General features: G+C 43.8%; 54 protein-coding genes and 2 riboswitches (2 of these 56 only partly in view). Of the genes, 29 read left to right on the forward strand and 25 right to left on the reverse strand.

From position 1 onward, the window contains the following. Window positions 1–136: the start of an ABC transporter ATP-binding protein gene (locus OCU56_RS05755; RefSeq protein WP_261874569.1), read on the reverse strand. Its footprint begins 752 nt before the window's first position; the window shows 136 of its 888 coding nt (coding positions 1–136); the start codon lies at window positions 134–136; its stop codon lies beyond the left edge, outside the window. 46 nt (window positions 137–182) lie between these two features. After that, window positions 183–1,208 carry a sirohydrochlorin cobaltochelatase gene (locus OCU56_RS05760; RefSeq protein ID WP_261874570.1) on the reverse strand — a complete coding sequence of 342 codons (1,026 nt, stop codon included), beginning with the start codon at window positions 1,206–1,208 and terminating at the stop codon, window positions 183–185. A gap of 178 nt (window positions 1,209–1,386) precedes the next feature. Further along, window positions 1,387–1,577, reverse strand: a riboswitch (cobalamin riboswitch). 212 nt (window positions 1,578–1,789) lie between these two features. Beyond that, window positions 1,790–1,923, forward strand: a riboswitch (cobalamin riboswitch). Window positions 1,924–2,013: 90 nt separating this feature from the next. Between OCU56_RS05760 and OCU56_RS05765 the strand changes: the two genes are divergently transcribed. The 13 genes from OCU56_RS05765 to OCU56_RS05825 all read left to right on the forward strand — a co-directional run bounded on the left by OCU56_RS05765 (window position 2,014) and on the right by OCU56_RS05825 (window position 16,211). Then, window positions 2,014–3,231, forward strand: coding sequence for a cobalt-precorrin-5B (C(1))-methyltransferase (locus OCU56_RS05765; RefSeq protein WP_261874571.1), 1,218 nt, complete (start codon window positions 2,014–2,016; stop codon window positions 3,229–3,231). Beyond that, the gene (locus tag OCU56_RS05770; protein WP_261874572.1) at window positions 3,219–3,872 is read left to right on the forward strand and encodes a precorrin-8X methylmutase; all 654 of its coding nucleotides are present in this window, start codon (window positions 3,219–3,221) and stop codon (window positions 3,870–3,872) included. The genes OCU56_RS05765 and OCU56_RS05770 overlap by 13 nt, the downstream gene beginning before the upstream one ends. A 4-nt stretch (window positions 3,873–3,876) precedes the next feature. After that, entirely contained in the window at window positions 3,877–5,130 is a 1,254-nt protein-coding gene (cbiE, locus tag OCU56_RS05775) for a precorrin-6y C5,15-methyltransferase (decarboxylating) subunit CbiE (protein WP_261874573.1), read from the forward strand. Further along, window positions 5,123–5,923, forward strand: a complete 801-nt coding sequence (gene cobI, locus OCU56_RS05780) for a precorrin-2 C(20)-methyltransferase (protein WP_261874574.1) — start codon at window positions 5,123–5,125, stop codon at window positions 5,921–5,923. Before cbiE ends, cobI begins: the two co-directional genes overlap by 8 nt. After that, window positions 5,923–7,590 carry a cobalamin biosynthesis protein gene (locus tag OCU56_RS05785; protein WP_261874575.1) on the forward strand — a complete coding sequence of 556 codons (1,668 nt, stop codon included), beginning with the start codon at window positions 5,923–5,925 and terminating at the stop codon, window positions 7,588–7,590. Before cobI ends, OCU56_RS05785 begins: the two co-directional genes overlap by 1 nt. 30 nt (window positions 7,591–7,620) lie before the next feature. Further along, window positions 7,621–8,469 carry a precorrin-3B C(17)-methyltransferase gene (cobJ, locus tag OCU56_RS05790; RefSeq protein ID WP_261874576.1) on the forward strand — a complete coding sequence of 283 codons (849 nt, stop codon included), beginning with the start codon at window positions 7,621–7,623 and terminating at the stop codon, window positions 8,467–8,469. Then, complete coding sequence (cobM, locus tag OCU56_RS05795) at window positions 8,466–9,284, forward strand: precorrin-4 C(11)-methyltransferase (protein ID WP_261874577.1); 819 nt, start codon at window positions 8,466–8,468, stop codon at window positions 9,282–9,284. Before cobJ ends, cobM begins: the two co-directional genes overlap by 4 nt. Then, on the forward strand, window positions 9,277–10,650 hold the full coding sequence (gene cobA / locus OCU56_RS05800) for a uroporphyrinogen-III C-methyltransferase (protein WP_261874578.1): 1,374 nt from the start codon (window positions 9,277–9,279) through the stop codon (window positions 10,648–10,650). The genes cobM and cobA overlap by 8 nt, the downstream gene beginning before the upstream one ends. Beyond that, window positions 10,640–11,623 carry an adenosylcobinamide-phosphate synthase CbiB gene (gene cbiB / locus OCU56_RS05805; protein WP_261874579.1) on the forward strand — a complete coding sequence of 328 codons (984 nt, stop codon included), beginning with the start codon at window positions 10,640–10,642 and terminating at the stop codon, window positions 11,621–11,623. The genes cobA and cbiB overlap by 11 nt, the downstream gene beginning before the upstream one ends. A 2-nt stretch (window positions 11,624–11,625) precedes the next feature. Next, on the forward strand, window positions 11,626–12,696 hold the full coding sequence (locus OCU56_RS05810; protein ID WP_261874580.1) for a threonine-phosphate decarboxylase: 1,071 nt from the start codon (window positions 11,626–11,628) through the stop codon (window positions 12,694–12,696). Window positions 12,697–12,764: 68 nt separating this feature from the next. Continuing rightward, entirely contained in the window at window positions 12,765–14,231 is a 1,467-nt protein-coding gene (locus tag OCU56_RS05815; RefSeq protein ID WP_261874581.1) for a cobyric acid synthase, read from the forward strand. Window positions 14,232–14,244: 13 nt separating this feature from the next. Beyond that, entirely contained in the window at window positions 14,245–15,603 is a 1,359-nt protein-coding gene (locus OCU56_RS05820) for a cobyrinate a,c-diamide synthase (protein ID WP_261874582.1), read from the forward strand. Further along, complete coding sequence (locus OCU56_RS05825) at window positions 15,600–16,211, forward strand: histidine phosphatase family protein (protein ID WP_261874583.1); 612 nt, start codon at window positions 15,600–15,602, stop codon at window positions 16,209–16,211. Before OCU56_RS05820 ends, OCU56_RS05825 begins: the two co-directional genes overlap by 4 nt. Window position 16,212: 1 nt before the next feature. On the opposite strand, the gene OCU56_RS05830 is transcribed toward OCU56_RS05825, so the two are convergent. Together OCU56_RS05830 and OCU56_RS05835 are read right to left on the reverse strand one after the other, a co-directional pair. Beyond that, complete coding sequence (locus tag OCU56_RS05830) at window positions 16,213–16,944, reverse strand: RluA family pseudouridine synthase (RefSeq protein ID WP_261874584.1); 732 nt, start codon at window positions 16,942–16,944, stop codon at window positions 16,213–16,215. Between the two features lie 168 nt (window positions 16,945–17,112). Next, complete coding sequence (locus OCU56_RS05835; RefSeq protein WP_261874585.1) at window positions 17,113–17,628, reverse strand: glycine cleavage system protein R; 516 nt, start codon at window positions 17,626–17,628, stop codon at window positions 17,113–17,115. 270 nt (window positions 17,629–17,898) lie between these two features. Here OCU56_RS05835 and fabV point away from each other — a divergent pair, with 270 nt between their 5' ends. Then, on the forward strand, window positions 17,899–19,101 hold the full coding sequence (gene fabV / locus OCU56_RS05840; protein WP_261874586.1) for an enoyl-ACP reductase FabV: 1,203 nt from the start codon (window positions 17,899–17,901) through the stop codon (window positions 19,099–19,101). A 344-nt stretch (window positions 19,102–19,445) separates the two neighbouring features. On the opposite strand, the gene OCU56_RS05845 is transcribed toward fabV, so the two are convergent. Next, window positions 19,446–19,709 (reverse strand): GrxA family glutaredoxin, encoded by a 264-nt coding sequence (locus OCU56_RS05845; RefSeq protein WP_261874587.1) that lies wholly within the window; start codon window positions 19,707–19,709, stop codon window positions 19,446–19,448. A gap of 256 nt (window positions 19,710–19,965) precedes the next feature. Here OCU56_RS05845 and OCU56_RS05850 point away from each other — a divergent pair, with 256 nt between their 5' ends. After that, window positions 19,966–21,159 carry an iron-containing alcohol dehydrogenase gene (locus tag OCU56_RS05850; protein ID WP_261874588.1) on the forward strand — a complete coding sequence of 398 codons (1,194 nt, stop codon included), beginning with the start codon at window positions 19,966–19,968 and terminating at the stop codon, window positions 21,157–21,159. A gap of 61 nt (window positions 21,160–21,220) precedes the next feature. Here the strand turns inward: OCU56_RS05850 and OCU56_RS05855 are convergent, their stop codons facing one another. The 4 genes from OCU56_RS05855 to OCU56_RS05870 all read right to left on the reverse strand — a co-directional run bounded on the left by OCU56_RS05855 (window position 21,221) and on the right by OCU56_RS05870 (window position 25,592). Then, a complete protein-coding gene (locus OCU56_RS05855; protein WP_261874589.1) occupies window positions 21,221–22,072 on the reverse strand; it encodes a MurR/RpiR family transcriptional regulator in 852 nt (283 codons plus the stop codon). 232 nt (window positions 22,073–22,304) lie between these two features. Then, on the reverse strand, window positions 22,305–23,954 hold the full coding sequence (gene panP, locus OCU56_RS05860) for a pyridoxal-dependent aspartate 1-decarboxylase PanP (protein ID WP_261874590.1): 1,650 nt from the start codon (window positions 23,952–23,954) through the stop codon (window positions 22,305–22,307). Window positions 23,955–24,061: 107 nt separating this feature from the next. Then, window positions 24,062–24,574, reverse strand: coding sequence for a hypothetical protein (locus OCU56_RS05865; protein WP_261874591.1), 513 nt, complete (start codon window positions 24,572–24,574; stop codon window positions 24,062–24,064). A gap of 112 nt (window positions 24,575–24,686) precedes the next feature. After that, complete coding sequence (locus tag OCU56_RS05870) at window positions 24,687–25,592, reverse strand: lysine exporter LysO family protein (protein ID WP_261874592.1); 906 nt, start codon at window positions 25,590–25,592, stop codon at window positions 24,687–24,689. Window positions 25,593–25,929: 337 nt separating this feature from the next. Here OCU56_RS05870 and OCU56_RS05875 point away from each other — a divergent pair, with 337 nt between their 5' ends. Further along, window positions 25,930–26,547 (forward strand): TfoX/Sxy family DNA transformation protein, encoded by a 618-nt coding sequence (locus OCU56_RS05875; RefSeq protein ID WP_261874593.1) that lies wholly within the window; start codon window positions 25,930–25,932, stop codon window positions 26,545–26,547. 270 nt (window positions 26,548–26,817) lie between these two features. Here the strand turns inward: OCU56_RS05875 and OCU56_RS05880 are convergent, their stop codons facing one another. The 4 genes from OCU56_RS05880 to OCU56_RS05895 form a co-directional block, all read right to left on the reverse strand. Then, window positions 26,818–27,921, reverse strand: a complete 1,104-nt coding sequence (locus OCU56_RS05880) for a phosphoribosylaminoimidazolesuccinocarboxamide synthase (RefSeq protein WP_261874594.1) — start codon at window positions 27,919–27,921, stop codon at window positions 26,818–26,820. A 140-nt stretch (window positions 27,922–28,061) separates the two neighbouring features. Then, on the reverse strand, window positions 28,062–28,427 hold the full coding sequence (locus OCU56_RS05885) for a hypothetical protein (protein WP_261874595.1): 366 nt from the start codon (window positions 28,425–28,427) through the stop codon (window positions 28,062–28,064). Window positions 28,428–28,561: 134 nt separating this feature from the next. Beyond that, on the reverse strand, window positions 28,562–28,747 hold the full coding sequence (locus tag OCU56_RS05890; protein WP_261874596.1) for a hypothetical protein: 186 nt from the start codon (window positions 28,745–28,747) through the stop codon (window positions 28,562–28,564). Between the two features lie 229 nt (window positions 28,748–28,976). Next, a complete protein-coding gene (locus tag OCU56_RS05895; RefSeq protein ID WP_261874597.1) occupies window positions 28,977–29,660 on the reverse strand; it encodes a DUF2786 domain-containing protein in 684 nt (227 codons plus the stop codon). Window positions 29,661–29,849: 189 nt separating this feature from the next. On the opposite strand from OCU56_RS05895, the gene ydiJ reads away from it, so the two are divergent. Then, window positions 29,850–32,879, forward strand: a complete 3,030-nt coding sequence (gene ydiJ / locus OCU56_RS05900) for a D-2-hydroxyglutarate dehydrogenase YdiJ (RefSeq protein WP_261874779.1) — start codon at window positions 29,850–29,852, stop codon at window positions 32,877–32,879. A 108-nt stretch (window positions 32,880–32,987) separates the two neighbouring features. On the opposite strand, the gene OCU56_RS05905 is transcribed toward ydiJ, so the two are convergent. Next, on the reverse strand, window positions 32,988–33,695 hold the full coding sequence (locus OCU56_RS05905; protein WP_261874598.1) for a DUF3581 domain-containing protein: 708 nt from the start codon (window positions 33,693–33,695) through the stop codon (window positions 32,988–32,990). Window positions 33,696–34,048: 353 nt separating this feature from the next. On the opposite strand from OCU56_RS05905, the gene thrS reads away from it, so the two are divergent. The 4 genes from thrS (at window position 34,049) to rplT (ending at window position 37,229) form a co-directional block, all read left to right on the forward strand. After that, a complete protein-coding gene (gene thrS, locus OCU56_RS05910) occupies window positions 34,049–35,977 on the forward strand; it encodes a threonine--tRNA ligase (protein WP_261874599.1) in 1,929 nt (642 codons plus the stop codon). Window positions 35,978–35,980: 3 nt separating this feature from the next. Next, complete coding sequence (infC, locus tag OCU56_RS05915) at window positions 35,981–36,535, forward strand: translation initiation factor IF-3 (RefSeq protein WP_261874780.1); 555 nt, start codon at window positions 35,981–35,983, stop codon at window positions 36,533–36,535. A gap of 103 nt (window positions 36,536–36,638) precedes the next feature. Further along, a complete protein-coding gene (rpmI, locus tag OCU56_RS05920; protein ID WP_068698818.1) occupies window positions 36,639–36,833 on the forward strand; it encodes a 50S ribosomal protein L35 in 195 nt (64 codons plus the stop codon). A 42-nt stretch (window positions 36,834–36,875) separates the two neighbouring features. Next, window positions 36,876–37,229, forward strand: a complete 354-nt coding sequence (rplT, locus tag OCU56_RS05925; RefSeq protein ID WP_068698820.1) for a 50S ribosomal protein L20 — start codon at window positions 36,876–36,878, stop codon at window positions 37,227–37,229. Window positions 37,230–37,306: 77 nt separating this feature from the next. On the opposite strand, the gene OCU56_RS05930 is transcribed toward rplT, so the two are convergent. After that, window positions 37,307–37,789, reverse strand: coding sequence for a GNAT family N-acetyltransferase (locus tag OCU56_RS05930; protein ID WP_261874600.1), 483 nt, complete (start codon window positions 37,787–37,789; stop codon window positions 37,307–37,309). Window positions 37,790–38,388: 599 nt separating this feature from the next. After that, complete coding sequence (locus OCU56_RS05935) at window positions 38,389–39,474, reverse strand: PQQ-dependent sugar dehydrogenase (protein WP_261874601.1); 1,086 nt, start codon at window positions 39,472–39,474, stop codon at window positions 38,389–38,391. Window positions 39,475–39,830: 356 nt separating this feature from the next. Between OCU56_RS05935 and pheS the strand changes: the two genes are divergently transcribed. From pheS to OCU56_RS05955, 4 genes are all read left to right on the forward strand, one after another. Next, window positions 39,831–40,814: a phenylalanine--tRNA ligase subunit alpha gene (gene pheS, locus OCU56_RS05940; RefSeq protein WP_261874602.1), complete on the forward strand. Its 984-nt coding sequence runs from the start codon at window positions 39,831–39,833 to the stop codon at window positions 40,812–40,814. Window positions 40,815–40,831: 17 nt separating this feature from the next. Beyond that, window positions 40,832–43,219, forward strand: coding sequence for a phenylalanine--tRNA ligase subunit beta (gene pheT / locus OCU56_RS05945; RefSeq protein WP_261874603.1), 2,388 nt, complete (start codon window positions 40,832–40,834; stop codon window positions 43,217–43,219). Window positions 43,220–43,346: 127 nt separating this feature from the next. After that, window positions 43,347–44,642, forward strand: coding sequence for a DEAD/DEAH box helicase (locus tag OCU56_RS05950; RefSeq protein WP_261874604.1), 1,296 nt, complete (start codon window positions 43,347–43,349; stop codon window positions 44,640–44,642). An 88-nt stretch (window positions 44,643–44,730) separates the two neighbouring features. Then, a complete protein-coding gene (locus tag OCU56_RS05955; protein WP_021713190.1) occupies window positions 44,731–44,922 on the forward strand; it encodes a YwbE family protein in 192 nt (63 codons plus the stop codon). A 451-nt stretch (window positions 44,923–45,373) separates the two neighbouring features. Here the strand turns inward: OCU56_RS05955 and OCU56_RS05960 are convergent, their stop codons facing one another. Both OCU56_RS05960 and OCU56_RS05965 read right to left on the reverse strand, forming a co-directional pair. Next, a complete protein-coding gene (locus tag OCU56_RS05960; protein ID WP_261874605.1) occupies window positions 45,374–46,348 on the reverse strand; it encodes a transposase in 975 nt (324 codons plus the stop codon). A gap of 173 nt (window positions 46,349–46,521) precedes the next feature. Further along, window positions 46,522–46,935 (reverse strand): hypothetical protein, encoded by a 414-nt coding sequence (locus OCU56_RS05965; RefSeq protein WP_261874606.1) that lies wholly within the window; start codon window positions 46,933–46,935, stop codon window positions 46,522–46,524. A gap of 325 nt (window positions 46,936–47,260) precedes the next feature. On the opposite strand from OCU56_RS05965, the gene OCU56_RS05970 reads away from it, so the two are divergent. Continuing rightward, window positions 47,261–47,638, forward strand: a complete 378-nt coding sequence (locus OCU56_RS05970) for a PH domain-containing protein (RefSeq protein WP_261874607.1) — start codon at window positions 47,261–47,263, stop codon at window positions 47,636–47,638. A 39-nt stretch (window positions 47,639–47,677) separates the two neighbouring features. On the opposite strand, the gene OCU56_RS05975 is transcribed toward OCU56_RS05970, so the two are convergent. After that, a complete protein-coding gene (locus OCU56_RS05975) occupies window positions 47,678–48,079 on the reverse strand; it encodes a YkgJ family cysteine cluster protein (RefSeq protein ID WP_261874608.1) in 402 nt (133 codons plus the stop codon). 247 nt (window positions 48,080–48,326) lie between these two features. Here OCU56_RS05975 and OCU56_RS05980 point away from each other — a divergent pair, with 247 nt between their 5' ends. The 3 genes from OCU56_RS05980 (at window position 48,327) to ihfA (ending at window position 50,382) form a co-directional block, all read left to right on the forward strand. Next, on the forward strand, window positions 48,327–48,848 hold the full coding sequence (locus tag OCU56_RS05980; protein ID WP_261874609.1) for a GNAT family N-acetyltransferase: 522 nt from the start codon (window positions 48,327–48,329) through the stop codon (window positions 48,846–48,848). A gap of 122 nt (window positions 48,849–48,970) precedes the next feature. Continuing rightward, complete coding sequence (locus OCU56_RS05985; RefSeq protein WP_261874610.1) at window positions 48,971–49,570, forward strand: class I SAM-dependent DNA methyltransferase; 600 nt, start codon at window positions 48,971–48,973, stop codon at window positions 49,568–49,570. A gap of 509 nt (window positions 49,571–50,079) precedes the next feature. After that, window positions 50,080–50,382, forward strand: coding sequence for an integration host factor subunit alpha (gene ihfA / locus OCU56_RS05990; protein ID WP_261874781.1), 303 nt, complete (start codon window positions 50,080–50,082; stop codon window positions 50,380–50,382). Window positions 50,383–50,462: 80 nt separating this feature from the next. Here the strand turns inward: ihfA and purT are convergent, their stop codons facing one another. The 6 genes from purT to OCU56_RS06020 form a co-directional block, all read right to left on the reverse strand. After that, window positions 50,463–51,653, reverse strand: a complete 1,191-nt coding sequence (gene purT, locus OCU56_RS05995) for a formate-dependent phosphoribosylglycinamide formyltransferase (protein WP_261874611.1) — start codon at window positions 51,651–51,653, stop codon at window positions 50,463–50,465. A 145-nt stretch (window positions 51,654–51,798) separates the two neighbouring features. Further along, window positions 51,799–52,692 (reverse strand): cytidine deaminase, encoded by an 894-nt coding sequence (cdd, locus tag OCU56_RS06000; RefSeq protein ID WP_261874612.1) that lies wholly within the window; start codon window positions 52,690–52,692, stop codon window positions 51,799–51,801. 177 nt (window positions 52,693–52,869) lie between these two features. Beyond that, a complete protein-coding gene (locus tag OCU56_RS06005) occupies window positions 52,870–53,547 on the reverse strand; it encodes an LrgB family protein (RefSeq protein WP_261874613.1) in 678 nt (225 codons plus the stop codon). 1 nt (window position 53,548) lies between these two features. Further along, on the reverse strand, window positions 53,549–53,911 hold the full coding sequence (locus OCU56_RS06010; protein WP_261874614.1) for a CidA/LrgA family protein: 363 nt from the start codon (window positions 53,909–53,911) through the stop codon (window positions 53,549–53,551). A gap of 4 nt (window positions 53,912–53,915) precedes the next feature. After that, window positions 53,916–55,331 carry an exodeoxyribonuclease I gene (gene sbcB / locus OCU56_RS06015; protein ID WP_261874615.1) on the reverse strand — a complete coding sequence of 472 codons (1,416 nt, stop codon included), beginning with the start codon at window positions 55,329–55,331 and terminating at the stop codon, window positions 53,916–53,918. A 405-nt stretch (window positions 55,332–55,736) separates the two neighbouring features. Then, on the reverse strand, window positions 55,737–57,671 hold the end of the coding sequence (locus OCU56_RS06020; protein WP_261874616.1) for an SslE/AcfD family lipoprotein zinc metalloprotease. 2,448 nt of this gene lie beyond the right edge of the window; 1,935 of the gene's 4,383 nt are visible here — the last part of the coding sequence; its start codon lies off the right edge, out of view; the stop codon is at window positions 55,737–55,739.

Below are 57,671 nucleotides of genomic sequence, written 5' to 3' on the forward strand. Positions count from 1 at the left end.
GGCCAAGAAAGGCACACACTTCGCCGCGTTGAATGGAAAAACTCATCTCATCAACGGCTTTGCGCTTAGCAAAATGTCGGGTCAATGACCGCACTTCGATAACGGGTTTCGTCGAGTGATGCTGTTGTAAAATCATGCTGTTCTGCTCTATTTACTTTGATTAAGTGATTAGCGAAAAATGCCTATTTCAGCACGATACCCGCTTCTTTAGCCGCATCATTAAGGTGCTGCAGGTAAATGTGTTGTATCGAATCATTACGTCCTAAGCCTTTTAGCACAGGGATGACCTTGATATTTTGTTTGGTCAGCATCATTTTCCATGAGTCATCCTCATCACCGGCCATATCGTTATTGGCATGATCCCCGGCAACCACCATCAGCGGTTTAACCATAACGCTTTTGATGGAGTCGTGTTTTAAACGCGCCATAAGGCTATCGAAGTTAGGATAGCCTTCCACTAAGCCAATATAGATTTTTACGTCTGGATAACGTTGATTTAAGATTTCTTGAAGCTCGTAATACAGGCCGGTAGAAAGATGATGGTTGCCGTGGCCCATATACACTAAAGCGGTATTGTTTTTCTTGGCAAGCGCCACATCGCTGGCTAATGCATCCGCTAAAGTATGCAGATCTTTACGGTATGGGTGTTGCGCACCCCAAGTGCCCATTAATGGGCGGCCAAGAGCCACATTATGAAAAGGTTTCCATTTTGCTTTTACCGTTTGAATAGACGCTAGGGCGTTTACCGTTCCTTTAAGGTCGATATACTCTTCACCATGTGACAGTAAGGTGGTTTGCACAACGATGTTTTTATAACCTGCGCTTTGCAAATCGTTCATTGTCCCCATGACATTTTGTACCTGATAAAAATTTTTAGGGACTTCAGGGTGTTGTTGTTGATATTGCTTATCCGTTGCACGCTTATGCCAAATTTTACGAATAATATTTGAGGTAAACGCAAAGCGTACAGGGGTGTTCGGGTAGGCTTTTTGCACTTGTTGTTGAATGCCAATCAGTGAGCCAATAGCGGTGTTGTAAGTGGTACCAAAGGCGGCGAGGACGATAGCGGATTTTTCGGGTTTCGCCGTTTTGCTAGAAGAATGCGCTGTTGCCGTTAGAGGTAGGCTGGCCAACAGTCCGAGAAAAAGGATCTTGCGTGGCACTTTAGTCAGCGTGAGGCTATTTTTCAATAATGTTGAAATTAACATAATAGGTATCCGTAAGTTCCGATACAACGTGCTAGGTTGCATCAAATCATCACTCAGATCATAAAGAGAGAGCGAAGGCATAATGGTGGCTTACGGGAGTAAATAACAAAGGTTTCGTCATCAATAGAGTCATTAACCACGAGTAACCCGCTCGCCTTTGGTGAACTGGATATTCCCAGTTCATTGAACCATTCAGGCAGGTATCCTGGCTTTTGGGTCAACATATGCAGAACGCCTTCCCAGATAATCTCCAGTGGACTCATGTCTGCTAACTCGCCAAATACAGTTGCGGGTACAGCTCAAGCTTTTAACTTGATTCCCTTTTAAGTGCAATTCAATGAATGTGACACCTGAATGGTAAGCATATTGCCTTAAAAAATCTTATGAATAGTGATAAAAATCAATAAAGAGAGATTTTTGTTTCATTAAACAAGGTGTGGCTAGAAATTAATATGCAATGAATTTCTATTCAATTCCGCTATTGGTGACTTTTAAGGGGAGAGTGTGTTTAAATCGAGCTATCGCAAAGCTGGCGCGCAGTTATCTTGATAATTATCAATCATACCTGTCGCTCTCTATGAGAGACTTCATGAATATTTAGTGTATTAAGTGAATCAGGTGTCATTCCTGAACTGTCCCCGCAACTGTGAGCGAACATGCAGTATACCTGTATAAATATTCGTAAGTCAGATCCTGCTAAATATCCAACAATCAAACAGCCTGAGCGGGATCACTCAGTGTCATTGTCTTTCAATTTCAGCCGATCTGACTGTTTGATGTTTTTATTAATTGTGCTGGAGTTTCAGTGGGTAAATTAAAACGTTCGAAACACAATAAAGAGTTGCGCTGGGGTTACACAACCGGTGCCTGTGCGGCAGCGGCGGCCAGCGCCGCTGTGCGAATGCTTATTTCCGATAGCCCTTTCTCTAAGATTGAAATTAGTCTGCCTAATAAAGAGCTCGTGACATTTCCATTGGCACGACTAGAAAAACACCTAGATAACCATGCGGTTTCAATACTTGCCGGTGTGGTTAAAGACGGCGGCGATGATCCCGATTGTACCCACGGCTTAGAAATTCAGTGCAGGGCAAAATGGAGCACTACCGCGGGGATCCACCTTACAGGCGGGCAAGGAATTGCAACGGTGACACTGCCAGGTTTAGAACTCCCTGTTGGTGAGCCTGCCATCAACCCCGTACCGAGAGCCAATATTATACAGATGGTGCAACGAGAGTTGGATTTATCGACACCGTCATGGTCAACGGGTGCGTCGATAGAAGTGCGAGGTGTTGAGTTAACTATCTTAGCCCCCGGAGGGGAAGTGGCCGCCAAGGAGACCATTAGTGAGCGGCTCGGGCTTATAGGCGGTATTTCAATTTTAGGGACTCGCGGTACCGTGAAGCCTTTTTCTACTTCCGCTTATGCCGCCTCCGTTAGGCAATCCATTCAAGTGGCAAAAACTAACGGTTTACAGCATGTGGTATTAACGACAGGCAGTCGCTCAGAAAAATCCGCTATAGAGCAGTGGCCTGCACTGAGCCGGTTGGCGTTTGTGCAAGCGGGAGACTTTATGGGGGTGGGGTTGCGCGCGGCAAAACGATACCAAATACAGCGTGTTTCGCTGGTGGTAATGATAGGTAAATTAGGCAAATTGATCTCTGGGCGCATGATGACTCATGTATCAGGGCATGCCATCGATTTTGCACAGTTGAGTCACTTAGCCCAGCAATCCAACATGCCCGCCCCTTTATGCCAAGACATAGCCAAAGCCAATACCGGACGGCACGTCTTAGATTTAGTGAGAGATCATCAACCCGAGTGCTTTTTGCAGCGTTTGTGCCAAGAGGCGCAACATCATGCACACCGTTATGTGGCGAATGAGTTGGATATTGAAGTGGTGCTTATCGATTTTGATGGCAAGCCATTAGCTGTGAGTTGTGGTGCCGGCGTGATAGGGCACTCAAGAGATCATACTCAGCAATCCACTGACCCAATGTTAGGTAAAAAAATATGGATACAATGAAACAAATGACCCAGCAAGGGCAGGTTATTGAGAACGATTCTTTCTCGATTATTGATCAGGAAATTCAGCAATTTCACGGAGGTCACAATTTAGATGATGCACAGTGGCCAGTGGTACGCCGTGCGATTCATACCACAGGTGACTTTGAATTTGCCAAGCTGTTTCGATTTAGTGAAGGTGCTGTTGCGGCTGGAATAGAAGCGTTAAAAAGCGGCTGCAACATTATTAGTGACGTCACTATGATCACCAGTGGTCTGAGTGCACAAAGGTTGTCGGTGTATAATAACCAAGCGCAATGCTTTATTAGTGATAAAGCGGTGATCGCAATCGCTAAGCAGAAAGGGGAAACACGAGCCATTTGGTCTATGCGCAGCGCTCGAGATCTTGGTTTATTAGATGGGGCGATTATCGGTATCGGTAATGCGCCAACGGCGTTGTTTGAAGTATTGAGAATGGTCGAAGCGCAGGAAATTAAGCCCGCTCTTATTGTGGGTATTCCTGTGGGGTTTGTAAAAGCAGAAGAATCTAAACGCGCCCTTATTGAGCAGAGCAATGTCCCCTATATTGCCAGTATTGGCCGCAAGGGGGGAAGCCCAATCGTGGTCTCTACCATCCACGCGCTTCTCTATCAGACGGTATAAGCCCATGGCCAATATTACCGTAGTCGGTGTTAGCGAAGATGGCTGCATGAGTTTAAGCAGTCGAGCGGTTAATGCTGTGTCTAAGGCTCGAGTGGTGGCAGGACATTCACGCCATATGGCGTGGTTTCCCCAATTTTCCGGTAATTTTCTTGATATGAGCCAAGGGTTTAGTGCTTGGCTTAATGAGGTGATTGATCAAGCAGAGGAAGGGGATGTCGTGATCCTCGCCTCTGGAGACCCTTTATTTTTTGGCATTGGAGCCACTTTACTAAAAAGATACCCCTTAGATGAGGTGCTTTTTATTCCAAGTCAAAGCTCAGCGCAACTGGCGTTTGCTCGCTTAGGGCTCAGTTGGTCAGGGGCGCAATTTTTATCCTGTCATGGACGGCAACGAGCAGGAATGGTGGCGCAGATGCAATCAGGTGATCTGTTTGCGATTCTCACTGACTCGACAAATACGCCACAAAACGTGGCTAAGCACATGCAAGAGTTTAATGAAACGGGCTGGAAGCTGACGGTTTGTGAACAGCTTGGGGCAGTGTCTGAAAATATCACCTCGTTTACAGTGCAAGCATTGGTCAATTGCGATACCCCTTTTGACACGCTCAACATTATTATCGCCCAAAGACAAGCTCCCGCATTGTGGGGTGGGCATGGGCAATTTGCATGTGACGATAGCTTTGTTATGCGCATGCCTCAAAAGGGCCTCATTACCAAGCAAGCGGTGCGCCACTTAGCATTAACCCATTTGCGTATTCAATCCCATGACATTGTGTGGGACATAGGGGCAGGCTCCGGCTCTATTTCTATTGAGTCGGGCAAATTTGCCACCCAAGGCAAAGTGTACGCTGTGGAATGTAACCCTAGTTGCTTTGAACATATCAATGCCAACATGCGCAGTCATGGGACTGATAATGTACAACTTATTGCTAAATCTGCCCCCGATGCCCTTGTGGATTTGCCCTCTCCAGACGCCGTGTTTATTGGCGGTAGTCGCGGGGCGATGCACGATATCCTCACTTTGGTATGGGATCGCCTAAACCTCGGTGGTCGCCTAGTGGTCGCGGCGGTCACTATGGATACCGTGGTGGATATCTATCAGTGGGCAAAGAGTAAAAACCTTAATTTTGATGCGCAATTGGTGAATATTTCGCATACCCAACCATTGGCGCAATATCTTCGCTATCAAGCGCAGAATCCCATCCATCTTTTTTCAATTGTTAAATCTACAGACCCTTCGGGAGAGAATAATGAGTAACGGTAAATTCGGTCAGCTGTACGCTGTTGGTGTCGGTACAGGTGATAGTGAATTATTAACCCTGAAAGCGGTGCGACTCATTTTGCAGGCTGACGTGGTGGCCATTCCGGAGAAAACGAAGGGAAAAGCCGATTCGTTTGCTTGGCAAATAGTGACAGGCGCAGTGGCTGAAAATGAGATTGCAGCAGAGCAATGCTTTTTGCATTTCCCTATGACCCGAGATGCAAGTATTAATATTCCTGCGTGGCGCGCGGCAGCATTGACGATTTTACAGCGCCTTGAGCAAGACAAATCTGTGGTATTTGTTACCGAAGGAGACCCTTCGGTATTTAGTACATGGGCGTATATCCAAGAAGAGTTGCATGAAATTGCGCCACAAATAGAACCTATTATCGTTCCTGGCGTGACCTCTATTACCGCTGTACCGGCAGCCACTAAAATTCCGTTAGCCGATGGCATGGAGCGCTTTTGTGTGGTGCCAGCAACGTATGGTATTGACAGTTTGGATAGCTTGGTAAAAGAGTTTGATACGATAATGCTGATCAAAGCAGGACGTATGATCCCACAATTATCGGCAAAATTGAAACAGCTAGGCCTCAGCAATAGTGCCACATACGTTTCCTATGCCAGTACCGAGCAACAACAAATTTTTCATGATCTTGACCAAGTACCAGAAGAGCATCGCTACTTCTCTATGGTGCAATTGTCTATTCGTGGTCGCCGAGGGGTATTGCGCGGCGCGCAGTTAAGCTCTCCACAACTAAGCTCTCCACAGCATGGAGAGGTGCAGTAATGAAACTCGCAATATATGTGATTACGGTGGCGGGGGAAAAGCAAGCGGCCAAGCTGAAACAAGCCATGCCCTTTGCCCATGTATTTGGTACCGCAAACGCCATCCAAGCATCACCTAATGCCCGCTTATTAACCTTGCCATTATCCAACTTTGTAGCGGATAGATTTAATGACTATGACGCACATGTTTTTATCTGTGCCAGTGGCATTGTCAGTCGCATTATCGGCCCTTTACTGAAAGATAAAACCTGTGATCCAGCGGTAGTGTGTATGGATGAGCAGGGCAAATTTGCCATATCTATGCTTTCCGGTCACCGAGGGGGCGCGAATCAATTAACCCAAAGAGTGGCGCATATCGTTAAAGGGACACCGGTCATTACCACAGCATCCGATGTGTCGGAAACCGTCTCTGCGGATATGCTGGGCGCGCCATTTGGTTGGGTATTAGATCCTATTTCTGAGCCCTCCATTACCAAAGTATCCGCGGCTATCGTAAATGAGGCTCCGGTGATTATTGTGCAACAGGCAGGTGATAAAAATTGGTGGAAATACGACAAACGTATGCCAGCGAGTATTATCAGCCACACCAGTTTACAGGGTATAGAGAGCGAACATTATCAAGGTGCCATTTTGGTGACGGATGAGCTGAACTGCGATCTCACCGATTGGCAAAATAAAGTGGTGCTTTGGCGTCCTAAATCCCTTGTGTTAGGGATAGGGTGTGACAGAAATACCCCCCTTTGTGTACTTAAATCGGGGCTGCAAGCTTTTAGTCAACAATTTAACCTGAGCTTAGATTCTGTTGACGCTTTTGCCAGTATTGACCTAAAGGCTGATGAAATAGGGTTACAGCAATTATCGCAAGAAAAACAGTGGCCATTCATCACCTATGCGCCAGAGCAATTGGACGCAGTGGAGGGGATTGAACACCCATCGGAGTATGTAAAAAAGGTCACAGGCAGTAATTCTGTGGCAGAAGCGGCCGCATTAACATTGAGCCGTATCCATACCTTACTGGTGCCTAAGTGGGTATTTAAGCAAGACGGTTACAACATGACCATAGCCTGCTGTCGTAAGTCATTTACTGAGCCACTTATAAGACATAAACGCAAAAACTGGTTTGGTGAAAAAAAACACGGCAGTGATTCATGTCACGGTGTTTACGATGTACAACCTCAAACAAGGGACGTGCAGACAGAGGTAACCGCTCAACAAATCAAAGTGAACGCTTATGGCAATGAAGTGGTTGCGGGCTATCAGTGTAAGCCTAAGCACGTAGATTTAGACCGGCCGATGCTGTTTTACAAACATCACATATTGATTTGTGAGGGGAAACGTTGCGTCAAACAGGGCAGTAAAAATTTAGCCCATGATCTACGCGCTATGTTGAAACAACAAGGGCTAGCCAGTGGTCCTAAGCGCATTAAAATTAGTCGCACTATGTGCGTGGGGGCGTGTCGAAATCGCTCAACACTGGTGATCTATGAAAAAAATGCTCACGCTGAGCGCTCTGTCAATAACGCCATATGGTTACGCGGTGTTGAAGCGTTTTCCGAGCAGCAGTGGCAGGCGTTGTTTCATGCCTTAGCCAATAATCAACCGGTTATAGATGTGGTAGACAGCCAATATCTCGCGCCCATACACGACATGGATGGTGGCCTTTTATGATGTTCAAAATCACTTTCTTTATGGAGGCAAATGGTGGCTAAATTATCTTTGGTGGGATTAGGTCCGGGAAGTGTTGATCTCATGTCGATTCGCGCCCAACAAACCATACAAAACGCGGATGTGATAGTGGGGTATGCTCTGTACGTAAAACTTATTGCGTCACTGATTAATGAGCAGACCTTAGTGAGAACCGGAATGACCAAAGAGTGGCAACGAGCTGATGCCGCTATTCAGTTGGTTGAACAAGGGAAAAACGTGGCCTTAGTGTGCTCTGGCGATGCAGGAATGTATGCCATGGCCCCTTTAGTGTTTGAAATGTTATCTTCTAAACAGATTAACATTGAGATAGAAACCATTCCCGGCATTACCGCCGCTAATGCGTGCGCCTCTTTAGTGGGCGCTCCATTAGGTCACGACAGTTGTACGATTTCGTTATCCGATTTATTAACCCCTTGGGAAGTGATCGTGCGCCGTATTGAGGCGGCGGCGATGGCCGATTTTGCCATCACATTTTACAATCCAAGATCAAGAAAACGTCAGCAACATATTGTTACCGCGCAACAAATTATATTGAAATACCGCTCAGCCAATACCCCTGTGGCCGTTGTCAATGCAGCTTATAGAGAAGAGCAAAGTGTACAAATATCCACCCTTGAACACTTTACTGAGCTGGAGTTTGGAATGAATGCTGCGGTCATTGTGGGTAATGAAAGTAGCTACCGATTTGATGACTGGATAGTGACCCCGCGAGGCTATAAAAACAAATACATTCTCGAAGATGGAGAAACGCGTGCAGGGCAAACCCCAGGACGCGCATTGGAATCCTCTGCCATTGACGCAGAAGTCGAGCAGGAAACAACGAATAAGGAAGTATTATGACGGTTTATTTTATTGGTGCAGGACCCGGCGACCCAGATCTCATTACGGTAAAAGGGGCCAAATTGGTTGAGCGTTGTCCTGTTATTCTTTATGCGGGCAGTTTAGTGCCAAAAGCGGTTATTGAGCGCGCCCAGCCTCAGGCTAAAGTGTATGACTCAGCGAGCATGGATTTGGATGAAATAACCCAAGTGTATACCGATGCGCATGCTCAAGGGCAAGATGTAGCTCGGGTGCAGACGGGGGATTTATCTATTTACTCGTCTCTTGCCGAGCAGACGCGTCGCCTCAATGCATTAGGCATTGATTGGCAAGTGGTTCCGGGGGTCTCTTCGTTTCAAGCATCAGCGGCGGCGTTAGGTCAAGAACTGACACTCCCTGAGCAGTGTCAGACCATTATATTGTCCCGCGCTTCTGGGCGTACTCCGGTGCCAGATAAAGAGAATCTAAAATCACTGGCTCAGCATGAAGCCACACTATGTCTATTTCTTAGCGCCACTTTGATAAGAAAAGTGGTGCGTGAGCTGAGTGATGTTTATGCGCAAAATTGGCCTGTGTGTGTGGTAGAAAAAGCCTCACACCCTGAGCAACGTATTATTCGTGGTACTTTAGCGGATATCGCTGATAAGATGCACGCCGCAAATATTCGTTCAACGGCCATGATCATTGTCAGTAAGGTCTTTGCTATAGACGATTTTGTGGACTCAAAACTGTATGATCCAAGCTTTACACATGCCTGTCGTAAAGGGAAAGTGTTGGATGCGGCCATGGACTCTGTAAAAGTAGCAACTGTTGTAGAGGCGTCGTCCCATGAGTAACGGTAAAGTGTATTTAATTGGAGCGGGACCGGGAGATCCGGGACTACTTACTTGTCGAGCCAAAGAGCTGTTAAGCAGCTGTGATGTGGTGTGCTATGACAAGTTGGTCAGTGCGGCTATTTTGTCCATTGTGCCTGATCACGTGCAGTTGCATCAAGTGGGTTACCGTGGTTACCAAGGGGTTCATATTGAATACGGTATGCACCCAGATGTCACCGAATTTGCCTTGGCGGGCAAACGAGTGGCGCGATTGAAAGCCGGTGATCCGTGCATTTTTGGCCGCACTACCGAAGAGTGCCGTGATCTGCAACAACATCAAATCCCTTATGAAATCGTCCCCGGTATTACCGCTGCATTAGGGGCCGCCTCTTATTCAGGTTTTCCGTTAACCAGTGGCGGCATTGCTTCTAGTGTCACTTTTGTCAGCGGACATAAAAACACGCAGGCACTGGCATCATGGAGTCGTCTTGGTCAGGCGGGGGGCACATTAGTGCTGTATATGGGCGCAAAAAAATTAGCCCAGCATACACAAACCTTAATTGAACATGGTCGCAGTGCGCACACCCCCATCGCCTTAATTAGCTCAGCAACCAGCGCAGATCATCAGTGTATTACAGGGACACTGGCTTCTATTGCTGAAAAAGTCGCGCAGCAGCAATTTATTGGGCCGGCGCTCGTTATTGTGGGTGAGGTGGTCTCTCAAGGAAAAGAGTTAGATTGGCGACACCGCTTGCCATTGACGGGCGCGAGAATATTACTGTGTGGCCACAGTGCAGAGGTGACAGGGTGGCGAAACAGCGGTGCGGAGGTTATCTGCATCGAAAATAATAAGACACACTCATTGCTTGATGAGGAAGATTTAGAGTATTTGACTGCAGTTCCCGAGCTTGCCTTTAGCGATATGCCATCATTTAACTTGTGGTGGCGCGCCGTGCAACATTATCAATGGGATATTAGAAAATTTGCCATGCCCATGGGCAGTGACAACCCCTTGGTGTGCTCGGCATTAAGAGACATAGGTATTCAAGCTATGCCCCTTTCAGCAAATGCTTTAACCTTAACCCTTAATGAACAACAAGCGTTTGGTGAGAATAACCAATATTATCTTGTTGGCCACGTAGACAGTCAGCCTTTAGGCTATTCGATACCCGTGGTGGATTGGTTATTAGTCGAGGATATTTCTATTTTACACACCATTATCACGCATCACCCTGAAGCCATTGCCAGGGCGCAACTGGTGCCCCTTAATGACACAGTACGTCAATGGGCAATACAAAACGGCTACCTTCAACAGAACAGCACTTTTCCTGATTTTATGCACGGTTCAACGATAAAGCACTGTCGAGACGGTATTGATGTTAGCTAGCTTGCCGTTATCTTGCGCCGAATTAACGTTGGGACAGCAGACTTTAATCAGTGCCTTTATCGTCGTTGCTGCCTTGTGGCTAGATAGATGGTTAGGTGAGCCGAATCGATACCATCCTTTAGTGGGCTTTGGCCGTTTAGCGAGTCGCATTGAAGCGCTGTGTCGATGCTGCCCTCGTTTGAGCGCAAAACAGCAGGGGGCGGTTGCTTGGTTCATTATGGTGATGCCGTTCACCTTGTTAACGTATCTGTTATTAGCCTGGGTGTCTCAGTTATCTCTTTATTTATGGCTAGTACTGAACGCGGTGATTTTGTATCTAACCATTGGCGGAAAAAGCCTTATCCAACACGCACATAACATCTATCGTCCACTTAAAGCGGGCAATATTGTGCAAGCGCGTTATCATGTGTCGATGATTGTCAGTCGAAATACCGACAAAATGGGCGAACAAGAAATTACTTCATCAACCATAGAATCCGTTTTGGAAAATGGTAATGATGCGGTATTTGCCCCCATGTTTTGGTTTTTAATTCTTGGCGCACCGGGAGCGGTATTATTTCGCTTAGCCAATACCTTAGATGCCATGTGGGGTTATAAGAACCAAAAGTATCTTCATTTTGGTTGCTTTAGCGCCAAAACAGATGATGCTCTTGGCTGGTTTCCTGCACGAATTACCGCGCTGACCTATGCCTTGCAAGGGGACTTTTACAGCGCCATGCAATGCTGGCGGGAGCAGGCTAAGAAGTGCAGTAGCCCCAATGGCGGGGTAGTGATGACCAGCGGAGCGGGGGCGTTACGCATTAAGATTGGTGGCCCCACCTATTACGATAATGTGTTGCATGATAAAGAGCCTATGGGCATAGGAGAGCCGGCTCAATGGCCTGCTATTGCCGCTGCCAATCAATTGGTCTCTCGCGGAAGTTTTATGCTCAGTTATTTGTGGTTAATGTGTGTCATCGTAGGAGTGAGTTGACAGTGATAAAACATGGAGGCGGTCTGATTAAGATCGCAAAGGAGTATGCAACGCACCCATCACAGTGGATGGATTTATCCACAGGGGTGAGTCCATTTACTTACCCTCTACAGGAAGTCCCTGTTTGTGCTTGGAACCAACTGCCACAAACCGATGATGGTTTAGAAGAGGCCGCCAAGCACTATTATCAAGGAAAGAATGAGCCTATTGCCGTTGCTGGATCTCAAGGGGCTATTATGTCTTTGCCGGCTACGCTGAGCAAAAAGATGGGACGATGCGGTACCATCTCTTTACCTAGGGTCGGTTATAAAGAGCATCAACATGCGTGGTCTCAATTTAGTCAAGGGTCGCTCACTAAAGATGCAGACAATGCAACAAGGTGTGACACAGAAACCCGCCATTGGGAGTTGCTTTATTATTATGACTTTCCGTCAGCTCAACAAATAGAAAGCAGCGATGTTGTGCTGATCATCAACCCTAATAATCCTACAGCGAAAAGCGTAAACAAACAACGCCTCAGCGCCGTTTGCACAGCCATGAGTGACAAAGGCGGTTATCTCATTGTGGATGAAGCGTTTGCCGATTGTACCCCCGAAACCTCACTGTTAAATCCCCATGAACATCCACACAGTTTGATCGTACTCAGATCGGTAGGTAAATTTTTTGGTCTGGCAGGGGCTAGAGTAGGATTTGTGTTTGCCTCAGCGGAAATTAAGGGGCGACTTGAAGAGCAATTGGGACCTTGGACAGTATCGGGTCCTGCTCGCTGGGTGGTGAAAAAAGCCTTGTTAGATACCCATTGGCACGCACAAGCTTTGGCGCTTATTCAGTCGTCGTCAGCAAGGTTGAACCGTTTGTTACAGCAACACTTTTCCTGCCCGATAGCATTCACCCATCTATTTTGCACGGTTTATCTGCATGATGCTGTAACTGTGCATGAGCAGTTATGTCACCAGCACGTGTTGACGCGTCTTTGTGACGAAAAAAATGCCCTTCGCTTCGGTTTACCGGCGAGCGAATGTCAATGGCGCAAGCTTGAGTCTGCGCTATGTGCTATCAGCCATTCTCGTTAGGCTAACTAATGCCGGTGTAAACCCAATATATCTAAGTCATCATAATTCGGATTCTAAGGGATAGTAAAATGCAGTCCAGTAGCAAAGCATTAATGGTACAAGGGACGACCTCAGACGCAGGAAAAAGCGTTTTGGTAGCAGGTCTTTGTCGCGTGCTAGCCAATAAAGGGATAAAAGTGGCCCCTTTTAAATCACAAAATATGGCACTTAACAGTGCCGTGACTATCGACGGGGGGGAAATTGGTCGTGCCCAAGCGGCGCAAGCTTATGCGTGTGGCATAGAAGCCACCACCGATATGAACCCGGTACTCCTTAAGCCTAATTCTGATACCGGTGCGCAGGTTATTGTGCAAGGTAAAGTGCTCACCGATATGGACGCTAAGGGCTACCATAGTTATAAACCGACCGTAATGCCTTATGTCATGGAGTCCTTTTCTCGACTGCAAAGTCACTATCAATCCATTATGGTTGAAGGGGCCGGTAGTCCTGCGGAAATCAACCTACGTGAGCACGATATTGCCAATATGGGCTTTGCCGAAAAGGCGGATATTCCTGTCATTATTGTGGCGGATATCGACCGTGGTGGCGTTTTTGCACACTTGTATGGCACTTTGGCATTACTCTCTCAATCTGAGCAGGATCGCGTCGTCGGTTTTGTGATTAATCGCTTTAGAGGGGATATTGCACTTCTTGAAAGTGGTTTGGATTGGCTAGAAGAAAAAACAGGCAAGCCAGTGATTGGCGTATTGCCTTATTTACATGGGCTGATGTTAGAAGCGGAAGACGCTATTGATGTGAGTCAGTTAAACAGTGATGAAGTGCAACTTAAAGTGGTTGTCCCCGTATTACGACGCATCAGTAACCATACTGACTTTGATCCGCTGCGAATGCACCCTAATGTGGATCTGGTGTTTGTAGGTAAGAATCAACCGTTACCTGCCGCCGATCTTATTATTATTCCAGGATCTAAAAGTGTTCGTAGCGATCTCGCCTACTTAAGAGAGCAGGGTTGGGATAAACAGATTGAACGCCACCTCAGATTTGGCGGCAAAGTGATGGGGATTTGTGGCGGTTACCAAATGTTAGGTGAAGGCATTGCCGATCCGCTTGGCATTGAAGGTGAGGCAGGGCAGAGCAAGGGATTAGGCTTGTTACCTTTGCATACTGAGATCAAAGACGTCAAACAGCTTAAACAGGCTAAAGGCACATTAACGCTTCCTGGACAACACGGCGTTGAGGTATTTGGCTATGAAATTCACGCGGGAGAAACCACCGGTGTCAGTCAAGATGCGCCACTGACCTTAAATGGGTTAAAAGACGGTGCCATTGGATGTGATGACCAAGTATTTGGTACCTATCTGCATGGTATCTTTGAAGCACCGCAAGCTTGCGCGGCGATACTGAGTTGGGCGGGATTACAACAGGCCAAAGGTTATGACTTTGCTCAGATGAGAGAAGAGAGCATCAGTAGGGTGGCCGATGCCATTGAACAACATTTGGATTTAAAAACATTGTGGCCAGATCTGGATATTTAGGGAGCACAAGTAAGTGAATATCATAAAAGAGTCGTGTCCAGCGTTAGTGGTTGCCGCTCCTAGTTCGGGCAGTGGCAAAACGACGGTAGTGGCAGCTATTGCTCGTCATTTTACGAATCAAGGAAAAAAGGTACGGGTGTTTAAAACTGGCCCTGACTTTATCGATCCTAACTTTCTTGCCTTTGCCTCAAAGCAGCCTGTGTATCAGTTGGATTTTTGGATGTGTGGTGAAGCGCACTGCAAACAATTAGTGGCCGAGGCGGCCAAAGAGGCCGATTTAATTTTAATTGAAGGGGTTATGGGGATGTTTGATGGGAAGTGCTCCAGTGCGGATATTGCCGCGACATTGGGCATTCCTGTTATGGCTGTCATTGATGCCGGTGCAATGGCGCAAACCTTTGGCGCTATCGCTCATGGCTTGGCCTATTTTCGTGATGATATTGACATGTTTGGTGTGTTTGCCAATCGGGTTGGCTCACCGGGGCATGGGCAGATGTTGCAAGAGTCGTTAGGCAAACCGCTACAATTTTGTGGTTATCTTGCAAAAAATAGTGGGTTAACTTTGCCGGAAAGGCACTTAGGTTTAGTTCAGGCGCAGGAGTTAGACGATCTTGATAAAAGGTTGGATCTTGCAGCGGAACTCATTGCCAGTACAGCCCAGATCCCATTGCCCCCTGCGGTAGAGTTTACCGCGACGGTGAATCCCCCCCTTAAACAGGCGCTGCTCCATACCACCATTGCCATTGCTCGAGATACGGCGTTCAGCTTTATTTATCAGGCTAACCTTGATTGTTTGCATGAATTAGGGGCCCGCTTGCGGTTCTTTTCTCCCTTAAAGGGCGAGCCTGTTCCACTTTGCGATGCCTTGTATCTTCCGGGAGGGTATCCGGAGTTATATTTAGATAACCTATCCGCTAATCACAGCTTAAAAGTGCAGATTAAAGCGCATATTGATGCCGATAAACCGGTAGTGGCCGAGTGCGGTGGCATGCTCTACCTAAATCACACACTCACGGATTTACAGGGAAAGTCTGCCACCATGTGCGGTGTGCTTGATGCTCACTCACAGATGCAACCGTCATTGGCGGCATTGGGCTTAGTGGAAGGAGAATTGGCTCACGGCAGTAAGTTACGCGGTCACACATTCCATTACTCTAAAACAGAATCGCAACAGCCAACGTTATGTACACCCGTATCACAGTACGGTCGAGAGAGTGATCCTGTGTGGCTGCATAATAAAGTGGTTGCCTCTTATATCCACTGGTATTTCCCATATAACCCAGCGCTGGTGGCGCAGATGTTTAAAGGGGAACTAGAAGCGCACTCTTTGGCAAATCAGCGTCAATATAACAGGGCAGGAGAGGAGATGTGAGGTTAATACTGCTCCGTCACGGACAAACGCAGTGGAACCGAGAAAATAGAATACATGGCTGGGGAAACAGTGATTTAACTCCTAGCGCCATCCGCCAACTCAAGCAATGGATCCCCCCCACACTGCGTAATCCTATCGTGTATGCTAGTGACTTAGGGCGAGCTAAGCAGACAGCGTCGATCATTGCCGAGAAAATAGGCACTGAGTTCACTTTAGATGCGCGATTACGGGAGCGTCAGTTTGGTGTTCTGCAAGGGCGGGTGATTGACCAAGACCGCCCTTTAGCAAAGGCGTGGCATCTTTATCATCATCGCTATTTGAGCAAAACAGGCCAACAATTTGGCTTTGAATGTGAATGGGATTTTGAACGGCGTATTGGCGATTTTTTCTCGGATTTAAATAAAAGTTTTGCTCACTTAAATGACAACACCGCACGTGCTGATATTGTTATTATTTCTCATGGAGAGTGGATAAGGGCGGCGATCAATCTGTTGCAGGGAAGGCCTTCATGGCATGAAGGGCAAGGTATCACTAGCAATAAACGTGTTAATTGGCTGTCAGTCAATTATGATGTGAGTCACTCACTTCACAGCAATAGCCGCTGCTAAATCAAAACGGGCTTGGGCTATGTCCATGTACGGGCTCACCTGTGGTTGGGTGGGTAAAGTAAATATCGCTGGCATGCAGCATAAGACGTGGCGAGAGATCTTGCCACTGTGGCGTGTTATACAGATCACAGCCTAAAATAGGGTGGCCAAACTCAAGGCTATGAATGCGCAATTGATGGGTACGCCCGGTCACAGGGGTGAATTGCACTAAGGTTCTCGGAGGATTAGACAATCGCTCTATCACCCGATACTCACTAAGGGCGTTTTTGCCTGTGCGGTGACAAATTTTTACTCGTGGAAATAACGCCTTATCTTTAGCTATCGGCGCTGAGAAGTGTCCACTGTCTGCTGCCACCCAACCCCCTAACATCGCTAAGTAACGTTTTTGTACTGCTCGTGTTTGAAACTGCTGATTAAGGTTTTTACAGGCAGCGCTATTGAGCCCCACCACCATAATCCCTGAAGTGCCTAAATCCAGTCGATGGGGTAATTTCGCATCCGCAAAAATCCCGGTGCCGTTATGGCTTTGATTCGCCTCTTGCCCATGAAGTAAGCGGTAGTGGACGGAATCCCAGTTGAGTGGGTTTTTACCCGATAGAGTGAATAACCCACTGGGTTTATTAATTAATAAAATAGCATCGTCTTGGTAGAGGATATCGACGCTTTCATGGCATACAGGGGCGACAAAATGGTCAATGATGTCACTGGTGGAAGGTGGGGCAGGTTGAGACATTATTGACCTTGATAGTGAGTAGGTAGCGCGGATTTTAATGGCAATAATAGGGGGGACGTTGCCAATAAACAATACGTATTGTTTATTGAGATAAAAAAAGCTCACCGAGAGGTGAGCTTACTAAATAGAATGAGAGTTGGGTTAATTCACCTCAACTAACGTTGCCTTTCAAGCTTCGACAACAACTTTAGTATCTGAGCTGAGTAGCTCAAGTTCATGAGTCACGTCTTCAATATTTAAGCCCGCTGGAAGTTTTAATGCCATCTCTGCGGTAAATAGGCTTGAGCTTACGCCGTTACCACCACCGGCGATGAATACGCGATGACAATCCATATCCAAAATGTTGACGCCTTGAGTATCTAGGATTTGTGTGATTTCGTTAACGATACCCGCTCTGTCATTTGAATTAACGCGAACGCTGACAATGGCCCCTTTGTCATGTAAAGAAGCATCAGTACTAGTGAATTGGCAAACAAGATTTTCAGTTTTTAAAAATTCATTTTTTACGGAATCTTCACTATTTGCTGGTACGTCAATTTTGATTACGCCAGCCACTTGTTGGTCGATAAAGTTCACTTTACTGCTTAACCACTTACCGCCATTTTCATGGGTCATTGCAGAAAGGCGTTTAATCGTCGATGGTGACGCTGTGCCAATAAAGTTTACGATAAATGTTGTATGCATAGTGTCTCACTCCGTAGTTTTGATAAGTGTATGAATATCAGAACTAATTAATTATTACATCTAGTTTAGAAAACAAACATTATACTTGCATGATATTGGTCAAGAATTTGAGATATCCGATGGTTTCTGTATGAGAACTTAGATCTATATTTTAATAAAATCGCTCATAAGTGCTCCAACCACTGGTTAATATGTGAGGATCTTCTATAAATAGGATGAGATTTTTCAAAGAACCTTTTATGCTACGGGGGTTTATTTAAGGAAGTGAATATGATCATAAAACCTCGAATTCGTGGATTTATCTGTACCACAACACACCCAGTGGGCTGTGAAGCTAATGTAAAACAACAAATCGCTTACACTAAAGCACAAGGACCGATTGCCAATGCACCGAAACGTGTATTAGTGGTGGGCTCTTCAAGTGGCTATGGCTTATCTTCTCGTATTGCCGCAGCCTTTGGTGGCGGTGCGTCGACTATCGGTGTTTTCTTCGAGAAAGCAGGAACGGAAAAGAAACCGGGTACTGCAGGTTTCTATAATGCGGCGGCATTTGACAAGTTAGCACACGAAGAAGGCTTGTACGCTAAGAGCTTAAATGGCGATGCGTTTTCTAATGAAGCAAAACAAAAAGCCATTGACCTTATCAAAGAGGATCTAGGCCAAATTGATATGGTGGTGTACTCACTGGCTTCTCCAGTGCGTAAATTGCCAGAAACTGGCGAGTTGATTCGTTCCGCACTCAAACCTATCGGCAATACTTACACTTCTACTGCGGTTGATACCAATAAAGACCAAATTATCGAAGCCAGCATTGAACCTGCAACGGAGCAAGAAATTGCCGATACAGTGACGGTGATGGGTGGCGAAGATTGGGAACTATGGATCAATGCACTTTCTGAAGCTGGCGTTTTAGCCGATGGCTGCAAGACGGTTGCATACAGCTACATTGGTACTGAGCTGACATGGCCAATCTATTGGGATGGTGCTCTAGGCCGTGCCAAAATGGACTTGGATCGTGCCGCAACGGCATTGAATGAGAAACTGTCTGCAACAGGCGGTAGTGCAAACGTTGCGGTACTTAAATCCGTGGTCACTCAAGCCAGCTCTGCGATCCCTGTGATGCCTCTTTATATCGCGATGGTATTCAAGAAAATGCGTGAAGAAGGTGTACACGAAGGTTGTATGCAGCAAATCTTCCGTATGTTCAGCGAGCGCTTATATAAAGCCGATGGTAGCGCAGCTGAAGTGGATGAGAGCAATCGCCTACGTCTTGATGACTGGGAACTGCGTGAAGACATTCAACAACATTGTCGTGATCTTTGGCCACAAATCACCTCTGAAAACATCAGAGATTTGACCGATTATCAAGAATACAAAGATGAGTTCTTAAGCCTGTTCGGTTTTGGTCTTGAAGGTATTGATTACAGCGCTGATGTTGATACGTTAGTTGACTTTGATGTGATTGATATTTAATCACATCATAGGGTTCGCTGTATTTAATCTACAGCGACATACCATTGTTACATTCAGTGGGATAAAGCCAATAGTTGGGTGACCAACCGTTGGCTTTTTTACATGTGACAAGCACTGTGGAATGTCATAAATAAAAAAGCCCTTATAATACCAACCGTACTAAATAACGGGTCATTCTAGCTTGTTAAAACACTCGATACCTGCGTTAGAATTTTTGAATGTAGAGTATCTACTTATCGAAAAATTCTGCCTTGTTTACGAGCATTTTTCCTGCGCTATTTCTGACCACGATCTTAGTGTGATTGGTTTAAAAAGGGCACAGTAATTCACTGAACGAATACGCCTTATGCGTATAGATCTAGGTTTGCTTTAGCGTATGCTTCAAATTCAGTGCAGCCACCAACGTGTTCTTGGTCAACGAAAATTTGAGGTACTGTCTCAACAGGCTTACCGACTGTTTTTTCTAAATCCGCTTTAGAAATGCCTTCCGCGTGAATATCAACATAACGGTAGTTAAAGTCTTCACGTTTTTCTTTTAGCTCATCAGCAATTTCTTTTGCACGAACACAGTATGGGCAACCAGGGCGACCAAAAATAACAACAAACATAACATTCTCCTTTTTGAGTTCCTAAAACTATGCCTTAACCCTAACCCGAAATAAAGCACAAATTAACTGTTGTTGTGATAGGCGTAGACTATCAATATTATTTGCTGTCCAATTGAGCAAAAACTGCTAGAAAATAGACCGATAGTCGAGAAATAATCTAAACTAAACTGAGTGGCATCGACTGATTGATTTAATAAAATCAACAAATTAGATGAGCACTGGTAGCAAGCCCTTGCAACTAACAAAGGATGTTAATATGTTTCATTTTATGACGACATCAAAGATTGTCTTTGGAGAAGGCGCCCTACAATCATCACTCTCAATTCTGAACCAGTTTGGTTACAGTGTGTTATTGGTGACAGGCAAAGACCGCTCTCGCGCACACACCATCATAGAGTACTTGAAATCTCAATCTATTCGTTATCAACACATTTCGGTTACTTCTGAACCCACCATTGCCATGGTGGAAGAGTCGGCCATTGTCGCGCGCAGGTTTAAGCCTGACGTGGTGGTTGCCATGGGCGGTGGTAGTGTGATTGATATGGGTAAAGCCTTAGCCGCCATGACGACCAATTTTGGCGATCTTTATGATTATGTGGAAGTAGTAGGTAGAAATGTGCCGATCAAATCGCCCCCTTTACCTATGATTGCGATCCCTACCACGGCCAGTACCGGCGCAGAAGCCACGAAAAATGCGGTGATTAAATCGGGGCAGGATAGAGTAAAAGTGAGCTTACGCCACCCGCAAATGTTACCCGATGTGGCTATTGTTGATCCAACCCTGACTTACGGGACTGATGTGCAAACCTCCGGCCGAGGCGCAATGGATGCCTTTACACACCTGATGGAGGCGTATGTGTGTGGTGAACCCAATCCACTGACCGATATGATTTGTGAAGAAGGTTTGCGTCGCATTGCCCGTTCTGTGGTGCCCGCCTGTGTGTATGATAATCCACGTGCCCGCAGTGATCTTTCATTTGCAGCTTTATTAGGTGGCATGGCCATTAGTAATGCCAAACTCGGAGCCGCGCATGGCTTGGCGTCGGCATTAGGGGGCAAAATCCCAGCGCCACACGGGGTAATCACCGCACGGCTTGCCCCATTTGTCATGGCTGCCAATTCTAAGATGGCCCTACATTGTGGACGCACAGATTTATTGACCCGTTATAAAAAGGTCTCAGAACTTATTACCGGAGACCCTAGTGCGCAAATAGAAGAGGGCATAGCATGGGTGTCACATACCATAGAGCAACTGCACATTCCCAGTTTATCGCGCTACGGATTGAGTCACCTCTCTTTTGCCGAAATTGCACAAGATGCATTGCAATCGGTGGCGATGAAAGGAAATTCATTGCCTCTGAGTCAAGACGTACTGATGGAAATTCTTAGCCAAGTTGGCAGTGGTCATCAGCAACAAGAGAAGAGAGATGATCTTTCTGAGATGGTATAGAAGAAGATAAAAATAGGGCTATGGTAATCTAGCCCTATAAATATAATATGAATGTGGTGGTTTAAAACTCGTCTTTGTCGAAGCGAGACTCGCGTAGGGTTTCTTTGACTCGTTTTAGATTGTCACGAAAACCACTGCCACGACGCAACGTAAAGCCTGTCGCTAGTACATCAATAATAGTCATTTGCACAACGCGACTGGCCATTGGCATGTACACATCTGTGTCTTCTGAAATATCGAGGGTAATGGTTAAGGAAACCGCTTTATCTAAGGGAGAGTTCTTAGCGGTGATAGCGATTACCGTTGCGCCATTATCACGAGCTAAATGGGCGATCTCAATGAGGCTTTTAGTACGGCCTGTATGTGAGATTAATACCACCACATCGTTATCTGTACTATTGATACAGCTCATGCGTTGCATCACAGGATCATCGTAACAAGTGATGGGGATGTTAAAGCGAATAAATTTGTTTTGCGCATCTTTAGCAACAGCAGAAGATGCCCCCTGACCAAAGAATGAAATACGTTTTGCTTGAGTCAACAAATCAACCGCTCGGTTCACTTGGTGTGAGTCTAGGCTGCTTTTAGCCACATCCAGACAGGCCATGGTTGATTCAAATATTTTATGAGTATACGCATCCGGTCCGTCATTTTCTTCAACATTGCGGCTAACATAAGGCGTGCCATTGGCTAAGCTTTGCGCTAAATGCAATTTAAAATCGGGAAATCCTTTAGTGTCTAAGCGGCGACAAAAACGATTGACTGTAGGCTCACTCACATCAGCAAGTTTAGCTAATGTGGCGATACTTGAGTGAATTGCCGTTTGTGGATTCGCCATGATCACTTCAGCGACTTTTCTTTCTGACTTGCTGAAGTTGTCTATATTTTTTTGAACTTTTTCTAAAGTATTCATGAAGTTAACTTATTGAATAATTTGAATGCGTGAACTCATAGTGAGGCAGACAAGCATGATAACGAATGTAATCAGTATATACTGTTCCGTAGTACTGGTGTAACAAAACCGAAACTTAATGACAAATAATGCGTTAGAATATGACAAACTTCAAAATTGAAGCAGTAAATAAGTTTCATTATTCCAATATGTCTTTTCAATTTAGTAAAGATTCGTACGATACGAAACAAAATTACATTTTGGATTCAATGGCAGTTACAGTGACATCAATTTGTTTGTTAAGAGAGAGTGCGGCTTTAGCAATTTCTCTTTGTTCAGCTAACACATTGCCAAGGATTGTATCGGTTGTTAACGGGTTAGCTAAGACAACACGGAATACGGTCGTGGTTAGATTGTCCCACTGCTTAGGAGTGAGTGTGGTGCGTGACACAAAAGAAAGGCCACTTTCGCGCTGATGTTTTTGGATGAATTGAGTCAAACCATTTAATAGGTCATTGAGTTTGCGCTTTTGCTTACCTTGAGCTTTTTGCAAAGCCGATTTTACATGCTGAGGAATGTAGCGGTAGGTGAGCAGGCACAGCTCAGGTTCAGTCACTAATTCAAAATCCGCTTGTTGCTTAATTAATTGGGCAAAACTGCGCGCTTTGTCTAAGCCGGCATTAATCAGTAACTCATAGCCTGGTCGACTGATTATATGCATGCTTGAGTAGAGCAACATCGCCATTCCAGAACGAGAACCTTCCAAAGAATGACTGCCTAAATCTTTTGAGCCCTTACGTAAAATATAGGCCGCATGATGTTCCACACTTGCCATGGAGTGGGGATCTTTAAAGAGAACCATACCCGCTCCCATAGGGATATACAGCTGTTTATGAGCGTCAATCGTCACAGAGTCAGCCAGTTCAATGCCCGCTAACAGGTGTCGGTGTTTATTGGACATCAGCGTAGCACCACCCCAGGCGGCATCCACATGGAAATGACAGTGGTGCGTTTTACATAAAGCGGCAATCTCAGTGAGCGGGTCAATATTTCCCGTTTCGGTTGTCCCCGCAATCCCAACAACCGCAATGGTTTTGATGCGATTGGACTCTAATTCAACTAGCTTGGCTTTTAAATCAGAGAGGCAAACTTTATTGTTATCGTCCGTTTTAACTGGGATTAAACTTTCACGACCGATACCTAATACGTCAGCCGCTTTTTTCAAAGAGTAATGGCCGCGTTCCGAAACCACGACGGCCACACCTTCATAGTTATAATGTTTCAGTGCTTTGAAAAGACCTTGCCTTTCAATACCACGAAAATCACCTTGTGCAGGGAAAGCATTATTGCGTGCCACCCATAAGGCGGTGATGTTGGCTATGGTCCCGCCAGAACAAAACGTCCCTAAAGAGTGTTGTGCACTGTGCATCCATTGCGCATAAAAATCATCATTTTGTGTATAGATAAGGTTATGCAACATGCCCAGAACTTGTCGCTCTAATGGCGTAAATGCTTTCGAGGTTTCAATTTTTACGAGGTTTTGATTTAGGGCGATCATAATTTTTGATAGTGGCATCAAAAAATACGGCAAAGCCGACGTCATATGACCAATAAAGCTAGGGGATGAAGTATGCACAGAGTGCGATACTAATGTATCCAATAGATGTTCAGTATGCTCAGAGACAAAGCTTGGCGTTTCAGGCAGCTGTGAATCCTTGAAGTCTTTTTCAATTTCTTGTAACGGTTTCTCTTCAGCAACAATGTGTTCTTTCAGAAACTTATTTAGGTTTAAAGAAAGACTGTTTTCTATTTGAGTTAGTGTTGATTCAGGCCCTTCGGGAACGGTAAAAATTCTGAGTAAGCTTTCGAAATCAACTTTCGCTGTTTTGTCCTGGGAAACCATATTGAATAAGTTTGTATTACTGAAATTGCGAGACAATGTAATAAATATTAGGTACAAAGTCTCGCATTATTTTTCAACTTTTAGTTTTACTTATGCGCAGGTAGGCTCTACGAGCCACACTTCATCTGAGCCACATCTTGAATTGACTGATTGTAGGCATCTAGCGCCGTTTGTATTTTGTGCGGATGGCTGAGTAAATCAGCTAATGCAGAGCGTAATTCATAATTTTGCGGGTGCGGTTTGGCTTGACGATATTCAAAACTCGCTTTTGCCGCTTGACCTAGGGCATCGCTGCGGGAGGATAACACCTTAATGTCCTGTTGTGACAACTGCAACCATGACTCTACATTCAATTCTGTGGAAACTTTGCTTGGTTCAGATTTCAAAAAGGTGTGTACGGCGATACGGTTTAGCTCAAAGTGCTTTTTACGGCCATCTAAGAACCACTGACTCACTTGTTGCAGTTGAGGGGAGTCTTGACTGGTAATAGTTGCAAGATCTTGATACCAGTGAATGGAAGCATCGATGTAGGTATCATATTGTTTGGTTTGGCACTCAATATTTGCTGCAAAGGCAACAGTAGGTAATGCGGATAGTAATAAAATCAACGCTTTGTTCATCTTTGTCTTCCCTAAATGGATCAACCCTACGGCCGTAATGGGGCTAATTTAGCAAACCTTATATCAATACCCCAAACGCAATATGAATCAATGTGAGCAATAACGCCAAATATTACAGCCCAACCCCTGAAAACGTTAAAATCAGAACCGGAACCAGTAAACTGAGAATAAAGCCGCTAACAATGGCCACTGGCACACAACGTATCCCGCCGGTTTGTTGAATGACGGGGAGAGTAAAGTCCATGGCGGTTGCCCCCGCATAGCCAATGGCAGTACAAGGACGGCTTTTAATTAGAAGAGGAATACAAATAAGAGCGGTAAGTTCACGTAACAGTTCAATAATCAGTGAAGCACTGCCATAGAGCGGGCCATAACTGTCGGTGATTAAAATGCCCGTTAAAGAGTACCAGCCAAAACCCGATGCCATGGCTAAGCCTTGACTGAGAGGGATGTCGAGTATCCATGCCGAAATAAGGCCACCTAGCCATGAGGTGAGTACGATAACGGTCGCAATGATGGAACCCTGTTTATTTAGGATGATTTCACGCAGCGTGAGGCCACTATTGCGCAATTGAATGCCAATTAAAAAGAGCAAAACAAATAATGTCCATTCACTGGCCGTATGAACCCATGCCCAATAAGAGGGGGTGACGAGACCAATAACGACCCCGATGGCCACTACCACTATCAATTTTAGTGATTCGGAAGCCATGTCGAGCAAAGGTAATGTATTTTGTTTACTTTCAACCGCTAGAGGAGAGAGTCGGTCAACAAATGGCAGTGCCAGTAGGTTAAATAGGCTGATACTAATAAAAAAGCAGGCAGTGATGAAAAGAATCTGTTGTATGTTGTCACCTAGATTTTCCATACCAGCAATGCTTATTCCCATCAAAAATAAGATAAACAATACCGTATGGGAGCACACTTTATTTATGCTGTTGAGCCGTGACGTGCTTTTTATTGTGATGAAATAACCGACAATTAGCGGAATAAATATGAACAGTAATCCAGAAAACATGATGTAAAAGAGCTCGTAAGTAGGGATGCAAGTGTCGTCCCACTCGCTAATGGGTAGACAGTTAGTTTACACTAATCTGCGGGTTAAAACGACCAAGCCATTCACTGTAGAACATCGATAATTCTTGTCCTATTTGCCGGTTTTTAACTGTGATAACCGCATTAGAACAGTGGCTGGATTGATTGATAAAGAGTGATCTTGCTCTTGTTAATTCATCCTTTTTACTTCTAAATACTACTTTTTGTCATTAAGTGCACGCATATCGTCCTGTAAAAATTTATTAGACCACAGTGCTAGAAATGGTGTTACTAATAATGTTTGAGTGGGGAAATACAATATGGCGAATAATGGAATGATGCCAGTAGTAAAGGATGTGATGCGTTTTGAAGGGATAACAACGCGTTCAATGTTTGGTGGAATAGGTTACTTTCAGCATGATGTGATGTTTCTATTGGTGGATGATCTGCGCGCTTATTTGCGTGGGGGCCCAAAGCTAACCAATGAGTTACAGGACTTTGGCTGTCAACAATACCGATATAAAAAAAGAATTGGCTACGCCAAAATTAATTACTATGACATTACAGATATGCATAGGTTTGATCGAGAACGGGTACGGCTGTTATTTTTTAAATCCATAGCCATTGCCAATCGCGATAAGTTGCAATGTCGAGAGCAAGCACGCCTTCGAGATTTGCCTAATTTGCAATTGAGTATTGAAAGGATGTTAGCAAGAATTGAAGTGTCTGACAGGGAGGCATTAATGGTTATGGGATCAGGTGAAGCCTTTAGACGGTTACAGTCCGTATACGGGAATGATTTAAGCATTACATTGTTGTGGAAACTCGAAGGGGCGATCCAAGGCGTGCATTTTTCTTTATTAACTCACTCAATAAAAAACAAGCTACTGAGTAAAATTTTGCCTAAAACCAATCATAACCTTCCTTACGGGCATTAAAATGAAACAACGCCACTAATTATATTAGTGGCGTTGTTATACCAGTCTTACTAAATAACTGAACATTCTAGCGTGTTAAATCTCTTGATGATGGTGTTGCCATTTTTGATTGTAAAACAACTACTTATCAAAAATAGCGACTTGTTCTCAAGTGTTTTTTCTGCGTTATTTCTGACCACTTAATGACTGTAGTGGTATGAATTTACGCTAATTGATTATGTGCATATATACCTTGAGTCCAAGACAATCCGTCATGAAGAGAGCCTATGCCTAATCAACTAAACCATACTGGCTAGATAAAATAGCCATAATTTCGGCTTTAGGGTTCTCGCTAAGAGTAATCTTGTTGCCTGTGATTTTTTCAGCAATAGAAATGTAAGTTTTAGATAAGTCCATCATGGCTGATAACGGCAGTGCATTGTCTTTGGCCAGAGCATTACGTTCATCCATTCTATCTTTATTGAGTAGGATGTCTGGATCTGGGAAGTGGTTTAGCAGGAATTGGCGGAAACCCTCTTTAGAGTTTTCAACAATTTCACCTTGAGCATAGGCTTGTTTATCCCAGATACGAGAAGAGTCAGGGGTACCCACTTCATCCATGTAGATGAGCTTCTCTATGCCTTTACTGTCGGTCACGTAGCCAAATTCAAATTTTGTATCAACAAAGATTTGGTCAATCTGTTGTAGAGCATTGTCAATAACATTGAATCCTTCTTTTAGTAAAACTTCATAGCGGTCAACATCTTGTTGTGATTGGAAGTTGAAAGCTTGGTAGTTATCTAAAAGATCTTGGCGGGTAATATTGACATCATCCACTTCGGCAACATTAGGAATGCCTTTTAAAATGCCTTTGGTGGATGGGGTAATGAGTAGATCCTCTAATAGCCCATCTTTTTTAAGGTTTTCAGCCAGATTAATACCACAGAAACTGCGTTCGCCTTTTTCATACGCGCGCCACATTGAGCCTGTGATGTATTTACGACAAATGGCTTCAACCATAACCGGCTTGGCTTTTTGCACAATCCATACCAGTGGGTGAGGGATATCAAGGATATGACTGTCTGCTAAATGGTTATCTTTAAATAACTTAAACCAATGGTTAGAAATAGCGTTTAACGCAGCCCCTTTACCAGGGATCCCTTTTAAGTCTTGCTCACCGTGCCAAATGCAATCGAAAGCAGAAATGCGGTCACTAATTACCATGATGGCTAATGGAGCATCAGAAGCAACATCATAGTTTTTCTCTTTAATTAAGCGACGACTGTCTTCTTCAGTTAGCCAATACACAGAACGTACTTTACCGCTGTGAACGGGCTTATCTGTACGAATAGGCAAGTCATCGTTTACGTCTAAAACTTGGTCAGCAAGATTCATAATTTATACCTAATAGGGCAAATACTGATGCGAATAATACACAGATCAAATTCACTATTCCAATATAAAAGCAAACGATTGCGCTAAGACCTTTTTTATGAAGGTTATATCACCTACACATATATTACGATTTTGTTAAATTAATGAAGATACTGAGTGTTTAAGGTTGAAAAAAACACATCGCATCCATGCTCCTTACCCAGTTGTTGCAATTTCTGTTGAGCGAGACGGTCAATACGGTGACTAGCCACAACCGCACTCGCTGTACCTAAAGTAATGGCTTTGATAACTACTTCGATTTCGTTGCTTTTACTCGAAGGCTTTAGATGAATGATTTTTTCGCAATCTACGTGATAGGTTTGCAGGTCGTGCAATTGTGGCAGTGTAGTTTGAGCGGTAAATAAAATCCATTTCTTTACAGAAGACGCTTTTGCTAAGCGCTGCAAGTTACAAGGGTTATATAAGCTAACAACGGCGTCGAGAGAATGTATATTCTGAAACTGCATTACTGTATCCTTATCCATACTGTATGGATAAACAGTAATACTGTTACGGTTAAAAATCAAGCTTCTTTGTAAAATTTAGACATAAAAAAACCCAGCAAAGGCTGAGTCAGTGTGTGTCGGGTTTAGGTTTAACGTTATGGTTGAACTAATGTATCTTTTTGTGGGGTAATACTTTCTTCGTGATTATAGCGTTTGATATCAATTAAAGCGGTTTGCTTGCAGATAGAGCAGCATGAATTAATGTAGCCATCCATGTATTGCAATTTTTCCACATAAGCCAATTTTTTACACCAATCACAGTGAGCAAAAGTTGTTTGCATAGTGCGAGTTACTCCTTAGGTTAGTCTCTTATTTACTTTGCTTTGATACGAATTTACGGGCTATTGAAATCTTGCAAGAGGGTCTCAAGAAAAACCATTCTCAATGACAGCCACGCTTAATTTGAATCATAACAATTTTGAGGTGTGTCATAAGGGTAGACGCTTATTATTACAATGATGTGAAAAAATCACGCGTCAACAAATAGGGCACACCGAGCAAAGAGATAAGTTATTTGAGCAACTTTTTCGCTTGCGCCCCTTCTACTGGGCGGCTGACTGAAAGTGTTCTGCCTTTCTTAAGCCCCACTTCATAATCAGCGGTGAGGTTTTTCATGGCTTCTTGAAGTTGTTTTTTGAATGTCTCTCTATCGATATTTTCAAACTCTTTATCAATATAATTTTTGATTTTTTTATCGGATTCGTCATCTGGAGCGATAATAGGTAATTTTTCTAAAGCGCCTTCAATCCAGCCAGACAAGAAGGAGTTGACCCGCTTGGTGACTTCAGAGGTGGGTGTGCCAGAACCGGCAAAGCTATTGCGAAACTTACCGGTGTGTTCGTTCATCTCTCTATAGACAACATCGAAAGCAAAGGCTGCAAAAATTGCGCGATCCGCCTCGCCAATGAACTCTGCTCGCTTGAGTCCCTTATGGTTCAGAAGCACCGCTTCCACACCAAATTTGGTGTTGATACCGCGAATGACTCGTAAGATATTGCTTCCCACGTTACTTGGCAGAAGGTGAGAAGATTGAGTTTTCCCCATTTTGATGAACTCAATATCGTCTTTTTCAAGGCCATATTTGAGCATAAGGTTGTGTGCCATCTTGATGGCGTTGGCAGCCTCGTTGACGTTGGCTGAATTACCTAACTCAAGGCATTTTGCTATTTTTTTCAACGCTTTTTGCTTGTTCATACATTCTCTGTGTGACCAAATGGGGGACACATTTTACTCCTTTTTTATGGATACCGAAACCCCAAATCATGACCATTGTTGTTATGGTTTTTATCGTTTGTTAAATCATGTACAGTGTTAGGAAATCGAATGAATTAATTGATCACGCCTAACACAATGGAGTAGTGCGTGATGATTGCAGGAAGCATTATGTTACCAAGACTTAGCCAAACCCCGTCTATGAACCCCACAGTTGCTCGTTATCTAAAACAACTAGCACAGCGCGGTTTTACAGGGGATATAGAAACCCAATATGCCAGTCGTTTAGCGGTTGCTACAGATAACAGTGTTTACCAACAACTGCCTCAAGCAGTAGTGCATCCCAAAACACAGCACGACATAGAGTTGCTGACTACGTTGGGAAATGAGCCGGAATTTCATGCTATCCGTTTTTCTCCGAGAGGTGGCGGTACGGGCACTAACGGACAGTCATTAACGGAACATATCGTGGTGGACCTTTCGCGACATATGAACCAACTGATTGAACTCAATTTAGAGCAAGGTTGGGTGAGGGTCGAAACGGGCATGGTAAAAGATCAGCTAAATGATTTAGTCCGTGAACATGGCTACTTTTTCTCTCCAGAGTTGTCCACCAGTAACCGAGCAACTATTGGTGGCATGATCAATACCGATGCCTCGGGACAGGGATCATTGCGCTACGGTAAAACCTCGGATCATGTATTAGGACTTACAACTGTACTTGCTGATGGTTCAGTACTTGATACTGAACACTGGCAAGCGGTGAAAGGGGACACGTTTGCCGCTCGGGCCGTTCAACAAACCGAGCGTGTATGTCGAGAGTTTCGTCAGGCCATTGAAGAACGTTTTCCACCCTTGAATCGCTTCCTGACTGGCTACGATCTAAAAAATGCATTAACGGACGATGTGTTTTTACCTGAGCGGGTGCTATGTGGCTCTGAAGGTTCCCTAGGTTTTATTACGAAAGCTAAGCTCAATCTCACCAAAATTCCCAAAGCTCGCGTGTTAGTCAATGTAAAGTACGACAGTTTTGATTCGGCTCTTCGCTCGGCCCCTATGATGGTGGAAGCCAATGCAATGTCGGTGGAAACCATTGACTCTATTGTGCTTAATTTAGCCAAGCAAGATATTGTTTGGCATACCGTGAGTGATTTATTGACGGAAGTACCAGGGCAAGAACTGCTGGGAGTAAACCTTGTTGAGTACGCGGGAGATGATAGTGAGGAAATTAATGGTCAAGTTGATGCATTAACACAACGCCTTGAACGTATGATGGCCAATGAGCAAGGTGGCATCATCGGTTATCAAATATGCACAGATTTAGCCAGTATTGGTAAAATTTATGCGATGCGCAAAAAAGCGGTTGGTTTACTGGGGGCAATCAAAGGCGCGGCCAAGCCGATAGCCTTTGCCGAAGATACTTGTGTGCCTCCTGAGAATTTAGCGGATTTTATTGTGGAATTTCGTGCTCTCCTTGATGAGCATCATCTGCGTTATGGCATGTTTGGCCATGTGGATGCGGGAGTCCTTCATGTCAGACCGGCCCTTGATATGTGCGATCCAAAACAAGAAGCATTAATGCACCAAATATCCGATCAAGTTGTGGCTTTAGTGGCAAAATATGGCGGCTTGATGTGGGGAGAGCATGGCAAAGGTTTCCGCTCTGAATATGGACCTGAGTTTTTTGGTGAGCAGTTATTTGAGCAACTTCGGCATGTGAAAGGGGCTTTTGACCCACTCAATAAAATGAACCCAGGCAAAATATGTACGCCAGTGGAGTCCAACGATGAATTGGTGAAAGTCTCCGGCGTTAAGCGGGCACATTTTGACCGTCAAATCCCTGTTACTGTGCGCGATAGCTTTAATGGCGCTATGGAGTGTAATGGTAACGGGTTGTGCTTTAATTACGATGTGTCGTCGCCAATGTGTCCATCCATGAAGATTTTGGCTGATCGTCGCCATTCACCAAAAGGTCGCGCGGGGATTGTTCGAGAATGGTTACGACAACTTTCTGAGCAAGGCGTTGACATACTGGATCTTGAAAGCCAAACCCTAAAGGGTGCTTTGTCCATAAAATCTATGCTCGACAGAGTGACCAACCGCTTTAATAAACGTCATCATTATGATTTTTCTCATGAGGTCTATGAGGCGATGCAGGGCTGTTTAGCGTGTAAAGCGTGTGCCACACAATGCCCTATTAAAGTGGATGTGCCTAATTTTAGAGCCCGTTTTTTAAATTTGTATCACACGCGCTATCAGCGTCCAATGAAAGATTACTTTGTTGCTAACATTGAATCCTTGTTGCCATTAATGGCGTTATCGCCAAAATTAATTAATACCGTACTCGATGCACGTTGGGTGCAATCTGTGTTGGCATCAACCATAGGTTATGTGGATGCTCCTTTGCTGTCTTCACCGACCTTAAAACAGCGTTTAAAAAGTCAGCATATTGATAAATATGACTATCAAAAACTGGCTAAAATGAGCGATGAGCAAAAACAGCGCCACGTGATTATTGTTCAGGATCCGTTTACCAGTTATTACGATGCTAAAGTGGTAGATGACTTTGTTGCGCTACTAATAAAACTGAATTATATTCCCGTTTTACTGCCTTTTAAACCCAATGGTAAAGCGCAGCACATCAAAGGTTTCTTGAAACAATTTATGAGTACGGCGCAAAGTACGTCGCAGTTTTTAGCCCAAGTGGCTAAGTTAAACATACCTATGGTGGGGGTCGATCCTGCATTGGTGTTGTGTTACCGCGATGAATACCGTGAAACGCTGAAAAAAGATTGCCCAGATTTTACGGTGAATACAGTACACGAATGGCTGCTACCTCAGTTAGAACACTTTCCAAGCAAAACGTTAAGTGATGATGAACCTTGGTATTTGCTGGCGCACTGTACTGAGAAAACCATGTTGCCGAATGCAGAAAAAGAGTGGGGGAGTATTTTCAATCACTTTGGCGCATCTCTTACCTGTGTCCCAGTGGGTTGCTGTGGTATGGCTGGAACGTTTGGCCATGAGGCAGATAAACTGCAGTGGTCTAAAGATATTTACGCACTCAGTTGGAAACCGAGCCTTGCGCGTTTACCTAAAGAGCGTTGTATGGTGACGGGTTACTCTTGCCGAAGTCAGGTGAAAAGACTGGAAGGGGTAGTCGCTAAACACCCATTACAAGCTTTGTTGCAGGTGCTATAAAGCAAAAAAAGCGAGGTGATATCACCTCGCTTTTTTATTAATAACGTGTATTAATTCTTTACAGTATGATACTTATTGATTAGTGGCTTTTTAATCAATAACTTACATCTATTTGTTGAAGTTGTTTTTAGCCGCGTTAAATTTATCAACATAAGCCATCATGTCTTCTTCTACCCATGGGATAAGCCCACTGGCAATCATTCTTTTTGTACCGCGACCGATCACTTGACCTTCACCGGTAAACTCAAAGTTGAGTGTAACCACGCCTCGTTTACCCGTTACATCAAATGTGGCACTCGTTAATGCCACTGTCGGCTGCGTAATATCAAACCGTGAAAACTCTAATTTCATGCTTTCATAGATGATAAGAGGACGCTTGGTGTTGAACATCATTTGCTCTTGTTCCATCAAAGGCACCATGATGTGAGGGAAATTCATGCCAGAAAACTTGGCATAGCCACGAATAACATTCTCAATAAGCTCACTATTTTTGCAGTTTTCACCGTTGCGTTGCAGGCTGAGATATTGCTTTTCTTTAGTATCGACTACTGCGCTAGCTTCATCGCTTTCATGGCTAATATTGAGCTTTACGTTGTCTCCGACCATACCAGAGAAACTAAACTCCATGTTGTGGCTAATACCTTCTTTTTGCAGTAAAACCGCGAACAAAAGGTCGCCAGGAACGCAAAAGCGTTTGTGATCTTCATCGTGAATAGGATTAAAGTCACCGGCAATACCTTTAGCAAAATTGCTTGCTTGCTGGCGAGTAAAATAAAACGATAGACCGTCATTTATGAAGTAAGGGGATAAGAACATAATTATGCGTAAAGTCTTTGTTATTACCTGATATTGGTCGAAGTATACCAAAGAGGCAGGATTGAATGGTCTATCCAGTGTGTAACGGACATTTTGACAGTGTAACTAGACGTATCTGTGCGGTGCACAGACGTGCTTTTCCCATGGGGCTGTTTATTATGATTTAGGGGATATTGTTATTTAGAGGATATTGGTTACAATATACGGCTTGCTGTTAAGTAACCTCATTCACATCCAGTACTTGTGTAGGATTTATCAGCATCTCTTCGGCTCTTGTTTTCTTGGCATTGAATACAAGAATTTACTTAAACAAGTGTTGCTTCGTATGTAACACCACTGGAATAGGACTTAAAATGCCTGTAATTACTCTTCCTGACGGCAGTCAGCGTCAATTTGACAACCCTGTATCAACTCTTGATGTCGCCGCTTCTATCGGCCCAGGTCTTGCTAAAGCAACCATAGCTGGACGCGTGAATGGCGAACGTTTTGATGCTTGTGATCTGATTGAACAAGATGCAAGCCTTGAAATAATCACCGCAAAAGATGCCGTCGATGGCTTAGAAATTGTGCGCCACTCATGTGCTCACCTTCTTGGTCATGCAATTAAGCAGCTTTACCCTGAAGCTAAAATGGCGATTGGCCCAACTATCGATAACGGTTTTTACTACGACATCGATATGGAGCACCATCTTACGCAAGAAGATTTAGATAAAATCGAAAAGCGTATGAAAGAGTTGGCTAAAACAAAATATCAAGTTGTTAAAAAGAAAGTCAGCTGGCAGGAAGCTCGTGATGCTTTTGAAGCACGCGGAGAAACCTACAAGATTGAAATCTTGGATGAGAACGTTGCACGAGACGACCGTCCAGGCCTATATCACCATGAAGAATACGTCGACATGTGTCGTGGTCCACACGTACCGCACATGGGCTTTTGTCAGCACTTTACGCTATTGAATGTAGCCGGTGCCTACTGGCGTGGTAATAGTGATAACAAAATGCTGCAACGTATCTACGGCACAGCATTTCACGATAAGAAAGCACTGAAAGCGCATTTAACGCGTCTTGAAGAAGCGGCGAAGCGTGACCACCGTAAAATTGGTAAGCACTTGGACTTGTTCCACATGCAGCAAGAAGCACCGGGTATGGTGTTCTGGCATCACAATGGTTGGTCTATTTTCCGTGATCTAGAGAAATTTGTTCGTGAAAAACTGACCGAATACGATTACCAAGAAGTAAAAGGTCCTCTTATGATGGACCGTGTGCTTTGGGAACGTTCTGGTCACTGGGACAAATACGCAGATGCCATGTTTACCACAAGCTCTGAGAACCGTGAATACGCTATCAAGCCAATGAACTGTCCAGGGCATGTTCAGATCTTTAATCAAGGTTTGAAATCTTACCGTGATTTACCGCTGCGTATGGCAGAGTTCGGTTCATGTCACCGTAACGAACCATCAGGCGCATTACACGGCATTATGCGTGTACGTGGCTTTACTCAAGATGATGCTCATATCTTCTGTATGGAAAGCCAAATTCAAGATGAAGTGATTAGCTGCATCAAGATGGTGTACGATACATACCAAACCTTTGGTTTTGACAACATCGTAGTGAAACTGTCTACTCGCCCTGAAAAGCGTGTTGGTTCTGATGAAATCTGGGATGAATCAGAGAAAGCACTAGAGCAAGCACTTCAATCTATGGACATCGCATACGAGATCCAAGAGGGTGAAGGTGCGTTCTACGGACCGAAAATTGAATTTACTTTGTATGATTGTCTGGATCGTGCGTGGCAATGTGGTACAGTGCAACTCGATTTCAACTTACCGGGTCGTTTAGGCGCAACTTACGTCGGTGAAAACAACGAACGTTCCGTTCCTGTTATGATTCACCGTGCGATTTTGGGTTCATTAGAACGATTCATCGGTATTCTTATTGAAGAATACGCTGGGTTCTTCCCAACGTGGTTGGCACCGGAACAAGCGGTAATTTTGAATATTACGGACAAACAGTCAGAATATGTTCAAGAAATCGCACAAAAAATGCAAAAAAGTGGAATTAGAGCCAAAGCGGACTTGAGAAATGAGAAGATTGGCTTTAAAATCCGCGAACACACTTTAAAACGTGTACCGTACATGTTGGTGGTTGGTGACCAAGAAATGGAAGCTGGCGAAATCGCAGTACGTACTCGAAAGGGCAAGGACCTAGGCAAGTTCAAAGTGGATGATTTTATCTCATACATCCAAGCCGAGGTTTCAAGCCGTAAGCTCAATCTGGAGGAATAAGCTATTAAAGGCGGAAGACGTGGTCAACAACAACCGGCCAAACAAAACCAGCACCGTTTAAACGGTGAAATTCGAAGCGTACGTGAAGTTCGCTTAACAGGCGCTGACGGTGAGCCAGTTGGTATCGTTTCTTATCAAGAAGCGCAAACTGCAGCAGACGAAGCTGGTATGGATCTCGTAGAGATCAGCCCTAACGCCGAGCCACCAGTTTGTCGTGTGATGGACTATGGCAAGTTCCTCTTTGAAAAGAGCAAGGCTCTTAAAGAGCAGAAGAAGAAGCAAAAACAGATTCAGATTAAGGAAATAAAATTCCGACCTGGAACTGATATTGGAGACTATCAGGTAAAACTACGCAACCTGACCGGTTTCCTTGAAGACGGCAACAAAGTGAAGGTAACAATTCGCTTCCGTGGCCGCGAAATGGCTCACCAAAACATCGGTGTTGACGTTCTAAATCGTTTGAAAGCAGATACTGAAGAATTTGCAGTAGTTGAATCTTTCCCATCGAGAATAGAAGGTCGCCAGATGATAATGGTGTTAGCCCCTAAGAAGAAGTAATTAACGGCCTGCAAGTAATTGAACCTTGCTGCTTTAAGTGGCAGGGTTTTATTCGCCCTAATTACTATGTTATTAACAACTCAACAATGCGGAGTTATTCATCATGCCTAAGATGAAAAACAACAAAGGTGCAACTAAGCGTTTTAAGAAAACTGCTGGTGGTATCAAATTTAAGCACGCTGGTAAACGTCACATCTTGACTAAGCGTACTACTAAGAATAAACGTCAACTACGTCCAAACGCAATTCTTCCTAAATGTGAAGTAGCTCGCGTTTTACGTATGATGCCATACGCTTAATTCTTTTTAGTTATTTAATTCGTTTAGTTTAGGAGAGACATAATGCCTCGCGTAAAACGTGGTGTACAAGCTCGTGCACGTCATAAGAAAGTTCTAAAACAAGCTAAAGGTTACTATGGAGCACGTTCACGTGTATTCCGCGTAGCTTTCCAAGCAATTACTAAAGCTGGTCAATACGCATACCGTGACCGTCGCAATAAAAAGCGTCAGTTCCGTCAACTATGGATCGCTCGTATCAATGCTGCATCTCGTCAAAATGGTCTATCTTACAGCCGTTTCATCAATGGCCTTAAGAAAGCATCTATCGAGATTGACCGTAAAATCCTTGCGGATATCGCGGTATTCGACAAAGCTGCATTTGCAGTTCTAGTTGAAAAAGCAAAAGCTGCTCTATAATTTAGAACGTTAAAGCTTATCTTTAAAGGAGACCTTAGGGTCTCCTTTTTTATTGCTCATTATATAATTGTTAGGAGCTAGAGTTTTTTCAGCATCCAAACATCACACCTATTGTGAACAGTATCTTCTAATGGCTCTAGCAAATGCGTAAAACCAAGTTTTTCATACAGTTTTATGGCCGATGTCATATTAGAAAGAGTATCTAGATAGCACTCACTAAAGCCCTGTGTTTTGGCAAAACTGAGGCAATACGTGCTAAGTTTTTCCCCTAAACCCAAGCCTCTTGCCCCTTTGGTTAAGAATAGTTTTTTAAGCTCACAGGTAGTACTGCCTTTAGTAAACGGCGCAACCCCACAACCACCAATGACAACCCCATCTTTAAGCGCAATAAAGTAACAACTTTGATTTTGCTCAGTATAGAAAGCGCTCATATTATTAACCTCAGGGTCGGAGGGGCCATAACCTTCACCCACAGCGCCAAATTCAGCCCCTACAGATTTGATGATATTTCTAATATCAGCATCAAATTGAGGCTGGATAGGCATGATCTCAACTGACATACAAGACTCCGAATAAAAACCAAAACGAAAATTAAAGACAGAATACCACCACCACAAAACCTTACTAGCCAATTTAATTGTGGACACCCATAGTTAATCCCCCTCCATAGAATTTAATATGGACACCCATAGTTAATCGATCAGCGCCTAATTCATCCATGAGGCGATATAAATAGCGATTGAAGTTCAAAAAGTAAATTTAGACACCCAAATTTATCCACAACCAATCAAAGAGGGCATAGGAACAGAGAACAGCAATGACTTTCTAGAAGTATCTGAATTTGAAGGAATTAATTATTGTTACTTTAATTGAAAAATCAAGACACCCATAAATAACTACCATCATCACTAAAGGGTGATATAGAAAAAGTAGACAGAATGAGAACCTGGAAGTGACTGACATTTAAAATGTGTCAATTATGGTTACAGCAAAAATTAATGATGGGTGTCCACTTAAAAAAGGCTTAAAAAGTACTCACATAATTTATGTAGGTAGAAGGGGATTGATGAACAAAACGGGAGAATAGGGGGCTATTAACTACAGCACGAGATCAATCTAACTATGGGTGTCTTGATATTAGCGCGCGAGATAAACGATTTTAAGGTAGAAGGCGCATTACTTTACCACTGTCGGTGGTGATATAAAGGTAATCATCAGGAGAGATCTGGATATCACGAATTCTTTCATTTAGGTCTTCAAACAAGCGTTGCTCTTCGACTAGCTGGCCATTGTTAAAACCCACGACATTAATATGAGTAAGCTTTAATGCCCCAGCAAGTAGTTTCCCATTAAGGGCTGGGTAACGGTTACCTCTATAAAGAATAAGTGAAGATGGGGCGATGGAAGGAGTGTAAACTAACTGTGGCGCAGTGACGCCTTTTTTATATTCTGAGTCACCTACCTTTATTGGACCCCAATATTCCTTACCATGGGAGGTTTCAGCCCAACCATAGTTATGTCCTTTTACTATAAGGTTTATCTCATCACCACCACGTGGGCCGTGTTCAATTGCCCATAATTGTTGGCTATGATGATCAAAGGTAAGCCCTTGCGGGTTGCGGTGCCCATAACTCCAAATTTCTGCTAAGGCATTATTGTTTTTGATAAAAGGGTTATCTGTAGGCGTGGAACCATCTATATTTATTCGTAATATGCTACCAGCATGGGTGGATAAATCTTGACCATTATCACGTATACCTCGATCCCCAATGGAAAAATACAGCATATTGTTATCATCAAAAACAATGCGACTACCAAAATGGCGACTGGTGTCTGAATAGGATGAACTTGTGAATAGGGGACTAAAATTGCTGATTTTTCCTTGTGTATAGGTGGCCTTAGCCAATGTAGTGGTGGCACCTAAATGTGAACGTTGGCTGTAGGTAATAAACAACCGTGACTTATTTTGAGGATGAAAGGCGAGATCAAGCAATCCTCCTTGGCCTTTTGCGTATACGTCTGTGGGTTTAAATAATGGCGTGAATTTACCAGAATGAACATCGAGTTCCACAATCGCGCCATTTCTCTGACTCACTAAAGCGGTATGATTATTAACAAACTCAATAGACCAAGGCACCGATAAACCGGTTGCTACAGATTCTAACTGATAGGCAAAACCTGTCGAGCAAAACCCAAGCAGTGAACTGGCAAGAGTGCAAAGCGTTACCGGTGTTTTAAACGTCATTATCGTGTGCCCTTGGTTCAACCTAAGTAGGGTAGTTATTATATGAAACTTGGTTTTTGAAGTGATAATGGTTATCAATAAGTGTGATGTATCACTGAAGAAGTTTGCAGTGAGTTCACTGTTAGGTATTGAAAGTGACGGGCTAAAGGCGAACATTTACATAGAGATGAAGGGGTTCATTTGCTAAAAAATAACAGGATATGTCCATTGTTGCCTTGTATCTTAGCTTAGAATTAAGAAATCTTGAATTTACCTCTATTTAGGTTTGGCTTTGTGCTTGCCTTTTATTACTATGTGTAACTATTCAAAATACCCTAAATCCCGAAGGATACTGCCACTAGGCAGACGAGGAAATAATGCAACATCTACAAGAGATTATTGCTAACGCGACTGCTGCTATTGAAGAAGCGCAATCGTTAGTCGCACTGGATGAAGTGCGTGTTCAGTTCTTAGGTAAAAAAGGTGAGCTAACGCTTCAACTTCAAAGCCTAGGTAAATTACCACCCGAAGAACGCCGCAGTGCGGGTCAAGAGATCAACAAAGCGAAAGGTGCCGTTCAACAAGCTATTGCAGCCCGTAAAACAGGTCTACAAAAAGCAGAGTTGGAAGCAAAACTTGCTGCTGAAATGATCGATGTGACACTACCTGGCCGACGTATTGAGAACGGTGGTTTACACCCTGTAACTCGTACAATCGAGCGTATGGAACAGTTTTTCGGTGAACTTGGTTTTGCAACAGAATCAGGCCCAGAAATCGAAGATGCATTCCATAACTTCGATGCTTTGAACATTGCAGACGATCACCCAGCTCGTACCGATCACGATACGTTTTTCTTTAACCCTGACTTGATGCTTCGTACTCACACCTCTGGTGTGCAAATACGTAAGATGGAAAACGGAAAACCACCGTTTCGTTTTATCGCACCAGGTCGTGTTTATCGTAACGATTATGACCAAACTCATACTCCAATGTTCCATCAGATCGAAGGTCTGTTGGTTGATGAGAATGTAAACTTTGCGCAGCTGAAAGGCATTATTTCTGATTTCCTAGTTGCCTTCTTTGAAGAAGAAGTGGAAGTGCGTTTCCGTCCTTCTTACTTCCCGTTCACTGAACCGTCAGCGGAAGTCGACGTGAAACGTAAAGATGGTAAATGGTTAGAAGTTCTCGGTTGTGGCATGGTTCACCCGAATGTGCTTCGTTCTGTTGGTATCGATCCTGAACAGTACCAAGGCTTTGCATTTGGTATGGGCGTTGAACGCTTAACCATGCTTCGTTATGGCGTAACGGACTTGCGTGCGTTCTTTGAGAACGATCTTCGTTTCCTTAAACAGTTCAAGTAATCCAGGGACACAAATAGATGAAATTCAGTGAATCATGGCTTCGTCAGTGGGTTAACCCTGCGGTTACTACTGACGAACTAACACACCAAATCACAATGGCAGGTCTAGAGGTAGATGATGTTCTTCCTGTAGCGGGCGAATTTACCGGCGTTAAAGTAGGTAAAGTTGTTGAGTGTGGTCAGCACCCAGATGCTGACAAATTGCGCGTAACTAAAATAGATGTTGGCGCAGAAGAACTTCTTGATATCGTATGTGGCGCGCCTAACTGTCGCGAAGGACTTATTGTTGCCGTGGCAACTGTGGGTGCGGTTTTACCTGGCGATTTTAAAATTAAGAAAGCTAAATTGCGCGGTCAACCATCGCACGGCATGCTGTGTTCATTCACAGAGCTAGGGATTGATGTTGAATCTGACGGCATTATGGAATTACCAGAAACAGCGGTCGTTGGCTCTGATTTCCGTGAATTTTTAGGCCTAAACGATGTTACCGTTGATGTTGACTTAACCGCGAACCGCGCCGATTGCTTTAGCATCCGTGGTTTAGCTCGTGAAGTTGGCGTTCTTAACCGTGAAGCGGTAACAGAGCCTGAGTTTACCGCCGTGGTTGAAAGCATCACAGATACAGTGACGATTGACGTAAAAGCGCCACAAGCTTGTCCTCGTTACCTTGGTCGCGTGGTTAAGAATGTTAACATGAAAGCAAGCACTCCAATTTGGATGCAAGAAAACTTGCGTCGTTGTGGTGTGCGTTCCATCGACCCTGTTGTTGACATCACTAACTACGTGATGCTTGAACAAGGTCAACCAATGCATGCATTTGATCTAAGTAAGATCGAAGGTGGTATCGTTGTTCGTATGGCTGAACAAGATGAGAAACTGACTCTTCTTGATGGTAACGAAGCAAAACTAACACCAGACACATTGGTGATTGCTGATCACAACCAAGCGCTTGCTATTGCGGGTATATTTGGTGGTGAAAGCTCTGGCGTAACCACTGAAACCACTGACGTATTGCTAGAAAGTGCCTTTTTTGCACCTGATGCTATCCGTGGTCGTGCACGCGCTTACGGTCTACACACGGATTCATCAATGCGCTTTGAGCGTGGTGTTGATTTTGAACTGCAACATAAAGCAATGGAGCGTGCAACGCAGCTTGTGATTGAAATTTGTGGCGGTGAAGTGGCACCTATTGCTGGTGTTGAATCTGAGCAAGAGCTACCTAAAGCTAATACAGTGTCTCTACGTCGCTCTAAGCTTGATAGTCTTCTAGGCCATTCTATCTCTGATGCTGATGTTGTTGAGATCTTAGAACGTCTTGGTTGCACCGTTGAAACAACGGACTTAGGTTGGAGCGCGGTTGCGCCAACATGGCGTTTTGATATTGCTATCGAAGAAGACCTAATTGAAGAAGTAGGTCGCATCTTTGGTTACAACAATATTCCAAATCAAGCGCCTTTAGCTGCTTTAACCATGAACGACCACAAAGAGGCGAATCAGCCACTTAAGCGTGTTCGTGATCTGCTGGTTGACCGCGGTTATCACGAAGCGGTCACGTACAGCTTTGTTGAGCCTGAGCAACAAAAATTAATCGAACCAAACATCGAACCATTGGTATTGCCATTCCCAATTTCTGCGGATATGTCAGCAATGCGTTTGCAATTGATTCAAGGTTTGCTAAACACAGTTGTTCACAACCAAAAACGTCAGCAACCTCGCGTTCGTTTATTTGAAACGGGATTACGCTTTATTCCTGATACCAATGCTGAAAATGGTATGCGTCAAGAGCCAATGCTCGCCGGTATCATTGCGGGTACTCGTAGTGAAGATCATTGGGATATTGAAACCAATACAGTTGATTTCTTTGACCTTAAAGGTGACTTAGAGGCGGTTCTTGAGCTTACTTGTAATGACAAAGCTTATAGTTTTGCTGCAACTAAGCACCCAGCGCTTCACCCAGGACAAGCTGCTGCCATTATCTTTGATGGTAAAGAAATTGGTGTCATTGGTACCGTTCACCCAGAGTTAGAGCGCAAGTTTGGTCTTAATGGCCGTACTATTGTTTTTGAACTTGAGTGGGCTGCTATTGCAACTCGCGTTCTTCCTGAAGCGGTAGTAGTATCTAAGTTCCCAGCAAACCGTCGCGATATCGCGCTAGTTGTTGATGAAGCGGTTGCTTCTGGAGACGTAGTAGCTGCATGTCTTGCGAACGGTGGCGAGTTAATGAGAGACGCTAAACTGTTTGATGTTTACCAAGGACAAGGCGTTGAGGAAGGCAAGAAGAGCCTTGCCATCGCACTGACTTTACAATCGGTTGAACGTACGCTTGAAGAAGCGGACATTGCTGGCGCTGTTGAAGCGACAGTCAGTGCAGTTTCAGAGAAGTTTGGCGCAGTATTGCGTGACTAGTTTATCACTAGTCATGAGTGTGCATAACACTAGATGAAATAGGGAGCCTAATGGCTCCCTTTTTTTATCTATCTTCTGCAAAATACGCTAGAATGCACCCATTATTTAAGTCTGAGCCAAATTATCTATGACCAATGCCACAACCCTTAACAGCTTTGCTGATCTTGCGTTAATTAAACCTCTTTTAGCACGCTTAGAAGAGCTGGAGTATCAACAACCTACACCTATTCAAGCGCAAATCATTCCTAGCGTACTTGCGGGTCGTGACGTCATTGCTGGCGCTAATACTGGATCAGGTAAAACCGCCGCATTTGCATTGCCTATGCTACAAGAGTTGTTCACTAAGCATGATTTGGTGAAATCTAGCGCCAGCAAGGGCAATTATGTTTCTGGTTTGATATTGGTGCCAACACGAGAGTTGGCAAAACAGGTTGCCGATAACGTTAAGTCCTATGCGGTTCACTTTAACGGTGAGATCAAAACTGTCGCTGTGTTTGGTGGTGTATCGACCAATGCACAAATGCAAACACTGCGTGGTGGCACAGATATATTAGTGGCAACACCAGGTCGTCTACTTGATCTTATTTCTAGTAATGCAATTAAGTTGGATAGAGTGAAAACTTTAGTACTGGATGAAGCAGACCGTATGTTGAGCCTAGGTTTTACTGAAGAACTATCTGATCTTTTAGGGAAACTGCCTAAGCAAAAACAAACACTTTTGTTCTCAGCAACCTTTCCAGAACAAGTTCAGGTGCTGACTCAAGAACTGCTAAATGATCCGGTTGAAGTTCAACTGCAAAGCGATGATGAGAGCACTGTGGTCCAGCGCGTATTCAATGTTAACAAAGGTGAGAAGACTGCGGTATTAGCGCACTTGATCAAAAAGCATCAATGGCGACAAGCGTTAGTGTTTGTGAATGCTAAAAATAGCTGTGAACATTTAGCGGATAAACTGTATAAGCGTGGCATTGAAGCCGACGTATTCCATGGTGACAAAGGTCAGGGCTATCGTACTCGCATCCTTGATGCATTTAAGTCTGGTGAGATTGAAGTGCTTATCGCAACGGACATCGCCGCCCGTGGTCTAGATATTGAAAAACTGCCAGTAGTCATCAACTTCGACCTCCCAAGAAGCCCATCTGATTATATGCACCGCATTGGACGAAGTGGTCGTGCCGGTGAGGTTGGCTTAGCTTTATCATTGATAGATTACGAAGATCTGCACCATTTCAAAGTTATCGAAAAGAAAAACAAAATTCGCCTTGAACGTGAACAAGTGGCGGGTTTTGAGGTAGACGAAACCGTAACTCAAGAAATGATTGAAGCTAATAAACCAAAAGCGGCACCGGCAGGTACTGGCAAGAAAAAGCGTAAGAAAAAAGTGCAAGACGGCTCTAAGGACATTTGGTTAAGACATTCTTAATTAAAACTTATGAGTGTCAGACCGTTCTTTTTAAGTGAACTGGCTGGCACTTTTTTATGATTCATACTGTAGAGATAAGGAAGCGAACATGAGCGGCACTCAAAGATCCAACATACGCAAAGGGCTTGAAGTGAACATTGTCCTTAAAAAAGATCAACGCACAGGAACACTTACGTCAGGCGTAGTTAAAGATATTCTGACTAAGTCACCTAATCATCCGCACGGCATTAAAGTCCGCCTAGAAAGTGGCGATGTGGGGCGAGTAAAAGAGATAGTATAAGCTCACGTTTGAGCCTATCTCTGGGGGGAATGGTGAAACTACTCGGTCTTAGCCGTGCTTGAGCGGTTTAAATATCAGCCTTATGAATAGCTAGATGGTCGACTCGAACTCATTAATTTGTCTAACTGCTTCTGTTCCTTCTTTGGGTTGGTCATAGAAGCATTTAAGAGACATTTAAGTAGCCACCCACCTTTTAATTTCACCAAGTATGATATTCACAACTTATTTAGGCTAAATTTCGTAAATTTTCTGGCCACCCATTGTAAATAGCAGTTTTGAATTGAGAATGGCTTTTAATTTCTGACATAGATGTGGAAACGAATAGGGGAGAACGAAATGACAGTGAAAATAGTACCGTATGATGAGGGAATCAGCGTGTTCTAGACAGCAAGACCTACTCTAAATTTATTCGAGTGGATTAAGGTGGTTTAGATATTGTTATGTGCGACACTCAAGCTTTAAGATACTGGCAACAAAAAGAAAAATGTCGTCGTCGCTTTTCTAGATGCTCACAATAACAGGTTAGCTCATACAGTGTGCCTACAGGACCATGAAATAGCTTACCAAACTCAGTGGTCAGTTTGAGCCAGTTTGCATGAGGTATATCTATCCTCTCAAGTATATTCTCACAATGTTCACTTAAAGCTCCTTGTTTGTCATTGCGAATGATTCGTCCGGTTTCATCAAGTAGTTCGAGATAATCTGATAATGAAAAATTGATACCTTTAACTTGTTTTTGATGCTCATTACCAATAAAAGAAAGGAGAGATTTAGGTTGTTCACCTTTCAGTGCCTCTTGGATACGTAGTTGAATGCTAGTGTGGTTTGAATGTTCGATTGTATCCGACATTTTCGCTCTTATGGGGTTTAAATCGACGTAAGCCATACAGGTAAGTAAGGCTGCATTATCAAGCAAAGCTTGAGATTTAAAGCGACCTTCCCAGAAGCGTCCTGAGCAGTTATCCTCTTTATTGGCTTGCCTTGCAATTGGCTCATTGAGACACCTCATGAACCAACTTATGTCGCAAAGTCGACTTCTGTAAGTAGCGATAAAATGCTTTAATTGTGCTGTTTCATAGGTTTCAATGACATTACCGTTTGCGAAACGATGAGTTAAGTCATTTCCTTTAAATAGTTGATGCCAGTGCTCAATGACCTCTCTGTCTGACCAATCGTTTACAGTGTCGATATCAACTTTTAGCACGACATGCAAGTGATTAGACATCACCGCGAACGCTGCAATATCAATAGCAAACACTGTTGCGAGCTTCATTAGTAATGCTTCTACCCAGGCTCGCCGATGGTCATAGTTCTTGCCTGAAAGAGGATCATTTCCACAAAGGTAAGCTCGCCGAACAACACGACTACAGCAGTGGTAGTAAGGTGTGTCTTCGATACTAATCTGAGTTCTACGAGGGCGTGGCATAGTCTTCTCCAGATCGGGCAACTGTTATAAGTATAATCTAGGAAGGGAGAAAATGTGATTTATGATGGGTGGCTATATTGTTGACATTGTTGTGTAACATGCCTACCTAGCTTGAGTTGTCATGCTGAGGTTCAAGCTAGGAGCGCATATTGTTAATAGTATTAGTACTTTAACTATTTATTCACCTGGTGGGAATTATGGTCTAAATTAATCGCTTCTTGCTGGATAGATAAAATTCGAAGTGTAGCGTTAACATCTTTTTTTACATTTGATAGCCAGTTTTTTCGGCATATGGTTCTTTTCGAATACTTAAAACCATTATGACTAATTACTGCATTTTGTTCATCGAATTTAATTCGTACGCTACATTTATCTAAAGTCATTTGAAATGAATTTAATGTTTGATTTGTCACTTCCCATTGCCTTAGTGAAACCAACTCAAGAAGCTTTAACTTTGTATTGAGAAGGTTTGCCTTGACTGTAGGTAAGGGGACTTTGGCATATTCATACCAAGAAGGCGTTTGGTTAGTTTGCGCTTGGGCACTACATGCAATAAGGCACATAGCAAGTAATACAAGTTTTCTCATTAAGTAATATCCACAATGTAAGTTTATTTAATCTGCTAGATAATAACAGTAAACTTCCTGACAATATAATTAATCAGAATATTAGAAATCGGCATATATACTACATTCATAATAGTAAATACCATGGAATATGTTAACAATAGGATATTGCAATGAAAATAAGTCGTATTTATAAGGACTCAGTTTCATAGTTAAATACTCAAAACCATGAAATTACAATAATAAAGTAAACATGGCGTCGTTTGTGGTTTACCTTGGGTGTCCATATAAATATTATGGGTGTCTATATAAATATGGGTGTCTATATAAATAATGAGGGGTAGGTATGATTGATTTTAAAAATTCTTCAGTATTCAAACTGAAGCCTATTAAAGCTTCAGATATTCGAGAGGATTTTCATAAGTTTATAATTGAAGGTGAGTCCATTATTGCCGCTTTTAAGTCAGTACGTGATCAGGTGATTTTTACTAACAAGCGGGTGATTGCGGCAAATGTGCAGGGGATCACTGGCTCAAAGGTGGATTATACATCGTTGCCTTTTAGTAAAGTGAACGCTTTTTCAGTGGAATCATCTGGCACTTTCGATTTAGATTGTGAAATCGAGTTGTACTTAAGTGAAGTGGGTTGTGTACGATTTGAAATTCGTGGCTCATTTGATGTTGTGCAATTTAACCGCGTAATTAGCGAATATGTTCTAGCTTAAATGAGACAGAGCAAGTAGCTAGACCTTTTCACTGTTCTATCATGAATAGCTAGAAGGTCGGCTATCTTGCATAATTAGGTCCAGTTGCTTTTGAGCTTTGTTCGGGTTATTTAAATCGACTGCCTCAATCATTTCACACTCATCTCTTACCATTTCGCTGATCAAGCTAGGATAGTGACGACAATCTTCTGGTCTGTCTAAGTATATGCTACAGGTGTACTTCATAGGCGCTTGTGGGTTTTTGTTGGGCACAATATCAAGAAAAGGGCACTGGCTTAGCCTTTCTCCTGTTTTAGGGTCAAACCATATTTCGTTGCCGCTTACATACTCAAAGATATCGGGGTTAAACAGTTCCCATAGATCTATCTCATCCTGTGATACAGCCAAATCACCATTACCATATTTGATACAGCACTTGCCACATTGATTGCATTGTTTCATAAGTTACACATTGATGGTTGAGAAGAGTTTAATACTACCATCGCTGGACACTATATAGCGAAGTATCTTATGAGTCGCTAACATTTTTGCTTGTAGCACTGTTCAAAATACGGCGTGTCCTGAGGCTTTCTTGTGCAAGATGCCTGCACACATATTGACTGTAATAGGCATAAAATGAGTGTAGTGTATCTATTGTTTACTAGTATCGGTTTACTGGCGCCGTTAAGACATAAAATAAGAGGCAATAATGGATATTGTTCATGAAATTGATGTGACAAACCAACAGCATCAAGCCATCACAAAAGTGAGAAATCAAGCATTTCCAGAGCATCAAGTACCTCGCTCTTATTATAAGCAGTTACCGCATATGCGAGCCTTAGAATACAAAAATGGTGAGTTAATTGGCTATCTTGGGTTGGATTATCGAGTGATGAAGGTGGCGGATACTGTGTATACCGTGCTTGGCATCATCGATTTTTGTGTGGCAAAGCCATATCGTTCACAAGGTGTGGGATCAGCCATGCTTGCTGAGGTGGCAGCATTTGCCGAGAAGAAAAACGTCGACTTTATTACCCTTATTTCAGAGCATCATCAGTTTTATTGCGCACGAGGCTATCAGCAGGTTTCAGCCATCAACTCATGGTTGAGAGTGGATGAACATACCAACTATGGAGTGGCGGTAGAATTTCTCGACCAATTGTACGTCAAACCCATTAGTGGCCGAGAGTGGGAGTGTGGTCATGTCGAGTGGTTAGGGTATATGTATTAGCGTAGCCTTCTATAGCGCTAAAATAGAGTGACGACTCGAGTAGACCCAGTCTCACGCAGAATATATGAGTATCAAAAAGCGAGGTATAACAAAAACACCTCGCAGAGAGTTAAGGAGCGGAAATGAAGCCAACAGATATTGGGCTTGCCTATGATCAAATTACTGAGCGATGGAGTGACGAGCTATTTAATCGTAATAATGGTATCGCGCAACATGAAAGAGCCATTGCATTTAGCGAAAAAAGAGGCAAAGCGTTGGACATCGGATGCGGTTGTACCGGACGATTTATCCAATTATTGCAAGAGAAAGGTTTTCAGCCTTCAGGCATCGATGTGTCCACAAAAATGATCCAATTAGCCCGTCAGCGCCATCCTGATGTGAGGTTTATTCATGCTGATATTTGCGAATATGCATTGCCTGAAAAATACGATTTTATTACTGCTTGGGATAGTTTGTGGCATGTACCGTTAGCGCAACAAAGTCATGTCTTACGCAAAGTCGTGGCCAGTTTAAATAACGCAGGCTTGTTTATTTTCTCTTTTGGCGGAACCAAAGAGCCTGACGCACATACCAATCAAATTATGGGGCCGGAAGTGTATTATGCGTCATTAGGCATTAACGGGATTATCAAGTTGATGATGGATCTTGGCTGCATCATTCGCCATGTAGAGTATGACCAGTACCCCGAGATGCACACGTACATGATTGTCGAGAAACCCTAAGTGAGCCGATGCTAAAAGCCACTGATTAGTGGATGCAGAAAAGAGCGATACAGAGGCAAATGAGTTTGAAAATGTCACTGTTTTGCGGTCAATTGTGTGTGTAAAGAATAGTGTAATAGATTCATATCAAAAGCAAGTTTTGCAAAAGGTGGCGTTATTCAATGCATTTTCCGACACAACAAAGCTAGCGAAAGCATTACAATAACCCTCTGAATTAAATAAGAAAATGACACTTTTTATTAAACTTTTCCCTCAATAAAAACACCTTACTCGATAAAAATTAACGTAAATTTACTTGAATTTTCTAAGTATCTAATTCTTATAAATTTTTTACAAAAAAAGTTGGCGAAACTGAAAACCTTGTCATACACTTTCGATCGAGTCATCAATATGTAGTTGATTGTAGTGACAAATTTTAGGAGCTGTCGTTGGTTTCATTTTTAATGAAGCCTAGGGGTAAAAACTACTCCAGCGTAGCAATTAGTTCACCTAGCTTTGAGGAAAGTTTTATGGCGCTCACCAAGGCCGATTTGGCTGAAAACCTGTTTGAAAATCTTGGATATAGTAAACGGGATGCCAAGGAAACCGTGGAAGTTTTTTTCGAAGAAATTCGTAAATCACTTGAAAGTGGCGAACAGGTAAAACTGTCTGGATTCGGCAACTTTGATCTGAGAGACAAGAAAGAACGACCAGGTCGCAACCCGAAAACAGGCGAAGATATACCTATTTCCGCACGTCGTGTGGTCACATTTAGACCCGGACAAAAGCTGAAAGCTCGCGTTGAAGAGCTGAAGAAAGACGACATTAAATAGTCAATTTGCTATTTATAAGTCAATAAAAAAAAAGAGGTCTTAAGACCTCTTTTTAGTTTTTAACAAGCTAGAATGACCCGTTATTTAGAACGATTAGTATAATGGATATGGATTTTTTTGGCCGCTTCAAGGGCTGTATCCACCGCCAGTGTCGTATCCGTTGCGCGACTTAAAATGACCCCCAAACGACGGCGTCCATCAATATCAGGCTTACCAAAAAGACGGATCTGCGTATCGGCAGTACTGATAGCTTCGTCAATTCCCGTATATGACAAATTATTTGAGGTACCCTGACCAAGGATAACCGCAGACGCTGCAGGACCCACTTGTCGGATAGCATTGATTGGGTTGCCAGTGAAGGCACGAACATGCAAAGCAAACTCTGACATATCTTGAGAGATCATCGTTACCATACCTGTATCGTGTGGGCGTGGGGACACTTCGTTAAAGATAACTTTATCGCCCTTAATGAAGAGCTCTACACCAAATAGGCCATAACCCCCCAGCGCGTTAACAATCTGCTCAGCAACGTATTCAGCGGCTTTAATCGCCACTTCTGACATTTGTTGCGGTTGCCAAGATTCACGATAGTCGCCATCTTCTTGACGATGACCGATAGGAGCACAGAAGTGAACACCATCCACAGCACGCACCGTTAATAGGGTAATTTCGTAATCAAAATCAATAAAGCCTTCAACAATGACGCGTCCTTCACCACTGCGACCTCCATCTTGAGAATGTTCCCAAGCCTTAGCGACATCTTGCTCTGAGCGAATGACACTCTGACCTTTACCCGATGAGCTCATTACTGGCTTCACCACGCACGGCATGCCCACGGCCTCGACCGCTTGGCTAAATTGTGCAAAAGTATCGGCAAATTGATAGTTTGAGGTGTTAAGGCTCAGCTCTTCGGCAGCCAAGCGGCGAATGCCTTCTCTATCCATAGTCAGCTGGGTCGCACGTGCGTTAGGGACAATGGTAGTACCTTGTTTTTCCAACTCAACTAAAGTATCAGTGGCAATGGCTTCAATTTCAGGAACAATATAGTCAGGTTTTTCTTGAGCAACAATTTCAGATAGTCGTTGACCATCTAGCATATCAAGTACATAGCTACGGTGAGCCACTTGCATAGCCGGTGCATTTTGATAGCGATCACAGGCAATAACTTCAATACCCAAACGCTGACATTCAATAGCCACTTCTTTGCCTAATTCACCCGAACCTAGCAATAAAACTTTTGTTGCACCTGATGCTGTAGCCGTACCCAACATAACATTTCCTTAAGACGATAATTTTTTTTAAGGATCATACTGAAATTTTCGCAGGGCGCAATCGTTTGCATGGTGATATTGAGGATATTTTTGTAAGGACACCGCAACCAAGGTTGCAGTGCCAGTAAATCGTGCTTTAGCGGTGTTAAGGGGTGAGGGTAATGTAGCTTAGTGCAATGTCAGGATTGAGTGTATTAAGGGTGCTTTGCGTTTCAGCTAAATGAGAGCAAGAGGCATTATGGATCTCCGCAAGAGCGACGTCATTAATCTCAGAAAATGCCTTGCCTGCCATTTGCAATTGCACCAGAGCCACTTGCAAAGGAGGTAAACTGGGATTAAAAGCAGCGTTTTCTGCGTAGCGACCGGTAAATATCTGACCATCTACCGTTTGTATTGCCACGCCGCTGAGATTGTTCGTATAAGGAGCATGGCTTTTATTGAGTGCTTCAACCGCCTTTTGCTGTAAAGGGGGCTCTTTTGTCAGCGAATAGCCATGTTCTACAACGGACATTAATTTACTGGAAATCCCCAGATCTTCAGGGCCAAACGATTCAGGTAAGTAGTGCTGTAAGCTCTTTTGTGAACCTTGAGGCAGTTGAATCATTAACTCTTTGGCGCAGGTCAACTCATTCATAAATTGGCGACAATGGCCACAAGGGCTGAAGTTAATGGTGATGTCAGTAATACCCAGTTCACCTTTCATCCACGCATGACTGATCGCCGATTGCTCTGCGTGCACGGTTTGGCCTAATTGAGTGCTCGCTATTTCTAAGTTTGCCCCAAAATATAAAGCCCCAGACGCACCTTTAACGATAGCGCCCACGTGAAAATGAGAAATGGGTGCCACAGAAAATGCCGCAGCAAAAGGCAGTAAAGAGACTTTTAATTGTTGCGCTGTTTGCTCTGTTGCTTGTTGAAGTTGTAGAAACTGCGTTTCACTGAGGACTCCAGCAAAAGAGGGGTCATTAAAAATGCTTTTGAACACCTCAACTTGGGAGGAGGGAAGTTCATTGTACAGTGGGTTAAAGCGCTGACTCATTACCAATACCTATCCTAAAAATCATGTACATAGCATAGTGTAACTGATTAAGAATAGGGAGAGGCTTAGCCTGCGCAAACGGTTTCGCTCACATCCATTCGCGCAGGAGGCTTTTGCTATGGTTTTAAATGACGTTTTATTGCGAAAATCAAACCATGAGCTGGACCGTTATGGCAACTAGCTCGCTAGCCAAAGCATAAAGGTCATAACAAATGGCGCTAAAATCGAGGTGATAACACCACACAACACTAAGGCCAAAGAGCTAAAAGCGGCGTCTTTTTGATTATGCTCAAAGGCTGTAGCCGTGCCCAAAGCATGACTCACTGTACCCATGGTGAGCCCTTTGGCAATGGGGTGTTTAATTTTTAATATGCCATAAACGGGATAAGCCAATAAAGAACCGGTAAGGCCCGCCATTAGTACTAACATCGCTGCCACTGCAGGTTCACCGCCAAGTTCGGTGGAGACTTGCATGGCAATCGCTGTGGTGACTGATTTGCCCATAATGCTGGCCAGCAGTTGAGAGTCGGCACCGAGCATGACGGCCAAAGAGCCTGCAGTGAGCATGGAGCCTAAACTACCAATGACACAAGTGGTCAGAATAAGCTTCCACTTAGCACGAATTTCACTGAGCTGTTCATACAGAGGATAGGCCAATGCCACAACCGCCGGTTGCAATAGATGCTGAATCACCAAGTTGCCGTCATAGTAAGTTGTAAAGGGTATTTTGAACAACAGCAAAAACGGAATGATTATCGCCAAACTGATTAACAGAGGATTGGCTAAAGGATGATGCGCTTTTTGCGCGATGAACTTTGCAATAAAGTAAACAACGATGCTGAGTAAGAGCCACATATTATTGCTCCTTACTGAGTATTTTGTCTAATGCAAGGGACAGAACCACAAGCACAAAAAGACTGCCAAGCACAATACTCACTAAAATGGCCAAAGCGTTATCAAGAAGAATATGGTAGTGATTTATTAACCCGGCACTGATTGGGATAAACAGCAAAATCATATAGCGAATAAGTAAAGAGGCACTCGGTTGTACCCAGTGCGGTTTGACCACACCACTGACTAACGCAGAAAATAAAATGAGCAAACCAATAACACTACCAGGTACGGAAAGGGCAAAGAATTCTTGAATCCATTCGCCAGCCATTAGCGATAGGGCAATTAATCCTGCACTGAGGAGGTAAAAGAAAGCTTTGCTAATCATATTTTTAAGAAACCAATTGTGTAACGTAAGTGTAAAGCGCACGAATAATCTTCACTTTGCGCTCATCACCTTGATGTTGAGAGACCAAGTTTTCTAAGTTTAACATGTAATTTGGTAGCTCTTTCTCGAACTTATCTCTACAGTAACGCAACCATTGTTTCTGTTCTTGATCGGTTAAAGTATGGAAGTAATTTCTTGCTCTAAAATTAAACAGTAATGGAGCGATTCTTTGATCGGACACTTGAATGTCGAGGGCTCCTAACACTTCAGGCTTAGCTTGGCGAATGATCTGCATTTGCGCTTTGTCTGAAGGTGAGAAAAAACCGTTGTACAATTGCTCATCGACATTGTCATTGGTGACAAAGGTTCGAGGTTCAGCAAATACTCGATCGAGCTTTTCTCTAATTTGCGGGTGCTGTAATAACGCTTGTTGGTTATTTAAACACTGCTGTTTATCAATTTGAGTACGCTGGGTTGCCTCAGCGGTTAACACACCAATAGGGGCCAAAATAGGGCACTTGTTCAGGTGGATCAGTTTTACGGGAATAGGTAACTGATCCGGTTCAAGATCATCTCGTTTGGTATAAAGGCGTGCTTTGATTTGTTCGGCGTTCAAATCAATTAGCGGGCTGATATCTTGGGTGAGATCAACAGCAATGAGTGCCTTGGTGGCGGTCCACCCTACAGGCGCCACTAACGCCGTCTTTAAGTGTTGTTGGCTTAACATTCCAGAGACATGCACTAAAGGCGCCATAGTCACAACATCTATTAATGTGTTGAGCTTTTGTTTGCCTCTGTGCTTATAGAAAAAATCAAACAGTTTAGGTTGAGCAAGTTTGACCTTTTTTGCCATCTCTATAGTGGCATATACATCGGCCATGGCGTCATGAGCATTACTGTGTTCGATGCCGTTTGCTTGCGAAAGGTGCTCTAAACGAAAGCTGGTTTGCCCATCGTCATTTTTTGGCCACTCAATCCCTGCGGGGCGCAAGGCGTGACAAGCGCGCATCACATCGAGAAGATCCCATCGTGAGTTGCCATTTTTATAGCTCCACTCGTAAGGTTCTATAAAGTTTCGATAACAGGTATAGCGGGTCACTTCATCATCAAAGCGAACACTGTTATAGCCAAGGGTACAGGTATTGGCACGGCTCATTTGTTGGTGAATTGCGGCGATAAACTCAGGTTCAGAAAGACCCTCTTGCATCGCTTTTTGCGGGGTGATCCCTGTCACCAGTGCCGCTTCAGGGGTGGGTAAGTAGTCGGCTGGAGGGCGACAATAAATGACCAACGGCTCGCCTATGACATTCAGATCGGCATCGGTACGCACACCTGCAAACTGGCAAGGTCTGTCTTTAGCAGGACTGACCCCCCAGGTTTCATAATCAAAGAAAAAGAATGTGGGTTGGTCCATTTGCATAAAAATCGTCCAAAAATCAGTAGGTTGTTAGTTAGTATACCAAGGGCTGTCAGTTTGCGCGCTTTAATAGCGCAGAAAAACAGGTAGCAAAAGGCAAAAACGTCAGATCAAGCGCTCGGCGACATTGATAATAATAACGGCAAAACAGTGCCTTACGATGGGAGCTATTAGACCACCCCATGAAATGGATAGCAAACCTGTTGCCCTATATGAGGCAGAGGTAACGACGCTCAATAGAAATAGTGAGACGATAAACAGTAGTGAGTAAGGGCGGCTACCAATGAAAAGAATCTAAGCCAAACAGATCTTGAGATAGGAGGAAAACCGAGTGCCTGCCATTGTCTTAGCAGACACTCGGTGATGCGCTCTATAACAGATATATAGCGCAGATTAGCTCTAAGAAAGTTAGCGAGTTGACGGGGTTAGGGAGTCAATCAACAGAGGATCTTTTTGTGGCGTAGGGAGCTGCATTTGTGCCACTGTGTTTAGACCCTGCGCGCTGATGCCACCACTATAAATGATGGCCCCTTGTGCGGTGTTCATCGCTTCTTCACCGACATTCCACTGCAAAAAGAAGTCACTGAGATCGTAGCCAGAGACATAGGAGCTGCACACCATCAATAGATCTCCATCTGAGAGTCCTGTGACAGAGGCATCACAATAGTTTGTTCCATCTGTATCTTGGTTGTTACGTGCTAAGCGATGCATCAGTTTGATCATATTCCAGCCCTCATCATTGCCATATATAGAGGCTTTTTCACTCGATGGCTGGCTGTCATACCAATGATTAATACTAAAATGTGATTTTGCCCAGATTTTTAACTGTCCAAACATAATCAAACGCACACCCGCATCGCCATTGGCCCACGCATGCCTCGCATTTCTCTCGAGCCAATGTGGTGCTTTTTGGATTTCAAAGACAATGCGATCCATTCTCGGGTTGTCATTGCGCCCTTCGAGTTCTTGCATATACAGGGCCAGTAAATTATTGGTGACCTCTGTCCCCCCTGTCACATTGAAAGGGGCAGAGGCGAGGTTATGGCCCACTTCATGCCACAACAGCCAATCGTTTAATGGATCGGTGGGTACAGTGTTGCGCGCACTATCAAACGCCGAATTCATCACAGGATAACCTGAGTGCGCAGAGCCAATGGAAATTTGCACATCATTTACAAAGCGATGACGGAAGCCTTTTAGGTCGGCGTAAGTGTAACGACGATGAGCCCCTTGCCAGTCATCACGCCCATAAAAGTCGCTAGCCGCATCAGCAAAACGATTCAAACCACTGACGAATGTAGCTAAATCCGTTTCAGTAACGTTGTTGACGTGGGTGGTGTAGACAAAAGATCCACTATCAATTTCGGCCATTTGTACTTGAGATTGTTGTGGTGTGGTTACCCAATGCCCCTCTTTAAACAGAGGTGCTTTCATCACGCCACTAAAGTGAAATTGGCTAGCGCCTGCCGATTCAAGAGGGCGTACATAAACGAGCCCACCATAAGGGGATTGGATCTGGGTACTTCCTCCATCATGGAGAAAGGTTTTGGTCATTCGAGGCGGACGGTTTAAGTTGGTTTCATGTTGACTGCGTCCGGTAAGATCATCGGCAAACATAACAGTAATCTGTGCTTTAACGCCACCCGTGACTGTGCCAATTTCATGTTGAGGAAGCCATAATCCAGTGGATTGTGTATTACCCACGGTGTAGTTCACCGCCGTGCCGTCTGTTTCAATGGTCACCGTTTCTGAGGTGGTGGCCAAAGTGGTTGGACGGGTAGGATAGGCGGTAGTATCTACCTTGATGCGGTAATCCCAAAATGAACGGCCAAGCATAATGCGCGTTAGCGGTTTTTCTTGGTAATTTAATGGATAGCTCGGGTTAACAAAGTGCGCCAGTTCCCCTTCGCCAATAATCATATTGTTGGCGATTAAGGTATTTTTTAGCGATGGTGGGCAAGTGCCATTTCCAGCATAACTATCATTGGTATAACAATTCATAAACTCAATGAGACGCTTAAAGCCAAGCTCATCTTGTGACTGAGGATCATAATAATAGTTATTGTTGTTCCATAACCAAGTAGACAAGTTATCGTAGGTTTGATTGAGCTCCGTAATGGCAAGTCGTTGCCCTAGCGCGCCTTTGCTTCGATAGTAGAGTTCATGATCGGCTAATGCTTGAATATTGTCCCCTAAGTTAGCCGCTTTCACCATACTATTGGTTTGGAAGTAAATACGCTCAAAATCTTGGCGACCGTAGGCGCGCTCAAGAACGCCAGTGCCAGAACGAACTTCGATACAATTAAACTCATACTCATATTCATGAGTACACACTGGCATATC

It is taken from the genome of Vibrio rarus, assembly GCF_024347075.1.
Taxonomy (GTDB): Bacteria; Pseudomonadota; Gammaproteobacteria; order Enterobacterales; family Vibrionaceae; genus Vibrio; species Vibrio rarus.

What these genes read in the sequence shown, in the direction of transcription:
- OCU56_RS05865 (WP_261874591.1), bottom strand. Translation starts at nt 24,574, where the DNA reads ATGAACAAAGCGTTGATTTTATTACTATCCGCATTACCTACTGTTGCC.
- pheT (WP_261874603.1), top strand. Translation starts at nt 40,832, where the DNA reads ATGAAATTCAGTGAATCATGGCTTCGTCAGTGGGTTAACCCTGCGGTT.
- OCU56_RS05875 (WP_261874593.1), top strand. Translation starts at nt 25,930, where the DNA reads ATGGCGAATAATGGAATGATGCCAGTAGTAAAGGATGTGATGCGTTTT.
- OCU56_RS06005 (WP_261874613.1), bottom strand. Translation starts at nt 53,547, where the DNA reads ATGTGGCTCTTACTCAGCATCGTTGTTTACTTTATTGCAAAGTTCATC.
- fabV (WP_261874586.1), top strand. Translation starts at nt 17,899, where the DNA reads ATGATCATAAAACCTCGAATTCGTGGATTTATCTGTACCACAACACAC.
- cbiB (WP_261874579.1), top strand. Translation starts at nt 10,640, where the DNA reads ATGTTAGCTAGCTTGCCGTTATCTTGCGCCGAATTAACGTTGGGACAG.
- OCU56_RS05830 (WP_261874584.1), bottom strand. Translation starts at nt 16,944, where the DNA reads ATGTCTCAACCTGCCCCACCTTCCACCAGTGACATCATTGACCATTTT.
- OCU56_RS05980 (WP_261874609.1), top strand. Translation starts at nt 48,327, where the DNA reads ATGGATATTGTTCATGAAATTGATGTGACAAACCAACAGCATCAAGCC.
- OCU56_RS05905 (WP_261874598.1), bottom strand. Translation starts at nt 33,695, where the DNA reads ATGTTCTTATCCCCTTACTTCATAAATGACGGTCTATCGTTTTATTTT.
- OCU56_RS05970 (WP_261874607.1), top strand. Translation starts at nt 47,261, where the DNA reads ATGATTGATTTTAAAAATTCTTCAGTATTCAAACTGAAGCCTATTAAA.
- cobJ (WP_261874576.1), top strand. Translation starts at nt 7,621, where the DNA reads ATGGTGGCTAAATTATCTTTGGTGGGATTAGGTCCGGGAAGTGTTGAT.
- rplT (WP_068698820.1), top strand. Translation starts at nt 36,876, where the DNA reads ATGCCTCGCGTAAAACGTGGTGTACAAGCTCGTGCACGTCATAAGAAA.
- OCU56_RS05855 (WP_261874589.1), bottom strand. Translation starts at nt 22,072, where the DNA reads ATGAATACTTTAGAAAAAGTTCAAAAAAATATAGACAACTTCAGCAAG.
- pheS (WP_261874602.1), top strand. Translation starts at nt 39,831, where the DNA reads ATGCAACATCTACAAGAGATTATTGCTAACGCGACTGCTGCTATTGAA.
- OCU56_RS05890 (WP_261874596.1), bottom strand. Translation starts at nt 28,747, where the DNA reads ATGCAAACAACTTTTGCTCACTGTGATTGGTGTAAAAAATTGGCTTAT.
- cdd (WP_261874612.1), bottom strand. Translation starts at nt 52,692, where the DNA reads ATGAGTCAGCGCTTTAACCCACTGTACAATGAACTTCCCTCCTCCCAA.
- rpmI (WP_068698818.1), top strand. Translation starts at nt 36,639, where the DNA reads ATGCCTAAGATGAAAAACAACAAAGGTGCAACTAAGCGTTTTAAGAAA.
- OCU56_RS05985 (WP_261874610.1), top strand. Translation starts at nt 48,971, where the DNA reads ATGAAGCCAACAGATATTGGGCTTGCCTATGATCAAATTACTGAGCGA.
- OCU56_RS05955 (WP_021713190.1), top strand. Translation starts at nt 44,731, where the DNA reads ATGAGCGGCACTCAAAGATCCAACATACGCAAAGGGCTTGAAGTGAAC.
- OCU56_RS05850 (WP_261874588.1), top strand. Translation starts at nt 19,966, where the DNA reads ATGTTTCATTTTATGACGACATCAAAGATTGTCTTTGGAGAAGGCGCC.
- OCU56_RS05935 (WP_261874601.1), bottom strand. Translation starts at nt 39,474, where the DNA reads ATGACGTTTAAAACACCGGTAACGCTTTGCACTCTTGCCAGTTCACTG.
- OCU56_RS05835 (WP_261874585.1), bottom strand. Translation starts at nt 17,628, where the DNA reads ATGCATACAACATTTATCGTAAACTTTATTGGCACAGCGTCACCATCG.
- OCU56_RS05930 (WP_261874600.1), bottom strand. Translation starts at nt 37,789, where the DNA reads ATGTCAGTTGAGATCATGCCTATCCAGCCTCAATTTGATGCTGATATT.
- OCU56_RS06010 (WP_261874614.1), bottom strand. Translation starts at nt 53,911, where the DNA reads ATGATTAGCAAAGCTTTCTTTTACCTCCTCAGTGCAGGATTAATTGCC.
- OCU56_RS05960 (WP_261874605.1), bottom strand. Translation starts at nt 46,348, where the DNA reads ATGCCACGCCCTCGTAGAACTCAGATTAGTATCGAAGACACACCTTAC.
- OCU56_RS05950 (WP_261874604.1), top strand. Translation starts at nt 43,347, where the DNA reads ATGACCAATGCCACAACCCTTAACAGCTTTGCTGATCTTGCGTTAATT.
- OCU56_RS05845 (WP_261874587.1), bottom strand. Translation starts at nt 19,709, where the DNA reads ATGTTTGTTGTTATTTTTGGTCGCCCTGGTTGCCCATACTGTGTTCGT.
- OCU56_RS05760 (WP_261874570.1), bottom strand. Translation starts at nt 1,208, where the DNA reads ATGTTAATTTCAACATTATTGAAAAATAGCCTCACGCTGACTAAAGTG.
- thrS (WP_261874599.1), top strand. Translation starts at nt 34,049, where the DNA reads ATGCCTGTAATTACTCTTCCTGACGGCAGTCAGCGTCAATTTGACAAC.
- OCU56_RS05815 (WP_261874581.1), top strand. Translation starts at nt 12,765, where the DNA reads ATGCAGTCCAGTAGCAAAGCATTAATGGTACAAGGGACGACCTCAGAC.
- OCU56_RS05965 (WP_261874606.1), bottom strand. Translation starts at nt 46,935, where the DNA reads ATGAGAAAACTTGTATTACTTGCTATGTGCCTTATTGCATGTAGTGCC.
- OCU56_RS05975 (WP_261874608.1), bottom strand. Translation starts at nt 48,079, where the DNA reads ATGAAACAATGCAATCAATGTGGCAAGTGCTGTATCAAATATGGTAAT.
- purT (WP_261874611.1), bottom strand. Translation starts at nt 51,653, where the DNA reads ATGTTGGGTACGGCTACAGCATCAGGTGCAACAAAAGTTTTATTGCTA.
- ihfA (WP_261874781.1), top strand. Translation starts at nt 50,080, where the DNA reads ATGGCGCTCACCAAGGCCGATTTGGCTGAAAACCTGTTTGAAAATCTT.
- OCU56_RS05770 (WP_261874572.1), top strand. Translation starts at nt 3,219, where the DNA reads ATGGATACAATGAAACAAATGACCCAGCAAGGGCAGGTTATTGAGAAC.
- cobM (WP_261874577.1), top strand. Translation starts at nt 8,466, where the DNA reads ATGACGGTTTATTTTATTGGTGCAGGACCCGGCGACCCAGATCTCATT.
- ydiJ (WP_261874779.1), top strand. Translation starts at nt 29,850, where the DNA reads ATGTTACCAAGACTTAGCCAAACCCCGTCTATGAACCCCACAGTTGCT.
- sbcB (WP_261874615.1), bottom strand. Translation starts at nt 55,331, where the DNA reads ATGCAAATGGACCAACCCACATTCTTTTTCTTTGATTATGAAACCTGG.
- cobI (WP_261874574.1), top strand. Translation starts at nt 5,123, where the DNA reads ATGAGTAACGGTAAATTCGGTCAGCTGTACGCTGTTGGTGTCGGTACA.
- cobA (WP_261874578.1), top strand. Translation starts at nt 9,277, where the DNA reads ATGAGTAACGGTAAAGTGTATTTAATTGGAGCGGGACCGGGAGATCCG.
- OCU56_RS05880 (WP_261874594.1), bottom strand. Translation starts at nt 27,921, where the DNA reads ATGAATCTTGCTGACCAAGTTTTAGACGTAAACGATGACTTGCCTATT.
- cbiE (WP_261874573.1), top strand. Translation starts at nt 3,877, where the DNA reads ATGGCCAATATTACCGTAGTCGGTGTTAGCGAAGATGGCTGCATGAGT.
- OCU56_RS05785 (WP_261874575.1), top strand. Translation starts at nt 5,923, where the DNA reads ATGAAACTCGCAATATATGTGATTACGGTGGCGGGGGAAAAGCAAGCG.
- OCU56_RS05895 (WP_261874597.1), bottom strand. Translation starts at nt 29,660, where the DNA reads ATGAACAAGCAAAAAGCGTTGAAAAAAATAGCAAAATGCCTTGAGTTA.
- OCU56_RS05870 (WP_261874592.1), bottom strand. Translation starts at nt 25,592, where the DNA reads ATGTTTTCTGGATTACTGTTCATATTTATTCCGCTAATTGTCGGTTAT.
- OCU56_RS05885 (WP_261874595.1), bottom strand. Translation starts at nt 28,427, where the DNA reads ATGCAGTTTCAGAATATACATTCTCTCGACGCCGTTGTTAGCTTATAT.
- panP (WP_261874590.1), bottom strand. Translation starts at nt 23,954, where the DNA reads ATGGTTTCCCAGGACAAAACAGCGAAAGTTGATTTCGAAAGCTTACTC.